The sequence below is a fragment of the Streptomyces griseoloalbus genome (assembly GCA_014650015.1).
Classification (GTDB): domain Bacteria; phylum Actinomycetota; class Actinomycetes; order Streptomycetales; family Streptomycetaceae; genus Streptomyces; species Streptomyces griseoloalbus.
Genome location: BMUD01000033.1, coordinates 1 through 56,816, shown reverse-complemented (window position 1 = coordinate 56,816; position 56,816 = coordinate 1). Strand labels below are relative to the sequence as shown.

General features: G+C 71.7%; 53 protein-coding genes, 2 tRNA genes and 1 pseudogene (1 of these 56 running past the window's edge). 22 read left to right on the top strand and 34 right to left on the bottom strand.

What is annotated here, in order from left to right; translation table 11 throughout:
* From cbiQ to IE178_RS32770, 3 genes are all read left to right on the top strand, one after another.
* Window positions 1–655, top strand: partial view of a cobalt ECF transporter T component CbiQ gene (gene cbiQ, locus IE178_RS32780; protein WP_184763711.1) — the 3' portion only. It extends 107 nt beyond the left edge of the window; the window shows 655 of its 762 coding nt (coding positions 108–762); its start codon lies off the left edge, out of view; it ends in the stop codon at window positions 653–655.
* On the top strand, window positions 643–1,443 hold the full coding sequence (locus tag IE178_RS32775; protein ID WP_184763712.1) for an energy-coupling factor ABC transporter ATP-binding protein: 801 nt from the start codon (window positions 643–645) through the stop codon (window positions 1,441–1,443). The genes cbiQ and IE178_RS32775 overlap by 13 nt, the downstream gene beginning before the upstream one ends.
* Window positions 1,444–1,547: 104 nt before the next feature.
* A complete protein-coding gene (locus IE178_RS32770; RefSeq protein WP_229876483.1) occupies window positions 1,548–2,732 on the top strand; it encodes a serine hydrolase domain-containing protein in 1,185 nt (394 codons plus the stop codon).
* Here IE178_RS32770 and IE178_RS32765 read toward each other — a convergent pair whose 3' ends face one another.
* The 5 genes from IE178_RS32765 to IE178_RS32745 form a co-directional block, all read right to left on the bottom strand.
* Window positions 2,733–3,008, bottom strand: coding sequence for a DUF1876 domain-containing protein (locus tag IE178_RS32765; protein WP_193514770.1), 276 nt, complete (start codon window positions 3,006–3,008; stop codon window positions 2,733–2,735).
* Between the two features lie 95 nt (window positions 3,009–3,103).
* Window positions 3,104–3,949: an EamA family transporter gene (locus tag IE178_RS32760; RefSeq protein WP_193514769.1), complete on the bottom strand. Its 846-nt coding sequence runs from the start codon at window positions 3,947–3,949 to the stop codon at window positions 3,104–3,106.
* The gene (locus IE178_RS32755) at window positions 3,946–4,458 is read right to left on the bottom strand and encodes a YbaK/EbsC family protein (RefSeq protein WP_184763716.1); all 513 of its coding nucleotides are present in this window, start codon (window positions 4,456–4,458) and stop codon (window positions 3,946–3,948) included. Before IE178_RS32755 ends, IE178_RS32760 begins: the two co-directional genes overlap by 4 nt.
* A gap of 127 nt (window positions 4,459–4,585) precedes the next feature.
* Window positions 4,586–6,793 (bottom strand): MMPL family transporter, encoded by a 2,208-nt coding sequence (locus tag IE178_RS32750; RefSeq protein WP_193514768.1) that lies wholly within the window; start codon window positions 6,791–6,793, stop codon window positions 4,586–4,588.
* Between the two features lie 99 nt (window positions 6,794–6,892).
* A complete protein-coding gene (locus IE178_RS32745) occupies window positions 6,893–7,492 on the bottom strand; it encodes a TetR/AcrR family transcriptional regulator (RefSeq protein WP_193514767.1) in 600 nt (199 codons plus the stop codon).
* Between the two features lie 169 nt (window positions 7,493–7,661).
* Between IE178_RS32745 and IE178_RS32740 the strand changes: the two genes are divergently transcribed.
* Window positions 7,662–10,973 (top strand): S41 family peptidase, encoded by a 3,312-nt coding sequence (locus tag IE178_RS32740; protein ID WP_193514766.1) that lies wholly within the window; start codon window positions 7,662–7,664, stop codon window positions 10,971–10,973.
* 70 nt (window positions 10,974–11,043) lie between these two features.
* On the opposite strand, the gene IE178_RS32735 is transcribed toward IE178_RS32740, so the two are convergent.
* The 4 genes from IE178_RS32735 to IE178_RS32720 all read right to left on the bottom strand — a co-directional run bounded on the left by IE178_RS32735 (window position 11,044) and on the right by IE178_RS32720 (window position 14,654).
* A complete protein-coding gene (locus tag IE178_RS32735; protein ID WP_184763720.1) occupies window positions 11,044–11,223 on the bottom strand; it encodes a hypothetical protein in 180 nt (59 codons plus the stop codon).
* A gap of 76 nt (window positions 11,224–11,299) precedes the next feature.
* Complete coding sequence (locus tag IE178_RS32730; RefSeq protein ID WP_193514765.1) at window positions 11,300–12,184, bottom strand: SDR family oxidoreductase; 885 nt, start codon at window positions 12,182–12,184, stop codon at window positions 11,300–11,302.
* Window positions 12,181–13,119, bottom strand: a complete 939-nt coding sequence (locus IE178_RS32725; RefSeq protein WP_193514764.1) for an alpha/beta fold hydrolase — start codon at window positions 13,117–13,119, stop codon at window positions 12,181–12,183. Before IE178_RS32725 ends, IE178_RS32730 begins: the two co-directional genes overlap by 4 nt.
* Window positions 13,116–14,654: a flavin-containing monooxygenase gene (locus IE178_RS32720; protein WP_193514763.1), complete on the bottom strand. Its 1,539-nt coding sequence runs from the start codon at window positions 14,652–14,654 to the stop codon at window positions 13,116–13,118. The genes IE178_RS32725 and IE178_RS32720 overlap by 4 nt, the downstream gene beginning before the upstream one ends.
* 351 nt (window positions 14,655–15,005) lie before the next feature.
* On the opposite strand from IE178_RS32720, the gene IE178_RS32715 reads away from it, so the two are divergent.
* Window positions 15,006–15,665 carry a MerR family transcriptional regulator gene (locus IE178_RS32715; RefSeq protein WP_184763984.1) on the top strand — a complete coding sequence of 220 codons (660 nt, stop codon included), beginning with the start codon at window positions 15,006–15,008 and terminating at the stop codon, window positions 15,663–15,665.
* 59 nt (window positions 15,666–15,724) lie between these two features.
* Here the strand turns inward: IE178_RS32715 and IE178_RS32710 are convergent, their stop codons facing one another.
* A complete protein-coding gene (locus IE178_RS32710) occupies window positions 15,725–16,744 on the bottom strand; it encodes a hypothetical protein (protein WP_193514762.1) in 1,020 nt (339 codons plus the stop codon).
* 136 nt (window positions 16,745–16,880) lie between these two features.
* Window positions 16,881–17,681, bottom strand: coding sequence for an exodeoxyribonuclease III (locus IE178_RS32705; protein WP_193514761.1), 801 nt, complete (start codon window positions 17,679–17,681; stop codon window positions 16,881–16,883).
* 50 nt (window positions 17,682–17,731) lie between these two features.
* On the opposite strand from IE178_RS32705, the gene IE178_RS32700 reads away from it, so the two are divergent.
* On the top strand, window positions 17,732–18,208 hold the full coding sequence (locus IE178_RS32700) for a GNAT family N-acetyltransferase (RefSeq protein ID WP_193514760.1): 477 nt from the start codon (window positions 17,732–17,734) through the stop codon (window positions 18,206–18,208).
* Window positions 18,209–18,442: 234 nt separating this feature from the next.
* On the opposite strand, the gene IE178_RS32695 is transcribed toward IE178_RS32700, so the two are convergent.
* The 8 genes from IE178_RS32695 to galU form a co-directional block, all read right to left on the bottom strand.
* Window positions 18,443–19,582, bottom strand: a complete 1,140-nt coding sequence (locus IE178_RS32695) for a hypothetical protein (protein WP_193514759.1) — start codon at window positions 19,580–19,582, stop codon at window positions 18,443–18,445.
* Window positions 19,583–20,329: 747 nt separating this feature from the next.
* A tRNA-Ala gene (locus tag IE178_RS32690) sits at window positions 20,330–20,403 on the bottom strand.
* A gap of 69 nt (window positions 20,404–20,472) precedes the next feature.
* Window positions 20,473–21,705, bottom strand: a complete 1,233-nt coding sequence (gene sepX / locus IE178_RS32685; RefSeq protein ID WP_193514758.1) for a divisome protein SepX/GlpR — start codon at window positions 21,703–21,705, stop codon at window positions 20,473–20,475.
* A gap of 196 nt (window positions 21,706–21,901) precedes the next feature.
* Entirely contained in the window at window positions 21,902–22,531 is a 630-nt protein-coding gene (locus tag IE178_RS32680) for a GNAT family N-acetyltransferase (protein ID WP_229876334.1), read from the bottom strand.
* 26 nt (window positions 22,532–22,557) lie between these two features.
* A complete protein-coding gene (locus tag IE178_RS32675; RefSeq protein WP_184763729.1) occupies window positions 22,558–23,091 on the bottom strand; it encodes a MogA/MoaB family molybdenum cofactor biosynthesis protein in 534 nt (177 codons plus the stop codon).
* Complete coding sequence (gene moaC / locus IE178_RS32670) at window positions 23,088–23,600, bottom strand: cyclic pyranopterin monophosphate synthase MoaC (protein ID WP_184763730.1); 513 nt, start codon at window positions 23,598–23,600, stop codon at window positions 23,088–23,090. Before moaC ends, IE178_RS32675 begins: the two co-directional genes overlap by 4 nt.
* Before the next feature lie 86 nt (window positions 23,601–23,686).
* Window positions 23,687–25,009: a molybdotransferase-like divisome protein Glp gene (gene glp, locus IE178_RS32665; RefSeq protein WP_193514757.1), complete on the bottom strand. Its 1,323-nt coding sequence runs from the start codon at window positions 25,007–25,009 to the stop codon at window positions 23,687–23,689.
* A complete protein-coding gene (gene galU / locus IE178_RS32660; RefSeq protein ID WP_193514756.1) occupies window positions 25,006–25,917 on the bottom strand; it encodes a UTP--glucose-1-phosphate uridylyltransferase GalU in 912 nt (303 codons plus the stop codon). Before galU ends, glp begins: the two co-directional genes overlap by 4 nt.
* Before the next feature lie 92 nt (window positions 25,918–26,009).
* Between galU and IE178_RS32655 the strand changes: the two genes are divergently transcribed.
* Window positions 26,010–26,648 (top strand): 5-formyltetrahydrofolate cyclo-ligase, encoded by a 639-nt coding sequence (locus IE178_RS32655; RefSeq protein ID WP_184763733.1) that lies wholly within the window; start codon window positions 26,010–26,012, stop codon window positions 26,646–26,648.
* Window positions 26,649–26,749: 101 nt separating this feature from the next.
* Here IE178_RS32655 and IE178_RS32650 read toward each other — a convergent pair whose 3' ends face one another.
* On the bottom strand, window positions 26,750–29,575 hold the full coding sequence (locus IE178_RS32650; protein WP_193514755.1) for a penicillin acylase family protein: 2,826 nt from the start codon (window positions 29,573–29,575) through the stop codon (window positions 26,750–26,752).
* Between the two features lie 243 nt (window positions 29,576–29,818).
* Here IE178_RS32650 and IE178_RS32645 point away from each other — a divergent pair, with 243 nt between their 5' ends.
* The 6 genes from IE178_RS32645 to IE178_RS32620 all read left to right on the top strand — a co-directional run bounded on the left by IE178_RS32645 (window position 29,819) and on the right by IE178_RS32620 (window position 35,789).
* Window positions 29,819–31,348 carry a potassium/proton antiporter gene (locus IE178_RS32645; RefSeq protein ID WP_221492290.1) on the top strand — a complete coding sequence of 510 codons (1,530 nt, stop codon included), beginning with the start codon at window positions 29,819–29,821 and terminating at the stop codon, window positions 31,346–31,348.
* A gap of 228 nt (window positions 31,349–31,576) precedes the next feature.
* A complete protein-coding gene (locus tag IE178_RS32640; protein ID WP_193514754.1) occupies window positions 31,577–32,863 on the top strand; it encodes an MFS transporter in 1,287 nt (428 codons plus the stop codon).
* A 67-nt stretch (window positions 32,864–32,930) separates the two neighbouring features.
* Entirely contained in the window at window positions 32,931–33,266 is a 336-nt protein-coding gene (locus IE178_RS32635) for an FmdB family zinc ribbon protein (protein ID WP_184763737.1), read from the top strand.
* A gap of 243 nt (window positions 33,267–33,509) precedes the next feature.
* The gene (locus IE178_RS32630) at window positions 33,510–34,352 is read left to right on the top strand and encodes an S-methyl-5'-thioadenosine phosphorylase (RefSeq protein ID WP_193514753.1); all 843 of its coding nucleotides are present in this window, start codon (window positions 33,510–33,512) and stop codon (window positions 34,350–34,352) included.
* 246 nt (window positions 34,353–34,598) lie between these two features.
* Entirely contained in the window at window positions 34,599–35,186 is a 588-nt protein-coding gene (locus IE178_RS32625) for a CpaB family protein (protein ID WP_438874433.1), read from the top strand.
* A 135-nt stretch (window positions 35,187–35,321) separates the two neighbouring features.
* Window positions 35,322–35,789: a large conductance mechanosensitive channel protein MscL gene (locus tag IE178_RS32620; RefSeq protein ID WP_193514751.1), complete on the top strand. Its 468-nt coding sequence runs from the start codon at window positions 35,322–35,324 to the stop codon at window positions 35,787–35,789.
* 70 nt (window positions 35,790–35,859) lie between these two features.
* Here IE178_RS32620 and IE178_RS32615 read toward each other — a convergent pair whose 3' ends face one another.
* Entirely contained in the window at window positions 35,860–36,036 is a 177-nt protein-coding gene (locus IE178_RS32615; protein ID WP_184763741.1) for a hypothetical protein, read from the bottom strand.
* Between the two features lie 42 nt (window positions 36,037–36,078).
* Here IE178_RS32615 and IE178_RS32610 point away from each other — a divergent pair, with 42 nt between their 5' ends.
* Window positions 36,079–37,107 (top strand): P1 family peptidase, encoded by a 1,029-nt coding sequence (locus tag IE178_RS32610; protein WP_184763742.1) that lies wholly within the window; start codon window positions 36,079–36,081, stop codon window positions 37,105–37,107.
* A 160-nt stretch (window positions 37,108–37,267) separates the two neighbouring features.
* A complete protein-coding gene (locus IE178_RS32605; protein WP_184763743.1) occupies window positions 37,268–38,014 on the top strand; it encodes a DUF6227 family protein in 747 nt (248 codons plus the stop codon).
* 17 nt (window positions 38,015–38,031) lie between these two features.
* Here the strand turns inward: IE178_RS32605 and IE178_RS32600 are convergent, their stop codons facing one another.
* From IE178_RS32600 to IE178_RS32580, 5 genes are all read right to left on the bottom strand, one after another.
* Window positions 38,032–38,316: a hypothetical protein gene (locus IE178_RS32600; protein WP_184763744.1), complete on the bottom strand. Its 285-nt coding sequence runs from the start codon at window positions 38,314–38,316 to the stop codon at window positions 38,032–38,034.
* Window positions 38,317–38,433: 117 nt separating this feature from the next.
* Window positions 38,434–40,602 carry a PTS fructose transporter subunit IIABC gene (locus IE178_RS32595; protein WP_193514750.1) on the bottom strand — a complete coding sequence of 723 codons (2,169 nt, stop codon included), beginning with the start codon at window positions 40,600–40,602 and terminating at the stop codon, window positions 38,434–38,436.
* A gap of 112 nt (window positions 40,603–40,714) precedes the next feature.
* Window positions 40,715–41,662 (bottom strand): 1-phosphofructokinase, encoded by a 948-nt coding sequence (gene pfkB, locus IE178_RS32590; RefSeq protein WP_193514749.1) that lies wholly within the window; start codon window positions 41,660–41,662, stop codon window positions 40,715–40,717.
* Window positions 41,659–42,420: a DeoR/GlpR family DNA-binding transcription regulator gene (locus IE178_RS32585; protein ID WP_184763747.1), complete on the bottom strand. Its 762-nt coding sequence runs from the start codon at window positions 42,418–42,420 to the stop codon at window positions 41,659–41,661. The genes pfkB and IE178_RS32585 overlap by 4 nt, the downstream gene beginning before the upstream one ends.
* A 287-nt stretch (window positions 42,421–42,707) precedes the next feature.
* Window positions 42,708–44,222: an MFS transporter gene (locus tag IE178_RS32580; protein WP_184763748.1), complete on the bottom strand. Its 1,515-nt coding sequence runs from the start codon at window positions 44,220–44,222 to the stop codon at window positions 42,708–42,710.
* A 63-nt stretch (window positions 44,223–44,285) separates the two neighbouring features.
* On the opposite strand from IE178_RS32580, the gene IE178_RS32575 reads away from it, so the two are divergent.
* Complete coding sequence (locus IE178_RS32575) at window positions 44,286–45,257, top strand: helix-turn-helix transcriptional regulator (RefSeq protein ID WP_184763749.1); 972 nt, start codon at window positions 44,286–44,288, stop codon at window positions 45,255–45,257.
* A 56-nt stretch (window positions 45,258–45,313) separates the two neighbouring features.
* Here IE178_RS32575 and IE178_RS32570 read toward each other — a convergent pair whose 3' ends face one another.
* Complete coding sequence (locus tag IE178_RS32570) at window positions 45,314–46,000, bottom strand: TetR/AcrR family transcriptional regulator (protein ID WP_193514748.1); 687 nt, start codon at window positions 45,998–46,000, stop codon at window positions 45,314–45,316.
* Between the two features lie 541 nt (window positions 46,001–46,541).
* A complete protein-coding gene (locus tag IE178_RS32565) occupies window positions 46,542–47,540 on the bottom strand; it encodes a sigma-70 family RNA polymerase sigma factor (protein ID WP_189853310.1) in 999 nt (332 codons plus the stop codon).
* Window positions 47,541–47,732: 192 nt separating this feature from the next.
* Here IE178_RS32565 and IE178_RS36390 point away from each other — a divergent pair.
* Window positions 47,733–47,971, top strand: a pseudogene (locus IE178_RS36390) (GNAT family N-acetyltransferase); the annotation flags it as partial.
* A gap of 3 nt (window positions 47,972–47,974) precedes the next feature.
* Here the strand turns inward: IE178_RS36390 and IE178_RS32560 are convergent.
* Window positions 47,975–48,760 (bottom strand): dioxygenase family protein, encoded by a 786-nt coding sequence (locus tag IE178_RS32560; protein WP_193514747.1) that lies wholly within the window; start codon window positions 48,758–48,760, stop codon window positions 47,975–47,977.
* A gap of 135 nt (window positions 48,761–48,895) precedes the next feature.
* On the opposite strand from IE178_RS32560, the gene IE178_RS32555 reads away from it, so the two are divergent.
* Window positions 48,896–49,411: a MarR family winged helix-turn-helix transcriptional regulator gene (locus tag IE178_RS32555; RefSeq protein WP_184763753.1), complete on the top strand. Its 516-nt coding sequence runs from the start codon at window positions 48,896–48,898 to the stop codon at window positions 49,409–49,411.
* A gap of 144 nt (window positions 49,412–49,555) precedes the next feature.
* Here IE178_RS32555 and IE178_RS32550 read toward each other — a convergent pair whose 3' ends face one another.
* Together IE178_RS32550 and IE178_RS32545 are read right to left on the bottom strand one after the other, a co-directional pair.
* On the bottom strand, window positions 49,556–51,100 hold the full coding sequence (locus IE178_RS32550) for an MFS transporter (protein WP_193514746.1): 1,545 nt from the start codon (window positions 51,098–51,100) through the stop codon (window positions 49,556–49,558).
* Between the two features lie 286 nt (window positions 51,101–51,386).
* Window positions 51,387–52,028: a TetR/AcrR family transcriptional regulator gene (locus IE178_RS32545; RefSeq protein WP_193514745.1), complete on the bottom strand. Its 642-nt coding sequence runs from the start codon at window positions 52,026–52,028 to the stop codon at window positions 51,387–51,389.
* 337 nt (window positions 52,029–52,365) lie between these two features.
* Between IE178_RS32545 and IE178_RS32540 the strand changes: the two genes are divergently transcribed.
* The 3 genes from IE178_RS32540 (at window position 52,366) to IE178_RS32530 (ending at window position 54,633) form a co-directional block, all read left to right on the top strand.
* Window positions 52,366–53,658 (top strand): M6 family metalloprotease domain-containing protein, encoded by a 1,293-nt coding sequence (locus IE178_RS32540; protein ID WP_193514744.1) that lies wholly within the window; start codon window positions 52,366–52,368, stop codon window positions 53,656–53,658.
* A gap of 116 nt (window positions 53,659–53,774) precedes the next feature.
* A complete protein-coding gene (locus tag IE178_RS32535; protein WP_193514743.1) occupies window positions 53,775–54,026 on the top strand; it encodes a hypothetical protein in 252 nt (83 codons plus the stop codon).
* Window positions 54,019–54,633, top strand: coding sequence for an HXXEE domain-containing protein (locus tag IE178_RS32530; RefSeq protein WP_193514742.1), 615 nt, complete (start codon window positions 54,019–54,021; stop codon window positions 54,631–54,633). Before IE178_RS32535 ends, IE178_RS32530 begins: the two co-directional genes overlap by 8 nt.
* A 4-nt stretch (window positions 54,634–54,637) precedes the next feature.
* Here IE178_RS32530 and IE178_RS32525 read toward each other — a convergent pair whose 3' ends face one another.
* Window positions 54,638–55,327 carry a Rossmann-fold NAD(P)-binding domain-containing protein gene (locus IE178_RS32525; RefSeq protein ID WP_318280377.1) on the bottom strand — a complete coding sequence of 230 codons (690 nt, stop codon included), beginning with the start codon at window positions 55,325–55,327 and terminating at the stop codon, window positions 54,638–54,640.
* A 120-nt stretch (window positions 55,328–55,447) separates the two neighbouring features.
* Window positions 55,448–55,597 carry a thiamine pyrophosphate-dependent enzyme gene (locus IE178_RS36385; protein WP_229876330.1) on the bottom strand — a complete coding sequence of 50 codons (150 nt, stop codon included), beginning with the start codon at window positions 55,595–55,597 and terminating at the stop codon, window positions 55,448–55,450.
* 303 nt (window positions 55,598–55,900) lie between these two features.
* Here IE178_RS36385 and IE178_RS32515 point away from each other — a divergent pair.
* A tRNA-Arg gene (locus IE178_RS32515) sits at window positions 55,901–55,976 on the top strand.
* Window positions 55,977–56,044: 68 nt separating this feature from the next.
* On the opposite strand, the gene IE178_RS32510 is transcribed toward IE178_RS32515, so the two are convergent.
* On the bottom strand, window positions 56,045–56,816 hold a 772-nt coding region (locus IE178_RS32510), incomplete at its 5' end, for a tyrosine-type recombinase/integrase (RefSeq protein WP_318280374.1).

Sequence of the window (56,816 nt, the reverse complement as noted above, 5' to 3'; positions counted from 1 at the left end):
GGTCTCCACCCCGCGCGAGGCGATGTGGGCGTTCGCCGTCCACGCCGGGCTGCTGGCCGTCGTCGCGTACACCGCCCGCGTCCCGGCCGGGTTCCTGCTCAAGCGGCTGCTGATCGAGGTCCCCTTCGTCGCCTTCGCCGTGCTCCTGCCGTTCGTGGCGGAAGGCGAGCGGGTCGACGTCCTCGGACTCTCGCTGAGCGTGAACGGACTGTGGGGCGCCTGGAACGTGCTGGCCAAGGGCACCCTGGGAGTGGCCGCCTCGGTGCTGCTCGCCTCCACGACCGAGCTGCGCGAACTGCTCCTCGGCCTGCAACGGCTGAAGCTCCCACCGCTGCTGGTGCAGATCGCCTCGTTCATGGTCCGCTACGGCGACGTCATCACCGGCGAGATGCGGCGCATGCGGATCGCCCGCGAGTCCCGGGGCTTCGAGGCGCGCGGACTGAAGCACTGGGGCGTGCTCGCCAAATCGGCGGGCGCGCTGTTCATCCGCTCCTACGAACGCGGCGAGCGGGTGCATCTGGCCATGGTGAGCCGCGGGTACGCCGGTTCCATGCCGGTGATCGACGAGGTGACCGCGTCCCGGGCGCAGTGGTCGTACGCCCTCACCCTCCCTTGCGCCGCCCTCGCCGTCTGCCTGCTGGGATGGATGCTGTGACGAATTCTGTGACGACCGCCGCGACCGACGCCGTGACGGCTTCTCTGGAGGTCCGCGGCCTCGCCTTCGCCTACCCCGACGGCCACCAGGCCCTGTTCGGCGTCGACTTCACGATCGCGCGCGGCGAGCGGGTCGCACTCCTCGGCCCGAACGGCGCCGGCAAGACCACCCTCGTCCTCCACCTCAACGGCATCCTCACCGGCGGCACCGGCACGGTGACCGTGGCCGGGCTGCCCGTGGGCAAGCGGCACATGGCCGAGATCCGGCGACGGGTCGGCATCGTCTTCCAGGACCCTGACGACCAGCTCTTCATGCCGACGGTGCGCGAGGACGTGGCGTTCGGTCCGGCGGCGGCCGGGCTCAGGGGGCCCGAGCTGGAGGAGCGGGTGGACCGGGCGCTGAGCCGGGTGGGCATGGCGGAGTTCAAGGACCGGCCCCCGCACCACCTGTCCTTCGGTCAGCGGCGCCGGGTGGCCGTGGCGACCGTCCTCGCGATGGAGCCGGAGATCCTGGTCCTGGACGAGCCGTCCTCCAACCTGGACCCCGCCTCCCGCCGGGAACTGGCCGACATCCTGCGCTCCCTCGACGTCACCGTCCTGATGGTCACGCACGACCTGCCCTACGCCCTGGAGCTGTGCCCGCGCGCGCTGATCCTCAGCGACGGGGTGATCGCGGCGGACGGTGCCACGGCGGATCTGCTCGGCGACGACGAGCTGATGCGCGCCCATCGCCTGGAGCTGCCGTACGGATTCGACCCCCGCTCCGTACCGGCGGCAACATCGCCGTAACGATCGCGCCGACCCGACGCGGCCCAGGAATCGCAGGCGAACGACGACCGTTGCACCCGCTGTCCCAGGCGATGCGGCAGGCGAGGCGGAAGGAACCGACGGACGTGGATGCGAGCGTGGACGTGAACACGGAGGTGCACGGCACGGTGGCCGAGGGCTTCGAGCCGGTCCGGGCGGCGTTCGCGCGGAACTTCGAGACGCTCGGCGACCGGGGCGCGGCCGTCACCGTGTACCGGCACGGACGCAAGGTCGTCGACCTGTGGGCCGGGGCGAAGGACGTCGACGGGACCGAGCCCTGGCGGCGGAACACGGCCCAGGTCGTGCGCTCGGCGACCAAGGGTGTCGCCGCCGCCGTACTCCTGCTGCTGCACCAGCGCGGCGAACTGGACCTGGACGCGCCGGTCGGCCACCACTGGCCCGAGTTCAAGGCGCACGGCAAGGACCGGCTGCTGGTCCGGCATGTGCTGAACCACCGCGCCGGGCTCCCCGTCCTCGACCACCCGCTCACTCTGCCGGAGGCGGCCGACCCGCAGCGGGCCGCCGCGGCGGTCGCCGCCCAGGCCCCCGTGTGGGAGCCGGGCACCGACCACGGCTACCACGCGCTGACCTACGGCTGGCTGCTCGACGAACTGGTGCGGCGCGTCACGGGCCGGGGATCCGGCGAGTGGATCGCGTCGGAGATCGCCGCTCCGCTGGGCCTGGACCTGTGGGTGGGACTGCCACAGGCGCAGGCCCACCGCGTCGGGAAGGTCGGCCGCGTCGAGGGGCCCGAGCCGTCCGGTGTGCTCCGCGCCCGCCCCAAGCGGTCGGTCACCGACGCCTACGCCGACCCGTCCTCCCTCACCCGCCGCGCCTTCGCCGCGATCACCCCGTTCCCGGACCAGAACGATCCGGCGTTCCGCGCGGCGGCCCTGCCCGCCGCCAACGGGGTCGCGACGGCGGACGGACTCGCCCGCTTCTACGCGTCACTGATCGGACCGGTCGACGGCGTACGCCTCCTGGAACCGGCCACCGTCGAACGCGCCCGCGCCGAGGAGTCGTCGGGCCCCGACCGCGTCCTGGTCGTCGCCACCCGCTTCGGCCTCGGCTACATGCTGCACGGCAGCGCCTCCCCCTTCCTGGCCCCGGGCTCCTTCGGTCACCCCGGCCGCGGCGGCTCCCTCGGCTTCGCCGACCCGGAGTCCGGCATCGCCTTCGGCTACGTCACCAACGGCTTCCGCAGGACCGTGACCGCGGACCCCAGGGCCCAGGCGCTGGTACGGGCGGTACGGCAGGCCCTGGCGCCGTAGTCAGACGTGGATCGGGTGCGAGGTGCGGCCCGACGCGGTGTCGATCTCGCTGTGCGCTTTGGTCAGCAACTGCATGGCGAGTTCGTTCAACGCCCGTGCGCCGGCGACCTCCTCCCCGACCCTGGGCTGGTGGGAGTCGGTGTGGTGCCGGGTCGCGTGCCCGCTCGCCCGGACCTCGGACCCGTCGGGCAGCCGGACCAACGCGACCGCGCGCGTGTGCTGGTCGTCCTCCTTGAACTCCAGTTCCACATGCCATCCCACTGCGGTGTGCATCATGACGATCACCTCCGGAACACTCTCATTCCAGGGTGCCCCTCGTACCGCTCACCTGCACCCGCCCGTGCGGCGGCGGAGAAGGCGCCGTGCCCGGCCTACCCGGCGCGCAGCATCAGCCCGATCCCGACCACCAGCAGACCGGCGGCGGCGATGCGCGGCGCGCCGAACCGCTCCCTGAAGAACAGGGCCCCGATCGCCGCGCCCACGATGACCGACGACTCCCGCAGGGCCGCGACGGGCGCGAGGGCCGCGCGGGTCTGGGCCCACAGGACGAGCGCGTACGCCGCGACGGACAGCGCGGCGCCGAGCAGTCCGAGCCCGGCGTGCGGCCGGAGCAGGGCGCCCGCCCGCCGCCGCCAGTGCCACAGGGCGTACGCCGGGATCACCGTGCCCTGGACCGCCATGAGCCACGCGATGTAGCCCAGCGACGAACCGGAGGCGCGGACGCCGAGCCCGTCGACGACCGTGTACGCGGCGATGGTCAGCCCGGTCGCCAGCGCCGCCCCCATGGCCGCCCAGTCGGGCCGGTGCCCGCGCAGACCCCACAGGGCGACGCCGGTCAGCCCCGCGCAGGACAGGGCGATCCCGGCGGCGGCCCAGCGGTCGGGGACCTCGTGGGCGAACACGGCGGCCAGGACCGTGACGACCAGGGGCGCGCTCCCGCGGGCGATCGGGTACGCCTGGCCGAAGTCGCCCAGCCGGTAGGACTTCATCAGCAGCGCGTAGTACGCGATGTGGAGGGCGGCCGAGCAGCCGAGGTACGGCCACGCCCCGGCCGCCGGGAACGGCACGAACGGCACCATCGCCAGCCCGATCAGCAGCCCGCCGCCCGAGATCAGCGCGAATCCGGCCAGCTTGTCGGTGATGCGGTGCGCGATGGCGTTCCAGCCGGCGTGCGTCACCGCCGCCAGCAGGACGGCCGCGGTGACCAGCGGGGTCACGGAGTGCGCTCGCGCACGTCCACGAGAGTGCCGCCGGCGTGGGCGATCAGCGCCTTGGGTTCCATCGGGAACACGGTGTACGGGGTGCCGGCCGCCGCCCACACGAGGTCGTGGTCGAGCAGCGAACGGTCGGCGAGGACGCGGGTCCTGGTGCGGTGTCCGAAGGGGGGCACCCCGCCGATGGCGTACCCGGTGGTGTCGCGCACGACGTCCGCCTTGGCCCGGGTGACCTTGCCGGCGCCGAGTTCCCGCCGGACCCGCTCGACGTCGACGCGGGACGCCCCGTCCATGAGGACCAGCACCGGAACGCCGTCGGCGGCGAAGATCAGTGACTTGCAGATCTGGCTCAGCTCGCAGCCGACCGCGGCGGCCGCCTCGGCGGCGGTGCGGGTGGCGTCGGGGAAGCGGCGGACCCGCGGAACGACGTCCCCGAGCCCCAGCTCCCGCAGTGCCTCGGCGAATCGGGGGTGGGCTCCGGAGCCCTCGGCGTCAGTGGCGGCTGTCGTCATGCAGGGCACGGTAGCGGTCGGTGTACCGGCCATGCGACCGGGTTCCGCACCGGAAAAGGGGAAGCCGGTGAGGGCACCCCGTCCCCACGGAGCCCTCACCGGCTGGTTTCGTGTCTCGTCCGGGCCGTCAGGCCTTCACGAGCTCCCGGTCCTCGTCCTTCGTGTCGCCCGGTGTGCGCAGGGCCTCGCCCTCGACGTCCACGTTGGGCAGGGCGCGGTCCAGCCACTTCGGCAGCCACCAGGCCTTCTTGCCGAGCAGGGCCAGCACGGCCGGGACGATCGCCATGCGGACGACGAACGCGTCGAAGAAGACGGCGATCGCGAGGCCGAAGCCGATCATCCTGACCATCGAGTCGCTGGACCCGATGAAGCCGGAGAAGACCGCCATCATGATCACCGCCGCGGCGGTCACCACCCGGGCGCTGTACCTGAAGCCGGTGACCACGGCCTGGCCCGGCTTCTCGCCGTGGACGTAGGCCTCCCGGATCCGGGTCACGAGGAACACCTCGTAGTCCATGGCCAGTCCGAAGACCACACCGACCATGAAGATCGGCATCATCGACATGATCGGGCCGGTCTCCTCCACGCCCATCAGGCCGGACAGCCAGCCCCACTGGTAGACCGCGACGACCGCGCCGAGGGCCGCCATCACGGAGAGCAGGAAGCCGAGGGCCGCCTTCAGCGGGACCAGGATCGAGCGGAACACCACGATCAGGAGCAGGAAGGCCAGTCCGACGACCAGGACCAGATACGGCACCAGCGCGTCGTTGAGCTTCTGCGAGACGTCGATGTTCATCGCCGTGGCGCCGGTGACCAGGACGTCGGCCTCGGTGCCGGCCTTGATGTCCGCGCCCGCGTCACGGATGTCGTGCACCAGGTCCTCGGTGGTCACCGACGAGGGCTTGGAGTCCGGGATCACGGTGATGGTCGCGGTGTCGCCGGCCTTGTTGGGCTGCGCCGGGGCGACGTTCACGACGTTGTCGAGGCCCTTGATGTCCTCGCCGGTCTGCCGGAAGACGGCCTGCGGGTCGTCGCTGTTCCTGGCGTCGACGACGACCACCAGCGGGCCGTTGAAGCCGGGGCCGAAACCCTCGGAGAGCAGGTCGTAGGCGCGGCGCTGCGTGGTGGACGTCGGCTGGGAGCCGTCGTCGGGCAGGCCGAGTTCCAGCGAGGCCGCCGGGACGGCCGCGGCGCCCAGGCCGACGACGCCGAGGAGGAGGACCGCCAGGGGACGGCGTACCACGAAGCTCGCCCAGCGGGTGCCCATGTTCGGGCGCTGCGGCTTCTTCGCGGCGCGGCCCCCGCCGAGCAGCTTGCTCTTCTCACCGGCGGGGCGGACCCTGCGGCCGGCGTAGCCGAGCAGGGCCGGGATCAGTGTGAGGGCGATCAGGACGGCGATGGCGACCGTGCCGGCGGCGGCGACGCCCATCTTGGTCAGCATCGGGATGTTGACGACCGCGAGTCCGACCAGGGCGATGACGACCGTGAGGCCCGCGAAGACCACGGCGGAGCCCGCCGTGCCGACGGCCCGGCCGGCCGCCTCCTCGCGTTCCCGGCCCTCGGCCAGTTCGGTGCGGTAGCGGGAGACGACGAACAGCGCGTAGTCGATGCCGACCGCGAGGCCGATCATCGAGGCCAGGATGGAGGTGGTGGAACCAAGGTCCAGGGTGCTGGCCAGCGCGGTGATGCTCGCGACGCCGATCCCGACGCCGACGATCGCGGTGATCAGCGGCAGCCCGGCGGCGAGCAGTGAGCCGAAGGTGATGACAAGGACGACCGCGGCGACGCCGATGCCGATGATCTCGGCCGAGCCGGTGTGCGGGACGGCCTGGAGGGCGTCACCGCCGATCTCCACGGTCAGCCCGGCGTCGCGGGCGTCCTCGGCGGCGCCTTCCAGCGCGTCGCGGGAGGAGTCCTCCAGCTCCATGCCGGAGACCTTGTAGCTCACCGAGGCGTAGGCGACGGTGCCGTCCTCGCTGACGCCGCCGGTCTGGTAGGGGTCGGTGACGCGGGCGACCTCGGTGCCGTCGCCGAGCGCGTCGACGGTGCTCCGGACGGTCTTCTCGTGGTCGGCGTCGGTCATCTTCTCGCCGGCCGGCGCCTTGAAGACGACCCGTGCGGTCGCCCCGTCGGCGCTGGAGCCGGGGAATCGTTCCTCCAGCAGGTCGAAGGCCTTCTGGGCCTCGGTGCCGGGGATGGAGAAGGAGGAGTTGCCGGCCGCCGGAGCGCCGGCCGCGCCGACGCCCGCGAGCGCCAGCAGCGCCACCCAGAAGAGGGCTATGAAGTGCCGTCGCCTGAAGGCGAACCGGCCGAGTCGATAGAGGAAAGTGGCCACGAGGGCGTACTCCCGGTCAGGTCGTGGTTGCTTCGGGGCAGGTGTGATCAGCCCGACGACGTGAGCGGTGACGTCAGGTGGTGGCTGACTCGGGGACGGTCAGTGAGTGGTCACGCCGAGGGCGGGGAGCACCACGGCGTCGATGTACGAAGTGAGGAATTCCTGCGTGGGCGGCAGATCGTCGATCAGCGTCCGCGTGGCGAACGCGCCGACGAGCATGTGCACGATGTAGCCCAGCGCCGGGTTGTCGGGGCGGATTTCGCCCCGGTCGACCGCGCGCCGGATCATCCGCTGGAACTCTTCCACCTCCGGTTCGACCAGGAGTTCCTTGAACGCCTGGCGCAGGTCGTCGTTCATGTGGACCGCCATGGCCAGCGCACGCATCAGCGCCGCGTTCCGCGCCATGGCGCAGTCGTCCTCACGGTTGACGACGGTGTGCAGGTCGCCGCGGAGGGAACCGGTGTCGATACCGGCGATGCTGCCGGGCTTCTGGCTGCGCATCGCTCTCACCACCAGCTCGGCCTTGCCGCCCCACTGGCGGTAGAGGGTGGCCTTGCTGGACCGGGTGCGGGCGGCCACGGCGTCCATGGTGACGGCGTCGTAGCCGACCTCGCGGAGCAGTTCGAGCACGGCCCCGTACAGCTCGGCCTCGCGCTCGGGGGTGATCCGGCTGCGACGCGCCGTCGCGACTTCGCTCATCCTTCTCACCTTTCCGCTCCGCTCCCACCGCGCCGAACGACACGGTTTCGTACACGTCGACGATACACCGACCTCCAGCGAAACGAAACCGTTTCGTTCGTGTTCTGCGTCAAGGTTGTCTGTTACTCATAAGTTGCCGGGGCCCGTGCCCCGGAAAAGCATGGGAAGAGTGAGCTATCTGCGTCTGCCGCACCTCAAGGACGACCTGCTGTGCTTCGTGGCCGAGGACGACCTCTGGCTCGCCCCGCTCGGCGGACCGGGCCGCGCCTGGCGGCTCACCGTCGACCGCACCAAACTCGGCCACCCCCGCTTCTCCCCCGACGGCCGCCACATCGCGTACACGAGCTGGCGCAGCCTCGACCCCGAGGTCCATCTCGTCCCGGTGGACGGCGGACCGGGCACCCGCCTCACCTACTGGGGCAGCTCCGACACCCGGGTCTGCGGCTGGGCACCCCCCGACGGGGACGGCGGCGCCGAGATCCTCGCCGTCGCCTCGCACGGCGAGCCGTTCTCGTACTTCACCTGGGCCTACAAGCTCGGCTGCGACGGCAGTCCGGGCCGCAAGCTGCCCTGGGGCCCGGTGTCCGACATCCAGGTCGCCGACCTCGCCGGGGAGCGCAAGTCCCTGCTGCTCACCGGCACCCCGCCGCACGAACCGGCCTCGTGGAAGCGCTACCGGGGCGGCGCCACGGGCAGGCTGTGGCTGCACGGGCACCGGCTGCTCGAAGGGCTCGGGGGCCATCTGCACTCCCCGATGTTCGTCGGCGGCCGGATCGCCTTCCTCTCCGACCACGAGGGCGTCGGCAACCTCTACTCGTGCGCGTACGACGGTTCCGATCTGCGCCGCCACACCGACCACGACGCCTTCTACGCCCGGCACGCCGCCAGTGACGGCATCCGGGTCGTCTACCAGTGCGCCGGCGACCTGTGGATCGTGGACGACCTCGCCCCCGGCGCCGCCCCGCGCCGTCTCGACGTAAGGCTGAGCGGGCCGCGGTCCGGGCGGCGCCGCTACCAGGTGCCCGCCGCCCAGCACCTCGCCGGCATCTCGGTCGACCAGACCGGCCGGGCCAGCGCCGTCGTCGTACGCGGCAGCCTGTACTGGCTCACCCACCGCGACGGCCCCGCGCGCACCCTCACCGACACCCCGGGCGTAAGGGTGCGGCTGCCGGAGATGCTCGGCGCCGGCGACCAGGTGGCGTATGTGACGGACGCCGAGGGCGACGACGCCGTCGAGATCGCCTCCCTGCCCCGGGCGACCGGCCAGCGCCCGCCCCGACGGCTGGCCGCCGGGAAACTGGGCCGGGTGCTGGAGATGGCCGCCGACCCGGACGGGGAGCGGCTGGCCGTCGCCGCGCACGACGGCCGGCTGCTGCTGGTCGACACCGGCGAGGCGGCGGACGGCCCGGGGGGCGAGGTCACCGAGCTGATCCGGTCCGTCAACGGGCCCGTGCGCGACCTCGCCTTCTCGCCCGACGGGGCATGGCTGACCTGGTCCCACCCCGGGATCGGGCGGTCGCTGCGGCAGATCAAACTTGCCCGGATCAAGGACCGGCTGGTCATCGACGTCACCAACGGCCGTTTCGAGGACGAGAACCCGGTCTTCACCCGGGACGGCCGCTATCTCGCCTTCCTGTCCTGGCGCGGCTTCGACCCGGTGTACGACGTGCACACCGGCGACCTGTCCTTCCCCCTGGGCTGCCGTCCCTATCTGGTGCCGCTGTCGTCGGCCACCCCCTCCCCGTTCGCCCTGAACCCGGAGGGCCGCCCCGCCGCCGGGGGCCTGGACCCGGTGGAGCGCGAGGACGCCGAGGAGGGCGGCGCGGTGACCGTCGAGGCGGAGGGCCTGGAGAGCAGGGTCACCCCCTTCCCGGTCGCCGCCTCCAAGTACTCGGGGCTGTACCCGGTCGCGGGCTGCGGACTGGTGTGGCTGCGCTGGCCGATCTCCGGCGCGCTCGGCGAGACCTTCGCCAACCCGGACGACACCAGCGGCCGGCCGACCCTGGAGCACTTCGGCATCAGCAAGGCCAAGAAGTCCGAACTCGTCGCGAAGCTCGACTTCTTCGCGGTCAGCGGCGACGGCAGCCGACTCGTCGTGGTCGACGAGGGCGAGCTGCGCGCGGTGCCGTCCACCGAGCCCGGCGACGGCGACTCCACGGTGTGGATCGACGCCCGCCGCATCCTGCACGAGGCCAACCCGGCGGCGGAGTGGCGTCAGGCGTACGCGGAGGCCGGGCGGCTGATCCGCGCCTACTTCTGGGAACCCGGCATGTGCGGCATCGACTGGGACGCCGTCCTGGAGCGATACCGTCCCCTGGTCGAACGGGTCGCCTCCCCCGACGAGTTCGCGGACCTGCTGCGCGAAGTCCTCGGCGAACTCGGCACCTCCCACGCCTATGTCACCGCCGCCCGCCGCAACGAGGGCCCCGCGCACTACCAGCGCCGCCAGGGCCTGCTCGGCGCCAACCTCGCGCCCCGGGAGGGCGGCTGGACGGTCGGGCGCATTCTGCCCGGCGACTCCTCGGACTCCCGCGCGCGCTCCCCGCTGGCCGGCACCGGCATCCGCGAGGGCGCGGTCCTCACCCATGTCGACGGCCGGCCGGTGGACCCGGTCACCGGCCCCTACCCGCTGCTCGCGGGCGCGGGCGGTACGACGGTGGAGCTGACGTTCCGCCCGGCCGCCGCCCACCCCCCTTCCGCGGACAGCCCGCCGGGTCCCTCCGGCACCGCGGAGGGCCGGGGCACGCCCCGGCGGGTCGCCGTCGTCCCGCTGACCGACGAGACACCGCTGCGCTACCAGGACTGGGTGGCCAAACGCCGCGCGGTGGTACGGGAGTTGAGCGGCGGCCGGTGCGGCTATCTGCACATCCCCGACATGGGCGGCTCCGGCTGGGCCCAGTTCAACCGCGACCTGCGCATGGAGGTGTCCCGGCCGGCGCTGATCGTCGACGTGCGCGGCAACGCGGGCGGCCACATCAGCGAACTCGTCGTCGAGAAGCTGACCCGCACCATCATCGGCTGGGACCTCACCCGCGACGCCCAGCCCGTCTCGTACGCCTCCAACGCCCCGCGCGGGCCGGTGGTGGCGCTGGCGGACGAGGCGACGAGCTCCGACGGCGACATGATCACCGCCGCGTTCAAACTGCTGCGGCTGGGCCCGGTGGTGGGCCAGCGCACCTGGGGCGGTGTGGTCGGCATGACCGGCCGGCACCGGCTCGGGGACGGCACGGTGATCACGGTGCCGATGAACGCGGCCTGGTTCGACGCGTACGGCTGGTCGGTGGAGAACAAGGGCGTCGCCCCCGACCTGGAGTCGCTGCGCACCCCGCTGGACTGGGCCGAGGGCCGCTACGCCCAACTCGACGACGCCGTGCGGCTCGCCCTGGACCTGCTGGAGACCAACCCCCCGGCCACTCCCCCGACCTACAGCGACGTCCCCGACCGCTCCCGCCCGAAGCTGCCGCCGAGGGCGGGGACATGAGGGCGGGGACGCGAGAAGGGGTGCCCTTCGCCGGGGCACCCCTTCCGCTTCACCGCATGACGGTCGGACGTCAGGCGTCGTAGTCCTGGTCGAAGCGCTCCTCGGACTCGCGCTGACGCTGCGGCTCGTCCATGTCCTCGTCCCGGCGGCGACCGCGGTTCTGCAGCTGCTCCTTGCCCTGCTGGGCGCGCTGCTTGGCCTGCTGCTGGAACTGCTCGGACTTCTCCTGGAACTGGTCCTTCATACCCATGTGGGTTCACTCCCGTGGTGGGGTGGGGGAACTTGCCCGACCAGATTCACACGGCCCGTCACCCTGCGCATGTCGATCACTTACGCACGGTAGCCCGATGCTGCTCATCGGCGTTGCCGCCCGCCCCGACCAGTCCCGTGCGGACGCCGCCGAGCCGGTCCGCGAACCGCCGCATCTCCCGCTGCCCCACGGTCCCGATGACCCCGGGAAGGTAGCCGCGCACGCCCTGCATCCCGCGCAGCCACCACTGCCCGTACACATGGCTCGCGCGCCGCTCGATCCCGGCCACCAGCCGGTCCACGGCGGGGCCCAGCGGGTAGGTCTTGTTGGACGGCCACGGCAGCCGCTGCCGCAACTCCCGCATCACGTCGTCCTGGTCGGCCCCGCGCACCATGTCGGTGTCGGTCCACGACAGATACCCGACGCCGACCTTCACGCCCCGGTACCCGACCTCCGCCCGCAGACTGTGCGCGTATGCCTCCACACCGGACTTGGAGGCGCAGTACGCGGTCATCATCGGCGCGGGGGTGAGCGCGGCGAGGGAGGCTATCTGCAGCAGATACCCGCGGCTCTCGGCGAGCAGCGGCAGGAACGCCCGCGCGGTGACCGCCGACCCGATCAGGTTCACCTCGATCACCCGCCGCCAGGACTGCGGATCGGAGTCGGCGAAGGGACCGCCCGTCGCCACACCGGCGTTGGCGACCACGATGTCGACCCTGCCGAACCGCTCCTTGACCTCCCCGGCGACCCGGGCCATCGCCTCGTGGTCGGTGACGTCCGCGTACCAGTGGTCGCTGTCGCTGTGCAGCCGCGCGGAGACGTCCTTGAGCGCGTCGGGCTCCAGCCCGACCAGTGCCACCTTCACCCCGCGCGCGGAGAGCTTGCGGGCCAGCAACTCCCCTACGCCGCGGGCCGCTCCGGTGACGACGGCGACCTTTCCTTCCAGACTGACCCTGCTCATGCGCTCTCCTCGGCGGGTTCGGCGTGGGTGTGGGCGGTCACATGGGTGCTGACGAGGTCCCGGATCTTCCCGGTGACCGGGCCGGGTGCCTCGACGGGGGTCATGTGGCCGATGCCGGTCAGTTCGGTGAGGCCGGTGCACTGCGGCAGCGCGGCGGCCAGCGACCGGGCGTGCACGGGCGGGGTGAGCCGGTCCGCGGTGCCGACGACGACCTCGGCGGGTACCCGCACCTCCCGCAGGGCGTGGTCGAGATCGAGTCCGTCGAGCACACCCGACCAGGCGTGGCGCACCGTGCGCGGACAGGCGTGCACGATACGGGCGCACGCCTCGACCATGTGCGGGTCCGCGGCGGGGCCCATCGTCGCGTACTTGAGGATCCGGCGGGCGAGCGGTGTGACCGGTCCGAGCGGGGCGCGGGAGCCGAGGACGCGCCGGGTCAGCCAGGTCCGTACCCGCCCCGGCCGGAGCGGCAGCACCGTCGACTCGGCGACCAGCCGCGAACTGCCCGTGCTGCACAGCAGGACGGCCGCCGCGTGCGCGCGGAACACGGGCCGGCCGGCGGCGGCCAGCACCGTCATGCCGCCCATGGAGTGCCCGGCGATCACGGCCCGTTCGCCGGGCCCGAGGGTGGCGTCGAGCACGGCCTCCAGGTCGTCGGCGAGCGCCTCGGTGCCGCACGCCGGGCTCGCGGGGGTCCGCCCGTGGCCGCGCTGGTCGTAGGCGATGACCCGGTGGTCGGCGGCCAGTTCATGGATCTGCGCCGCCCAGAAGGCGGTCGAGCAGGTCCAGCCGTGGGCGAGGACGACCGCGGGTGCCTGTTCGGGCCCGTGCACCTCCACGTGCAGCGGGGTGCCGTCGGCGGAGCGGACGGTCAGTTCACGGGCGGCGACGGGCGGGGCGTACGGGCCCGAGACGACGTGGGTGAGCCGGCTCACGCGGTCACCTCGGCGTTCTCCTGACGAGCGGCCTCTTTCCCGCCGGCGGATGCCCGCAGGACGGCGTACTCGGCGAGGTCCACCTGACGCGTCGCCCGCCGGAACTCGGTCGTCGTGCCCGGCCAGATGGTGGTGTTGCGTCCGCTCGCGTCCATGTACCAGCTGGTGCAGCCGCCGGTGTTCCACACCGTGCGCTTCATCCGTTCCTGCACCCGGTGGTTCCAGGCGCTTACGGCGCCCGGGCGGGCGTCGAGGGCGACCCGGCCTCCGAGGACGTCGAGCTGGCGGAGGTAGTCGGCCAGGTAGTTCAGCTGGGACTCGATCATGAGGATCATGGAGGAGTTCCCGAGGCCGGTGTTGGGCCCGATGATCGTCATCCAGTTGGGGAACCCGGCTGCGGAGGCACCGCGCAGGGCCTGCATACCGCCCGCCCAGGTCTCCGCGAGGGTCTTCCCCTCGGCGCCGACGACCCGCTCGGCGATGGGCATGTCGGTGACGTGGAACCCCGTGCCGAACACGATCGCGTCGACCTCGGCCTCGGTCCCGTCGGCGCCGACGACGGTCGACCCGCGCACCTCGCTCAGCCCGCTCGCGACGACCTCCACATTGGGCTGCGCGAGGGCCGGATAGTACGTACTCGACAGCAGGATCCGCTTGCAGCCGATGCGGTAGTCCGGGGTGAGCTTGGCGCGCAGGGCCGGGTCCTTCACCGCCCGGCCCATGTTGCGCTTGGCCAGCTGCTCGACGAAGCCGAGCTCGCCCGGGTGCTTGGTGAACGCCTGGACCTGCAACTCCCGTACGCCCCACAGCAGTCCGCGGCGCAGCCGGCTGGTGAAGGGCAGCGCCCGGTGCAGCGCGCGCTCCGCACCGCTGATGGCACGGTCGACGCGGGGCAGCACCCAGGCCGGGGTGCGCTGGAAGAGGGTCAGCCGCGACACGAGCGGCTGGATGGACGGCACGATCTGAATCGCCGACGCCCCCGTGCCGACCATGGCGACCCGCTTGCCCCGCAGCTCGTAGTCGTGGTCCCAGCGGGCGGAGTGGAACACCTTGCCGGGGAAGGTGTCGAGCCCGGGGACGTCGGGGAGCTTCGGCTCGGACAGCGGCCCGGTCGCGGACACGACCACGTCCGCGCTGAGGCGGCCGCTGCTCGTCTCGATCTCCCACCGCAACCGCTCGCCGTCCCACACCATCCGCTTCACCTCCGAGTCGAAGCGGATGTGCGGGCGCAGCTCGAAGACGTCGGTGACGTGCTCGAGGTAGGCGCGGATGTGCTCCTGCCCGGAGAAGGAGCGGGGCCAGTCGGGGTTGGGCGCGAAGGAGAACGAGTACAGGTGCGACGGCACGTCGCACGCGCATCCGGGATAGCTGTTGTCGCGCCAGGTGCCGCCGACGCTCCCCGCCCGCTCCAGGACGACGAAGTCGGTGATCCCCTCGCGGCGGAGCCGTACGGCGGCCCCGAGTCCGGCGAACCCGGACCCGACCACCGCCACCCGTACGTGCTCGTACTCGTTCTCGTGCTCGTGCTCGGCCATCCCGAAGCCTCCACGCATCGCTCTGAACCCTGCCAGTGAACACTGGCGCAATGGGAGAGTAGAGCAGCTCCGTACTGATGGGTAGGGGGCGAACGAGGAAAGTTACCGCCGGTACGCCCTAGGTCCTGTCGTCAAACTCCCGTCGTCGCCCGGAGGGCGGCCCTGCGGCGTCAGGTGCGTGCTCTCGGTGTGCCGGGCCCTGGCCCTCGTACTGGATGTACTCGGGTCAGGGCCCGGTGCGGCGAGAGTGCGTGCATGGCGTCGCGGGGCAGACGGGAGTTTGACGACAGGGCCTAGGCTGCTGACGTGGCAGAGGACAAGTCAGGACCCGGTGAGCGGCGCGAGTACCGCATGGAGGAGCTGGCCCGCCTGGCCGGCATCACGGTGCGCACCCTGCGCTTCTACCGCGAACGCAAACTGATCCCGCCACCCCGCCGCGAGGGCCGTATCGCCTGGTACGACGACCACCACCTGGCCCGCCTGCGCACAATCACGGCGCTACTCGAACGCGGCCACACCCTCAACGGCATAGCGGAACTCGCCGAGGCCTTCGACCACGGCCGCGACGTCGGCGAACTCCTCGGCATGGAGCACCCCACCGAGGAGACCCCCGTCCGCCTCACCCCCGAGGAACTCGCCGACCGCTTCGCCGGCCAGGTCACCCCCGAGAACCTGGCCGCCGCGCTGGAGCTGGGCTATCTCGGCACCGACGGCGAGGAGATCGTCCACATCAGCCGCCGTCTGCTGGACGTGTCCTCCGCCCTGGTCCGCGAGGGCATCCCGCTCGCGGAGGTGCTCCACACGGGTGCGGAGGTCCGCACCCACGCCGACGCGCTCGCCGACCTCTTCGCCACCCTGATCCTCCGCCACGCCCCGGAGGAGGCCCTCCACCGCCTCCGCCCGCTGGCCCGCAGCGTGGTCGACGCGGAGCTCTCCCTGGCCCTGGACCGCCGGCTGAGCACACGGGACCAGGGGCGCCACCCCGGGACGGCAGGCCCGGGGCCCGCCTGACGGAGTCACCGCGCCCTCAGGCGCCACCCCCGGGGCCCGCCTGACGGATCACCGCACCCTCAGGCGCCACCCCCGGGGGCCTCCGACAGATTCCACGCGACAGCCCCGGCGTCGGACCCCGCGGAGGCGATCTCGTACGTCACCTCGCCCCGTGGCCGCTTGACGGGCACCAGCTCGTCGCCGGCGTTGCAGGGCAGTCGGCGCGTGGCCGACGTCCCGTTGACGGTGAGCCGGACCGTGAACGCCGTGCCGCGCCCCGAGCAGGCGACCGACAGGAAGTAGTCGGTGCCGGAATCGAGCGCGGGGACGCTGCGGCGGATCCGCCCGGGCAGGTCACCGGCGCCCTCGTCCGCGGGGTCGTCCGGTCGGCGGTCCAGGTTCATGTCCGCGCCCAGGCCGTCCAACGCCGCCCGCCGGTAGACGTTCCGCGGGGAGGTGCCCTGCAGCAGCCGCTGGACATCGCGCAGGGTCCTGGGCTTGTACGTCTCGCTGATGGCGAACTTGGCGACGGCGTCCTGGGGCAGGCCCCGAACGGCCCTGCGATACGCGTCGGGGCCTGTGGAGCGGCCTTCGAGCTCCCCCCGTCCGAAGGTCTCGGCGTCGTAGGGCAGGGCCGCGTCGTCACCGATCAGTTCCACCCCCTTCCCCAGGCGGGCGAGGCCGACGAGGTAGGTGTGGCCGGGTTCGAGGCGAGGCGCGCCCTCACGCGCGGCCTCCTCCCTGCCGCCCCACAGGGTGGTGTACCAGCCTTTGGCCCGCAGGGTGATCTCCTCGGGCGGCCGAGGTGCCCCGGGCCTCGACCAGACGACCCGGGTGACGGTCGCGGTGACCGTCCGGGGGATGTGGTCGCCCTCCGGATCGGGCTCGCCCGCCGTCTCCCGTGTGACGCGGATGACGGCGGCGTGGTCACCGTGGGCGACCCACTCCTCCGCGGCGGCCGAGCCGCGGAACGGATCGTACGAGGCACGGGGAAACACCCGGCGGCCGTCGTCGCCCGCGAGGGCCACCCCACCACCGACGGCCGTCAGCACGGCCAGCCCGGTGACGATCCCGGTCCTTGCTCGTCTCCTCGACGCCACTGCGCTCCCGTCCGATGCCCTCGGTCCCGTCGGTCACCCAAGAGGGACGGTTCGGACAACCGTTCGGTTGCACCGGCGGGCGCCGGCCTCCCCGTCCCTGTACCGAAACAGGAGAACCCTCCCCCTCATGGGGTGTTCACTCGAAGACCACCGTCACCGGCGCGTGGTCCGACCAGCGCTCGGCATGCGTGGCCGCGCGCTCCACGTACCCCTTGACCGCGCGGGCCGCGAGCCCCGGGGTCGCCATCTGGTAGTCGATGCGCCAGCCGGTGTCGTTGTCGAAGGCCCGCCCCCGGTACGACCACCAGGTGTACGGCCCGTCCACGTCCGGGTGCAGTGCCCGCACGACGTCGACGTACCCACCGTCGGCCGGATCGAGGACGCGCGAGAGCCACTCCCGCTCCTCGGGCAGGAACCCGGAACTCTTCGTGTTCCCTCGCCAGTTCCTGAGGTCGGCCTTCTCATGGGCGATGTTCCAGTCGCCGCACACCACGACCTCCCGCCCCTCGGCGGCAGCCCGCTCACGCAGACCCTTGAGGTACGCGAGGAACTCCCCCATGAACCTGACCTTCTCGTCCTGCCGCTCCGTACCGACCTCCCCGGAGGGCAGATAGAGCGAGGCGACGGTCACACCGGGCAGATCCACCTCCGCGTACCGCCCGCTGCCGTCGAACTCGGCCGACCCGAACCCCACCCGCACCCGGTCCGGCTCCCGCCGGGTGTACAGCGAAACCCCCGCGCGCCCCTTGGCGGCGGCGGGCGCATGCACGACATGCCACCCCTCGGGCTCCCGCACCGGCTCCGGCAGTTGCTCCGCCTCCGCCCGCACCTCCTGAAGACACACCGCATCGGCGGAGGTCTGCGCGAGCCACTCCACGAAGCCCTTCTTGGCGGCGGCCCGCAGTCCATTGACGTTGACGGAGGTCACAGTGAGCATCAGGGCACGATACGACACACCACGTCCGGGCGTGTTTTACGGTATTCGGCATGGATATCCGCCGGGTCCCCTACGACCACCCCGACGCCGTGAAGCTGGACGCCGAAGTCCAGGCCGAGTACCACGTCCGCTACGGCGACGGCGGCGACGCCACCTCCATGGACCCGGCGGACTTCGCACCCCCGAACGGCATCTACCTGATCGCGTACGACGAGGCCGGCGTCCCCGTGGCCTCCGGCGGCTGGCGCGTCCAGGACGCCAACGACGAGGGCAACCGCGACGGCGACGCCGAGCTCAAGCGCATGTACGTGATCGAGCAGATGCGCGGCCGCGGCCTGGCCCGCCGCGTCCTGGCCGCCCTGGAGGACGACGCCCGCGCGGCCGGCCGCCTCCGCATGGTCCTGGAAACCGGCGTCAAGCAGCCGGAGGCCATCGCCCTGTACACCTCAAGCGGCTACGAGCCCTGCGAGAAGTTCGGCTACTACCGCTTCCACGAGGACAGCCGCTGCTACGCCAAGACGCTGTAGCGGACCAGTCCCCATGTTCGCTGCCGTCCGCGGTACACATCGTGCCGGGGAACGCGGCCTCGCCGGTCGACAGGCAGAGGGCGGCAAGGTCCCGCCCTCGTCCGACGGGAAGTGAACGCGCGGCAGCCCTCCCTCGACAGGGTGCGCGTGATCGCCGCCACTCCCCCTGCAACGCCGGTGAGCGGCCGGGGCGTTTGGCTTCTCTGCTCGGCTACCGCGTCACGACGCACCGCTTCAGTTTCGAGGCGGTTCCCCGGTCAGGTCGCGATGAGGGTCCTCCCCTGAACGTGCCGAGGGAAGTTGCGGCGGATCGAAACCTCCAGCACCCAGTGCGAGGGATGAGTGAAAATCATCGGCGATATCGGGGACGTTGTGCACGATGGCGATGAGATTTCCGATGGCGGATCCCAGATGTTCGCTTCTCCAACGCAGGACCCCCTGAATTCTCATGAGGGCCGTGGTGAGCTCACCGTCAGCGGCCCTTTCGGAGTTCTCGATCAGGAGTTGCAGATCCCCCTGGATCACTTCGTCCCTCGGCAGCTCCCGGATCTGTGCCCCTCCAGTGGCGAGGGCGCGGGCTACGTACGCCAATTGGTCAAGCCCTTCATACTGCCCAGTTCGAACTGCGTCCCGCCCCCAGACGACGTAACCGATCATCCAGGCGTGAAGTGAGAGGAGCCAGTACCTGGCCTGCCGCCGGGCCTCCTGCTGTTTATCGCTGAGAAATTGAACGCTCAGGTGGCGGACGGCAGTCACACCGGCTGCCACACCGAACGTGGCGCTGCCGTACTGCACCGCGTCTGTAAGGGACTGGTTGAACCCCAGATAGCTCGTGGCCCAGGTGGCTACACCTGCGGCCAGGGAATTGACCCCATCCTGGAGGAGCCGATAACGACCGATCCGGACGTCGTCGGGTACGCCGTGCAGAATCTCGTTCGCCATCTCGATCCGCAGAGCTTCTTCATCATCCGAAGGTCCCCGCGAGTCGATCAAGAGGCCGTAGACTGCGACTGAGAATCGCTTACCGAACAGGACGGTACGATCCTGAGTCGGTGCCACGCCGGCCAGATCAAAGGCTTCGTTGCTTTTTTCCGTCTCTGCGGCGCGCTGACCCCAGTCCGCCATGCGCTTGAAGAACGTCGTGTTCATTCCGTTGCGCCACTCGGGAAAGCGGACACCGTAGGTGACGTGTTCCCGGGTGAGGCGCGTCGTTGCCCTTACCACCCCACGACTGCGTTCGCCCGGGATCGGTGTATGGTCCAGCTCATCACATAACAGCTTGGCGGCTTGCGCAATATGGGGAGGGGTTGGATCGTCCCGCTTACGGCCTGGGTACAGGGCCTCGACAACGGCCCTGTAGCGGATATCGGCCAAGAGCGCACGCCGATGCACGATCCTCTTCAGAGCCCGGAAACCTCGGTATGCATGCGTCCCGGATCGCCCTACGTCCCCCATGATGGCCATGAGACCTCAGGGTAGTGACGTACACCACACCGCCGCCACCTATGGCCAACGGTGCCCTTGACAGCCGAGTCGAGCGTGTGGCGATCTCGACGGCGCCTGCGGCCTGCTGGTCGGTGATGCGATGGTGGACGGCCTCCTTCCCTGTCCCTCGGCCGAGTTGATGGGCCGTCTCGGTCACAGTCCGGTCGGCTGTCTCCAGCGACGGTGCTTCCGCGATGCCGGCCCACCACGTGCCGGCCGGTTACCGGGAGGCGGTGACGGTGGTGCTTCCGGCGCGGAGTCCGAGCGGGTCGTCGTCCCGTGGGATCTCGCACGGGAGGGGTTCGGGCGGCTGTCCCGGAGCAGCGTCCCCAGGACGTTGACGCGTCGGCGCGCAAGGGGCGATGACGGCCGGGACGTGTGCGGCCTTCGCCTCGCTTCTTCAAGTAGAGCCGCGGTCGGGGCCGTCGCCGATGATGCTGGTCCGATAGCGGTGCTGCGCAGGCCGGCGGCGGACGCCGGACGCCCTGAGCCGGGGGAGGCGGCACGCCATGCGAACCGCGCGACGTCAACCGCCGGTTCCTCGACCCGGGAAGATCACGGCAGTTGCCGTACCTCGCTGCCGTACGACACGTCAAAGCCCCGGTCGGGAGATCCCGACCGGGGCTTTGAGCTGCGTGGACCTGAGGGGATTTGAACCCCTGGCCCCCTCGATGCGAACGAGGTGCGCTACCGGACTGCGCCACAGGCCCTTGCAACGAGTGAAACTTTAGCACCCCGATCGGTGTGCTCGGAAATCCGTTGTGCCCACGGGCGACCCGCTACTCGTTGGCGGCCCGGGGGCGGTCCCCGTCCTCGTACTGGTCGAAGAGCGGGGTGCGGCCACGCTCGCGGGAGCGACGGGCCGAGGCCGCCCGGCGGGCGTCGCTGCGGCCGTCGTCGTCGTGCTCGTCAGCACCGGCCGGGTCCGGTTCCGCCGCCTCGTCCGGTGCCTCCTCCGGCGGTACGGCGCTCGAGCGGGCCGAGCTCCAGGTGTCCTGCGCGCCGAGGTCGACGTCGCTGGTGGCGCGCGGGGCCACCGGGGCGGTCACGTACGTGGGCAGGGGCACCGGGACCGGGTCCCAGCTGTCGCCGCCCTGGCCGGGCCGCCGCTGCCGCTCGCGCTGCTGGTCGACCCACTCGGCGTGGTCGGTCTGCTCGACGAGCGCGCGCCGGTCCGCGGCCAGCGCGGAGAGGCCTGGGTCGGTGTCGGTTCCCGCTTCCGGCCCCTCCGGTTCGTCGGGGTCGGCGTCGTCGACGGTCGGGCGGCGGCGCGGCGGGCGCTGGCGCTCACGCAGCCGCTGCGCCGCGACCTCGGCCTGTCGGCGGTCCATCTGGTACGCGAAACGGCGGCGCTCCTGGGAGCGCAGGTACGCGATGTACCCGCTCAGCAGCACGGCGGGCACGCCGGGCGCCCACAGGAACGCGAGCCCGCCGACCGCCGCGACGATCGCGCCGAGCGTGAAGGCGACGAACAGCATCGTGGTGGTGCGACGGCGGCGCGCGAGCACCTTCGAGCGCCGGGCGCGGGCGGCGGCGGCCTGCGCCGCCGCGGACTCCGGTCCACGACGGGCGGCCGGGACACGCCCCCGCGCGGCACCGTGCTCGGATGCCCGCCGGTCCACGGGCTCGGATGCCCGCCGCTCCGCGTGTTCGCGCGGGGGCCGGCCGGCCCGTGCGGGTGCCGGTTCCGGCCGCTCCGCGGGGAGTGACGGTACGGGCGCCTGGGTCTGCGGACGGGTCTGGGACACGGCGAAGGCCCGGACGTCCACCGAGTCGGTGATCGCATCCGGGTCGTGGACGCCCTGCTCCCCCTCGTCGGCGGAGCGCGCCCGCAGGTCCTTGGCGTACCGGCGCTCCATACCCGCCCGTCCGGACAACAATCGGATGGCGGTGCTGAAGCGTTCCGTCGGACGGGCCTCGTTCAGCTCGTCCTGCCTACGGAGCCACATCGGCACCAAGTAGGCGGCCCAGGCCCCGACAATGACTGCGTAGATGAGGCCGCTGCTGCTCACGCCTCACACGGTAGAGGGGTTTGCCGCGGGCCATCCGCCAATTGAGCCGGTGTGTCGCACGATCTGGCTGATATTTCGAACATTTTTTGTGAGGACTGCGATCGGGTGGCCACTCGAACCGGGAATTCCGAGCCCGTAGGCGGTCATCCCGCGCTTGAATTCGAACATTTATTCAATTTCCCGGTCCGTGCGGGATTCACCGGTTGCGCCGCTCGTGTCCGGGCAGCTCGTGGCCGGACCGCTCCTGAGAGCGTGCCCGGTGCCACCGGGCGAGCAAACCGTCGGGGACTTCCTCCGCCGTGAGCGCGAAGACGAGATGGTCGCGCCAGGCACCGTCGATGTGGAGATATCGCGGACGCAGCCCCTCCTCGCGGAATCCCAGTTTCTCCACGACCCTGCGGCTCGGCCTGTTCTCCGGGCGAATGCAGATCTCGATGCGGTGCAGTCCGACGCCACGGAAACAGTGGTCCACGACCATGGCCACGGCCGTCGGCACCACTCCGCGGCCGGCCACCGCCTCGTCCACCCAGTAGCCGACGTGCCCCGAGCACATGGAGCCCCAGGTGATCCCGGCAACCGTCAACTGGCCGACGAGACGCCCCCGGTACTCGATGACGAACGGCAGCATCCGGCCCGCGTTCGCCTCGGCCCGCAGATGGCGGACCATCTGACGGTAGGTCGGCCGGTGGGTGATCGGGCCGCTGGGCGTGGGCGGCGGGATGGTCGCCTCCCAGGGCCGCAGCCAGTCGCGGTTGCGCCGGTTGATCTCGCGCCAGGCCTTCTGGTCGCGCAGCCTTATCGGCCGGAGGACGATGTCGCCGTCCACCAGCTCGACCGGCCAGCGGGGGCTGTTCAGCTCGCACCCCCACCGCTGGCGTCCGGTCCGGGGTGGTCCCCGCCGCGCACCTGGTCGACGGCGTGCCCCAGCAACGGCTCCAGGACGGCCAGGCCGTCCTTCACCCCACCGCTGGACCCGGGCAGGTTGACGATCAGTGTCCGGCCCGCGACCCCGGCGAGTCCCCGGGAGAGGGCGGCCGTGGGCACCTTGTCCCGGCCGTACGCCCGGATGGCCTCCGCGATGCCGGGGACCTCGTGGTCGATGACCCGGCGGGTCGCCTCGGGGGTGCGGTCGGTGGGTGAGATGCCGGTGCCGCCGGTGGTCACGATCACGTCGTACCCGGCGTCGGCTCCCGCGCGCAGGGCGGCCTCCACGGGGTCGCCGTCGGGCACGACCCGCGGCCCGTCCACGGCGAAGCCGAAGCGCCGCAGGCCCTCCGCGACCAGCGGGCCGCCCTTGTCCTCGTAGACCCCTGCGGCGGCCCGGTTGGAGGCGGTGACCACCAGCGCGCGGTACGGCGCACCACCGGCTGACGCGTCGAGTGTCATGCCCGGCTCCAGTCGCCCGACTTTCCGCCCGTCTTCTCCTCGACCCGCACGTCCGTGATGACCGCCTTCTTGTCGACCGCCTTGACCATGTCGATCACGGTGAGCGCGGCGACCGAGACCGCGGTGAGCGCCTCCATCTCGACGCCCGTGCGGTCCGTCGTCTTCACGGTGGCCGTGATCTCCACGGCGTCGTCCGCGACCGACAGGTCCAGTCTCACACCGGACACCGCCAAGGGGTGGCACAGCGGGATCAGATCGGGGGTGCGCTTGGCGCCCATGATGCCCGCGATGCGCGCGGTGGCCAGCGCGTCGCCCTTGGGGACGCCCTCGCCGCGCAGCAGCTCGATCACGCGCGGCGAGACCAGGACGCGGCCGGTGGCCCGCGCGGTGCGCGCGGTCACGTCCTTGCCGGACACATCGACCATGCGGGCGGCGCCCGCCTCGTCGAGGTGGGTCAGATGGGGCTGCTCGGAGGGTCCGGGGGTCTCCCCCCGGGAAGGCACGGTCATGATCGTGTGGCGCTCCCGGTCCTGGCCCGTGGCGGTGCGGCGCACGGGCCTGCTGTGCGCGACACGGTACCGCCAACCGGTCGTGCTCAGCCGAGCAGGACCACCTCGACCTCGGCGCCGGGCACGACGGACTCGACGTCCTCGGGGACCACGATCAGCGCGTCGGCCTGTGCCAGGGCCGCCACGAGGTGGGATCCGGCACCGCCGACGGGGGTCACCCCGCCGTCGGCGTACCGGCCGCGCAGGAACTGGCGGCGGCCCTTCGGCGAGGTCAGTGCCCGCTCCGCGGTGAGCTCCGCGCGGACCCTCGGCCGGTGGACGTCCGTCAGGCCCATCAGGGTGCGGATGGCGGGGCGGACGAACAGCTCGAAGGAGACGTAGGAGGAGACCGGGTTGCCGGGCAGGGCCAGCAGCGGAGTGTGGTCGGGGCCGATGGAGCCGAAGCCCTGGGGTTTGCCCGGCTGCATGGCGAGCTTGCGGAACTCGATGCCGCTGCCGGGCTCGTCCGCGTCGGCGGCGTACGACAGCGCCTCCTTGACGACGTCGTACGCCCCGACGCTCACGCCGCCGGTGGTGACCATCAGGTCGGCGCGCACCAGCTGGTCCTCGATGGTGTCGCGCAGGGTCGCGGCGTCGTCGGCGACGGCGCCCACGCGGTAGGCGATCGCGCCGGCGTCCCGGGCGGCGGCGGTGAGGGCGAAGCTGTTGGAGTCGTAGATCTGACCCGGGCCCAGTTCCTCGTCGGGCTGGACGAGTTCACTGCCGGTGGAGAGCACCACCACGCGCGGGCGGGGGCGCACCCGGACCGTGCCACGGCCGATCGCGGCCAGCAGGGAGATCTGCGGCGGGCCCAGGATCGTACCGGCCTCCATGGCGCGGTCTCCGGCCTTGACGTCGCTGCCCTCGGCGCGCACATGCGCGCGTGCCCCGGCCGGGCGGTAGACGCAGACCTGCCCGGCGGCGGCCTCGGGGGCCAGGCTGCGGGCGCGCATCCCGGCGACCGGGCCCTCGCCGAGGCCGCCGTCGGTCCACTCCACGGGGACGACCGTCTCGGCACCGGGCGGGAGCGGGGCGCCGGTCATGATGCGGGCGGCCTGACCGGGTCCGACGTGCAGGAGGTCGGCCTGGCCGGCCGCTACGTCCCCGACGACCTCGAGGGCCGCCGGGTACTGCTCGCTCGCGCCCGCGACGTCCGCGACCCGGACCGCGTACCCGTCCATTGAGCTGTTGTCGAACGGGGGCAGGGACACCGGCACCGTGATGTCCTCGACCAGGACGCAGCCCTGGGCGTCGAGGAGGTTCAGCTCGATGGGCTCGAGGGGGTGGACGGTGGCGAGGATGTCGTCCAGGTGCTCGTCCACCGACCAGAGGTGGTCCGGGCCTGCGGTGCGGGGCGCGGCGGTGCTCAACGTTGCTGCATCTCCTCGGTGACGTAACGGCGGAGCCAGGTCCGGAAGTCCGGGCCCAGGTCCTCACGTTCGCACGCGAGTCGGACAATGGCACGCAGGTAGTCCCCGCGGTCACCGGTGTCATAGCGCCGGCCCTCGAAGACGACACCGTGCACCGGGCCGCCGATCCTTTCGTCCGCCGCGAGCTGCTGGAGGGCGTCGGTGAGCTGGATCTCGCCGCCGCGGCCGGGCTCGGTCTTGCGCAGTATGTCGAAGACGGCCGGGTCGAGGACGTAGCGGCCGATCACGGCGTAGTGCGAGGGCGCTTCCTCGGCGGTGGGCTTCTCGACCAGGCCGCTGACCTTGACGACGTCGGCGTCCTCGGTGGCCTCCACGGCGGCGGAGCCGTAGAGGTGGATCTGCTCGGGGGCCACCTCCATGAGCGCGATGACACTGCCGCCGTGCTCCTGCTGGACCCCGATCATGCGCTGGAGCAGGGGGTCGCGCGGGTCGATCAGGTCGTCGCCGAGGAGGACGGCGAAGGGCTCGTTGCCGACGTGCGGGGCGGCGCACAGCACGGCGTGGCCGAGGCCCTTGGGGTCGCCCTGGCGGACGTAGTGCATGGTGGCGAGGTCGCTGGACTCCTGGACCTTGGCGAGGCGCTCGGCGTCGCCCTTCTTTCCCAGGGCGGACTCCAGCTCGTAATTGCGGTCGAAGTGGTCCTCCAGGGGGCGCTTGTTGCGGCCCGTCACCATGAGGACGTCGTCGAGTCCGGCGGAGACGGCCTCCTCGACCACATACTGGATCGCCGGCTTGTCGACGACTGGCAGCATTTCCTTGGGAGTGGCCTTCGTGGCCGGCAGGAACCGGGTGCCCAGACCTGCTGCGGGGATGACAGCCTTGCTGATCCGAGGGTGCGACTGAGACATGTCCGACACCATATCCGGTGTCATTGTGGGGAATCTGTGGCTCCGATTATTTCCTACTCATATGAGCATTTCGGAACGGTACAGGGACAGACTTGAGACACAACGATCGCCCGGACGAGCCTGACAAACGAGCGTTGCGACGGGAAATCCTCACGGTGAGGAACGGGTTGACGGCGGATGACACGCGGGATTCCGCGACCGCGCTGGCCCGGCAGGCGCTCGGGCTGCCCGAACTGGCGCACGCGCGCACGGTGGCGGCGTACGTCTCGGTCGGCAGCGAACCCGGCACACTCGCGCTGCTGGACGCGCTGCGCGCGCGGGGCGTACGCGTCCTGCTGCCCGCGCTGCTGCCCGACAACGACCTGGACTGGGGCGCGTACACCGGAGAGGGCTCCCTCGCGCGGGTCCGGCACGGTGGACGCATGGCCCTGTTCGAGCCCGCCGGGGAACGCCTCGGACCGGACGCCGTGACGGACGCGGACGTCGTGCTGCTGCCCGGACTGGCCGTCGACGCGCGCGGGATGCGGCTGGGGCGCGGCGGAGGCTCGTACGACCGGGTCCTCGCCCGGCTGGAGCGCGCGGGCGCGCACCCGGCGCTGGTGGTGCTGCTGTACGACTCCGAGGTCGTCGAACGCGTCCCCGAGGAGCCCCACGACCGGCCGGTGCACGCGGCGGTGACGCCCTCCGGGGTCCGGCGGTTCGGCCGCACCCCGGGAACGCCCGGTCACTGACGGAGAACGCCTGATGACGAACGTCCGACGGCGAACGCCTGCGACGCGCATCGGCCCCCACGCGCGCGTGGGGGCCGATGTCGGCGGCGGACCGGACGGGGTCAGGGCCTGAGCAGCAGGGTGTCGCTCGTGCTGCCCTCGACCGCCTTGTCCGAGTACGACCACTCCAACAGCTCACCCTCGGCCCACTTGTCCGTCTGGTCGACGTAGTGGGCGCTGTAGGCGTGGCCGGAGGCGCCGGTGAGGTTGATCCACCGCGACTTGTCGAGGTCGCCGAGGTTGACCACCATCCGCATGGACGGCACCCACACGACTCCGTAGCCGCCGGCGGCGTTCCAGCCGGTCGCGTTGACCGTGGCCTCGCCGCCGCCGAGCTTCCACGGCCCGCGGTTGAGGACGTACTGGATGAGGCCGGGGCCGTCGGTGCCGAGCGTCTGGTTGTTCAGGAACAGGCGGTGCAGCCGGCCCCAGCTCCAGGTGTCGATGTCCTTGCCGAGCTTGGCGGTCAGCTCCCAGCGGGCGTCGATCATGGCCCGCTTGAACAGATCGTCACGGTTGTCGGCGCCGAGGCGGGTGCCCTTCTTGGGCGTCGTCCACCACTCGCTGTCCTTGTCGTCCATCAGCGTGCGGACCACCTCGAACCAGCGGTCGCCGCCGTCCGGCTGCGCCTGGTCGGCCTCCCGCTGACCGCACTCACGGACCTTGTCCGCCTCGTCGGCGGGCCCGGTGGTGTTGACCGGCTCGACCCACAGGCACTGGCCCTTGACGCGCACTTCCTTGGGCAGCTTGTGACCGAAGGCGAGCTTGAGGACGTTGCGCCACACGGAGTTGAAGTAGGCGGCGGCGGCCGAGTCGGCGTCCTGGGTGTAGTCCCAGCCCTCCAGCAGCTTCTGCGCCTCGCGTACGTCCTTGTCACCCGTGTCGATCTTGAGCAGGTGGGGCACCAGCAGCTTGGCGATGGAGCTGGAGTTGTCCAGCTGCATCTGCCGCATGTCGTCGGTGGAGACCTTGCCGCCGTCCTTGATCTTCGACTGGATCAGGTCCGTGATGCGCTGGCTGCGGGCGCCGTAACCCCAGTCCGTGGTCAGCGTGTAGGGGTAGTCCTCGCCGACGACGGCCTGGTTGGCGGTGACGATGTAGCCGCGCTCCGGGTCGAACTCGTAGGGCAGCGCGTCCTGGTCGATCCAGCCGGTCCACTCGTAGTCGGGGTCCCAGCCGGGGGCGGGGATCGAGCCGTCGTGGCCCTCCGCGCGGGTGGGGATCTTCCCGGGCAGCGTGTAGCCGATGTGGCCGTCGGTGTCCGCGTAGACGAGGTTCTGCGAGGGCACCTCGAAGAGGGCGGCCGCCTCACGGAAGTCCTCCCAGTTCTTCGCGCGGTTCATCGCGAAGACGGAGTCCATGGTGCGGCCCGGGTCCAGCGCGGTCCAGCGCAGCGCGACGCCGTAGCCGTCGCCCCGGTCGGGGGCCGCGCTGTCGACGGTGGCCTTCTTGCCGGCCTTCACCAGGTCGTCGGAACGGTCGGAGAGAAGGGGGCCGTTGTTGGTCTCACGGACGACGATCTTCTGCGCCTCGCCGCCGGCGACCTCGATGGTCTCCTCGCGGGTCTTGAACGGCACCACCTTGCCGTCGTACTGGTAGCCGTCGCCGGTGATCTTCTCCAGGTAGAGGTCGGTGACGTCGACCCCGGAGTTGGTCAGGCCCCAGGCGACGTCCTGGTTGTGGCCGATTATCACGCCGGGCATGCCCGCGAAGGTGTAGCCGGTGACGTCGTACTGGCACTTGGCGGAGACGCTGCGGCAGTGCAGGCCCATCTGGTACCAGACGGACGGCAGCGAGGCCGACAGGTGCGGGTCGTTGGCGAGCAGCGGCTCGCCGGTGATGGTGTGGTCGCCGGCGACCACCCAGGAGTTGGAGCCGATGCCGTCGCCGTTGATGCCGACGGCGGTGGGGAGGTCCTGCATGACCTCCTGGAGGCCCGTCAGCTGATTCTCCAGGGCGGAGCCACCGGTGCCGGTGCCGGTACCTGTGCCCGTGCCCGTGCCGGTACCTGTGCCCGTGCCGATTCCCGTACCGGTCCCGGTGCCGGCGCCGGTTCCGGTGCCGGTCCCGGTGCCGGTGCCCGTGCCGCCCGTGCCCTCGCCCTGCTCGTACGTCCCGGTGAGCTCGTTGTACTGGCCCTCCTGGATGACCGGCTTGTTCCGGTCGTACGGGTACGCCGGGTACAGGTCGGCGATCTGCTTCGGGCCGAGGCGGCTGGTCAGCAGCGCGCGGTCGATCTCGTCCTGCATGTTGCCGCGCAGGTCCCAGGCCATCGCCTTGAGCCAGGCCAGGGAGTCGACCGGGGTCCACCGCTCGGGCGCGTAGTCGTTGGTGAAGCTCAGCGCCGCGTACTCCAGGGAGATCTCCTTGCCCCCCTTGCCCTCCAGGTACGCGTTGACCCCCTTGGCGTACGCCTGGAGGTACTTCTTCGTGGCGGGGGAGAGCTTCTTGTCGTACTCCTCCTTGGCGATCCGGTCCCAGCCCAGGGTGCGCAGGAACTCGTCGTTGTCGACCTGGCCCTTGCCGAACATCTCCGACAGGCGCCCGGAGGTCATGTGCCGGCGCACGTCCATCTCGTAGAACCGGTCCTGCGCCTGGACGTAGCCCTGCGCCATGAACAGGTCCTCGTCGGAGGAGGCGTAGATCTGCGGGATGCCGTAGCCGTCGCGTTTGACGTCGACGGTTCCCGTCAGGCCCTGGAGTGTGATCGAGCCCTTGGTCTGGGGGAAGGAGGCACGCACGGTGCTGACCGACCAGTACCCGCCGTAGGCGACACCGCCGATCAGGGCCAGCACCAGGACGAGCACGATCAGTCGGGCTTTACGCCCTTTCTTCCTGCCGGACTTGCCGGGTTGCTGACCCGTGGAGGCGGTGGTGTCGGTGGGCATCGCTGTCCTTGCTGTCCTAACGCGAGCGGCAGGTCGGGCTGTGCTTTTAACTGAGCGCTGGAGCAACGATAGGCGTAGGGGCCCGTGGCACTTGACGCGGAGTCGGGAACCAGCCCGGACGGCCGTTCGATCTTGCCGCGCTCCGCGTCAAGAAAACGTCAAGAGTTAGGTAAGGTAACGAAGTAGTTTGCCGCGAAAGCGGTGGATCGCAAGCGATGTACGTGAGCTCACGCGCGGGTGCGCATGAGTCAGGGAAGGGAACGGCCGCTGACTGTCCACCACCTCAACCAGCTCCTGCTCGTCTGCTCGATCGTCCTGCTCGTCGCCGTGGCAGCGGTCCGGATCTCCTCGCGCAGCGGGCTCCCCAGCCTGCTCGTCTATCTGGGCATCGGCATCGCGATGGGCCAGGACGGCATCGGCGACATCCACTTCGACAACGCCGAGCTGACGCAGGTCATCGGGTACGCGGCCCTGGTCGTGATCCTGGCCGAGGGTGGTCTGGGCACCAAGTGGGCCGAGGTGAGACCGGCCCTGCCGTCCGCCTCCGCGCTGGCGCTGGTCGGCGTCGCGGTGAGTGTCGGGGTCACGGCGTCGGCCGCGCACTACCTGATCGGGCTGGAGTGGCGGCAGGCGCTCATCATCGGCGCGGTGGTGTCGTCGACCGACGCGGCGGCCGTCTTCTCGGTGCTGCGGAAAATACCCCTGCCCTCGCGGGTGACGGGCACGCTGGAGGCCGAGTCCGGCTTCAACGACGCGCCCGTCGTCATCCTGGTCGTCGCCTTCTCCACGGCCGGACCGGTCGAGCACTGGTACCTGCTGCTCGGTGAGATAGCGCTGGAGCTGGCCATCGGCGCCGCCATCGGACTCGCGGTGGGCTGGCTGGGCGCCTGGGGGCTGCGGCACGTGGCGCTGCCCGCCTCCGGCCTCTACCCGATCGCCGTCATGGCCATCGCCGTCGCCGCCTATGCGGCGGGCGCCATCGCCCACGGCAGTGGCTTCCTCGCCGTCTACCTCGCCTCGATGGTGCTGGGCAACGCCAAGCTGCCGCACTGGCCCGCCACGCGCGGGTTCGCCGAAGGGCTCGGCTGGATCGCCCAGATCGGCATGTTCGTCCTGCTCGGTCTGCTGGTCACCCCGCACGAGCTGGGCGACAACATCGTGCCCGCGCTGGTCATCGGGCTGGTGCTGACCGTGGTGGCCAGGCCGCTGAGCGTCGTGGTGTGTCTGTCGCCGTTCCGGGTGCCCTGGCAGGAGCAGACGCTGATGTCGTGGGCGGGGCTGCGCGGCGCCGTGCCCATCATCCTGGCGACGATTCCGATGGTGCAGGGCGTCGAGGCGAGCGAGAAGATCTTCAACATCGTCTTCGTCCTGGTCGTCGTCTACACCCTGATCCAGGGTCCGACGCTGCCCTGGCTGGCCCGCAAGCTGCGTCTGGGCGTGGACTCCGGCGCCGCCGATCTCGGCATCGAGTCGGCGCCCCTGGAGCGCCTGAGCGGGCATCTGCTGTCGGTCGCCATCCCCGCCGGATCGAGGATGCACGGCGTGGAGGTCGCCGAGCTGCGGCTGCCCGCGGGGGCCGCCGTCACCCTGATCGTGCGCGGGGGGACGTCCTTCGTGCCGCTGCCGTCGACGGTGCTGCGGCGCGGGGACGAACTGCTCGTCGTCGCCACGGACCCGGTACGGGACGCCGCCGAGCGGCGCCTGCGCGCGGTGGGCCGCGGCGGCAAGCTGGCCGGCTGGCTGGGCACCGACGGATCACAGGCCGGACACTGACATGGTGCTCATCTTCACAGGCACACAGGCTGTTGATCCCTGTACTATGCACGCGACCCCCAGATCGAACCAACTCTGCCTGACGCAGAGCTGGCGCGACCGTATGGCGGCCGGCACGCCCTGAGCTGTGGCGCCGGCATCTACCGCAGTCAGCGCAAGAGGACAGCTCTCGGCGCGCCCGCACGTCCCGCGTGGGCCGTGCTACCAGGTGGCAGAAAGGCACGGGCCGTGGCATCCACGGTCACTCCGTCGAAGGACTCGGCGGCCGCCACCCGTCCGGGATACGGCCGACTGCTGCGCACCCGCGGCGCCTGGACGTTCCTGGTCCCCGGCTTCGCGGCACGCCAGCCGTTCGCGATGCTCACCCTCTCCCTCGTGCTGCTGGTGCAGCACACCACCGGCTCGTACGGCGCGGCCGGCGCCGTCGCGGCCGTCACCGGCGTCTCCATGGCCCTGTTCGCGCCCTACAGCGGCCGTCTCGCCGACCGTCACGGGCAGCGCGCCGTCCTGGTGCCCGGCGTCCTGGTGCACACGACGTCCGGGCTGGCCCTCACCGCGCTGGCGCTGACCGACGCACCCCTGTGGGCGCTGTTCGCCGCCGCCGTGCCCACGGGCGCCTCGGTGCCGCAGATCGGGCCCATGGTGCGGGCCCGCTGGGGCGTGAAGCTCAAGGGGTCCCCGCTGATGACCACGGCGGCGGCCTTCGAGTCCGTCACCGACGAGCTCACCTTCGTCGTCGGACCGCTGCTGGCCACGGCCCTGTGCACGGCCGTCGACCCGGCCGCCGGCCTGGTCACCGAGGCCGCGCTCACCCTGATCGGCGGACTGCTGTTCGCCGCCCAGAAGGGAACGCAGCCCCGGGCGGGCCACGACGGGCACGCGCGCGTGCAGCACGTTTCCGCGCTGCGCGTCCCCGGGGTGCGCGTGCTGATCGTGACCTTCCTCGGCATCGGGGCCGTCTTCGGGGGCATGCAGGTCTCACTGGCCGCCTTCAGCCAGTCGATCGGCGAGCCCGGACTGAACGGCGTCCTGTACGGCGTCTTCGCCGCGGGCAACATGCTCTCCGGCATCGCCTGCGGCGCGATCGTCTGGAAGACCGCCCCGCAGCGGCGCCTGGTCGTCGGCTACGCCGCGCTCGCACTGACCGCCTCCGCCCTGTGGACGGCGCACTCGGCGCTGCTCCTGGCGGGGATCGGCCTCCTGGTCGGCATGTGCGTCGCACCCGCCCTGATCACCGGTTACACCCTGGTGGAGGACCTGGTCCCGGCCGGTGCCCGCACCGAGGCCTTCACCTGGCTGACCGGCGCCGTCGCGCTCGGCCAGGCCGCGGCCGTCACGGCCGCCGGACAGCTGGAGGACCGCCTCTGGGACGGCGCCGGGTTCCTGGTGCCGATGGCCGGTACGGTGCTCGCTCTCGTGACACTGCTGGCGCTGCGGTCGCGGCTGGTGCCGGGCCCGCGCGGGCGCACTGTCGCACGTGGCGTGGGTCACCGCGAGCCCGTCGCAGTGGACTGAACCCACGGAATACGTCACTATGGACCGTCGTTAGCACTCATCGAGTGAGAGTGCCAGGAGGAAGACAGTGCCCACCTACCAGTACCAGTGCACCGAGTGCGGCGAGGGCCTCGAGGCGGTGCAGAAGTTCACCGACGACGCTCTTACCGAGTGCCCGAACTGCCAGGGCCGCCTGAAGAAGGTGTTCTCGGCGGTCGGCATCGTCTTCAAGGGCTCGGGCTTCTACCGCAACGACAGCCGCGGCTCCTCGTCCAGCAGCTCGCCGGCGTCGTCGAAGTCGTCCGGCTCCGCCTCGACGAGCTCCTCCGCTTCCTCCTCCTCGGACTCAGGTTCGGGTTCGGGTTCGAGCTCGTCGACCGGTTCGTCCGGCTCCGGCAGCTCGACCAGCACCACTGCCGCGTAAGGCACCGGCGCCGCGTAAGGCGGCACTGCCGCGTGGGGCGGCGTCGTCGTGTGCCGCGTAGGGCACCATCGCCGCGCGACGCCGTTTTCCTACGGGACCCTGTCGTCCGCCGACGACGGGGTCTTCGGCGTTCGAGGGGCGTGGTCCGGCGGTCTCGCAGTATCAGGGCAGCGGTGGTCGCTGGCGCCGCCGGGTGGTTGGCGCGGGGTCGGCGCCCGGCAGCCGGCGGTTAGGGTGCGGAGCATGGCGAACATGGCGAAGGCCGAGATCGGCGTGATCGGCGGCTCCGGTTTCTACTCCTTCCTCGACGACGTGACCGAGGTCCAGGTCGACACCCCCTACGGGGCGCCCAGTGACTCCCTCTTCCTCGGCGAGGTGGCCGGCCGGCGGGTCGCCTTCCTCCCCCGGCACGGACGCGGCCACCATCTGCCGCCGCACCGGATCAACTACCGGGCCAACCTGTGGGCGCTCCGGTCGGTCGGGGCGCGCCAGGTGCTCGGGCCGTGCGCGGTGGGCGGTCTGCGGCCCGAGTACGGGCCGGGCACGCTGCTGGTTCCGGACCAGCTCGTGGACCGTACGAAGTCCCGGGTGGGCACGTTCTTCGACGGACTGCCGCTGCCCGACGGCACGGTGCCGAACGTGGTCCATGTGTCGCTGGCCGACCCCTACTGCCCCACCGGGCGGGCGGCCGCGCTGAAGGCGGCGCGCGGGCGGGACTGGGAGCCGGTGGACGGCGGCACGCTGGTCGTGGTGGAGGGACCGCGCTTCTCCACCCGTGCGGAATCGCTGTGGCACCGGGCGCAGGGCTGGTCGGTGGTGGGCATGACCGGCCACCCCGAGGCGGCACTCGCCCGTGAGCTGGAGCTCTGTTACACCTCGCTGACCCTGGTCACCGACCTCGACGCCGGCGCCGAGACCGGTGAGGGGGTCTCCCACGACGAGGTGCTGCGGGTGTTCGCCGCCAACGTGGACCGGCTGCGTGGGGTGCTCTTCGACGCGGTGGCCGCGCTGCCGTCGACGGAGGAGCGGGACTGCCTGTGCACTTCGGCACTGGGCGGGATGGATCCGGGGTTCGCGCTGCCGTAGGCGGCTTTCCAGGAGCTGCCGTGGGCGGCTCCCCTGGGGACGGAGCGGCGGGGAGCCCCTCGCTCGGGATGGGCAGTGCCCTTGGCTCGGATGGGCAGTGCCCTTGGCTCGGGTGGGCGGAGCCCTTCGTTCGGGTGGGGGAGTTTTCCACAGGGTCGTGGTGCGTCCACAGGGCCCGGCGGGCACCGGCGGAAGGCCTCATCGTGGGAGTCGCAAGCCGGTCCCTCGTCGCAGGTGGTGGTCTCCGTGTCCCGCTCTCCTTCCCCCCTCCGTTCCCCCTCGCCTGCCGGTCCCCGCCCGCCCGGCACCGACGTCCCCGCCCCGTGCGAAGTGCCGCACTTCGCTCCGGTGCGGGTGCGCGGCGGCCTGCCGCTGCCGGGCCGGCTCGTCCGGCACCGGAGGCGGGCCATGGCGGTCGGCCTCGCGGTCACGGCGGCGGCGCTGGTGGCGGCGGGACCGCGGGACGCGGACCGCTCCCGCGGGCATCCCGGCGGGCCCCCGACCGCCCGGGCCGCCTCGGCGTCCCCCGGGGACCGTCCCGTACGGACGCGGCGCGCGGGCGCGACGATGACGGCGGCCGTGCGGATCGCCGACGCGGCCACGGTACGGCTGCTGAGGCCGGGTGACCGGGTGGACGTGATCGCCGCCGAGGAGACGGCGTCCGGGGGCGAGGCCCGTGTGGTCGCGCGCGGGGCGCGGGTGACCGGGGTGCCGGAACCGGTGGACGGCGCGGGTGACGGCGGGGCCCTGCTGGTGGTGTCGGTACCGCGGGCCACCGCGGCCGGCCTGGCCGGCGCGAGCGCCACGGCCCGGCTGGCGGTCACCATGTGGTGAACGGTGCCTTTTCGAGCCGTGTTCGCACGTCAAGCACCTCCTCCGAGCGACCCGGCCGAGGCTGTCGGCACCGCGCTGACGTAGGTTGCGGAGCGTTTGATTCCGCGCAGTGCGCAGCTGAGATGGGGGCTCGACGTGAGCGAGAAGAAGGAATCCGTGTGGGCGGGCTTCAAGGCCTTCCTGACGCGCGGGAATGTCGTCGATCTGGCCGTGGCGGTGGTCATCGGCGCCGCGTTCACCAACATCGTCAACGCGGTGGTGAAGGGCATCATCAACCCGCTGGTGGGTGCGTTCGGCACGAAGAACCTGGACAGCTACAGCTCGTGTCTGAAGGGGCCCTGCGAGGGTGCCGGGGACGCGGCGACCGGCGTCAGGATCCTCTGGGGCTCGGTCCTCGGCGCGACGCTGCAGTTCGTGATCACCGCGGCGGTCGTCTACTTCCTGATGGTGCTGCCCATGGCGAAGTACCTGGCCCGGGTGGAGGCCCGCCGGAAGGCCAAGGAGGGAACGCAGGAGATAGTCGAGGTCTCCGAGCTGGAAGTGCTCAAGGAGATCCGCGACACCCTCGTCGCGCAGCGCGGCTCGGGCCCCGGCGGGCGCTAGGCGTTCTGTCCTGGGAGGTTGTGGACGGGTGAGGCAAGACGATTCGCGTCGTCGCCCGCCCGCGGACGGGTCAGATGTGGTGGGGCGGCTTCTCGTCGAGGAAGCGCTTCAGATCGGCGGCGCTGTCGCCCGACGGGCGCTCGCCCCACCCGCGGTCCGTGTCGTCCGAGGACGGCTGGTCCAGCGGGTCGTCGAAGACCAGCGCGGGCTTCGGATCACGCGGCCGGGGATCGGGGGCGGTACTCATACGCCTAGGGTACGGCCCCTCCCAGCGGGCAGAACTGGTCTCATGACAGCTGACGCTCTGACGGATGTGGCCGGGGTGCGCGTGGGCCATGCGACGCGCACCGGCGACGGTTGGCTCACGGGCACCACGGTCGTGCTCGCGCCCGAGGGCGGGGCCGTTGCCGCGGTGGATGTGCGCGGCGGTGGCCCCGGCACGAAGGAGACCGACGCGCTGGATCCGCGCAACCTGGTGCAGAGGGTCGAGGCGATCGTGCTGACCGGGGGCAGCGCCTACGGGCTCGACGCGGCGTCCGGGGTGATGGCCTGGCTGGAGGAGCGGGGCCGCGGGGTGCGGGTCGGTCCGGATCCCGCGCATGTGGTGCCGGTGGTGCCGGCCGCCTGTGTCTTCGACCTGGGCCGGGGCGGCGACTTCCGGGCCCGGCCGGACGCGGCCACCGGCCGTGCCGCGGTCGAGGCGGCGGCGGCGACCGAGCCGGGCGCACCGGTGCCCCAGGGATGCGTCGGCGCCGGTACGGGCGCGGTGGTGGGGCTGGTGAAGGGCGGGATCGGCACCGCGAGCACGGTACTGGAGTCGGGCATCACGGTGGCCGCGCTGGTGGTGGCCAACGCGGCGGGGTCGGCGGTGGATCCGGAAACGGGGGTGCTGTACGGGGAGTTGTTCCAGGGCAGGGTGCGTTACCCGGAGGCGGAGGTGCACGAGGCCGCGCTGCGTCGGCTCGCTCAGGCGGCCGCGCGGAACGCGCCTCCCCCGCTGAACACCACGCTCGCGGTGGTCGCCACCGACGCCGACCTGTCCAAGGCGCAGGCTCAGAAACTGGCCGGCACCGCGCACGACGGCATCGCGCGCGCGGTACGGCCGGTGCATCTGCTGAGCGACGGGGACACGGTGTTCACCCTGGCCACCGGAGAGCGCCCGCTCGACGCGGCGGACCCCCTCGCCCTGAACGAGGTACTCGCGGCGGGCGCGGACCTGGTGACCCGCGCGATCGTACGAGCGGTGCGCGCCGCCGAGCCGGTGGACGGACCGGGCGGATCGTGGCCGAATCATGGGGAGTTGTACGGGGAACAGTGAAGAAAACACCCGACGGCCGCCCTGCCGGACCGCGCGGGAATTTCTCCCGCGGCCCGGTCGTTCCCCGGCCATCCGATTTCTCGGTTCCCGGACATGATGTCCGACCGAGGGGCTACGGTATGCACCCACAAGGTGACATGCAGCAACGCCGGGAGAAACCTTGAGCGTTCCGTACGAGACGGCAGCGTACGAACCACCCGACTCGCCCGAGTCTCCGGAGGAGCACCTCGCGCGCCTCCTCGGCCGCACCCTGAACTCCTTCGAGTTGCCGGACGAGACGGTCCAGAGACTGGACTGTGCGCTGGCGCACGACAGTTCGCTGCACTCCGCGCACCACAGCGCGGGTCTGCACCGGGAGACGTACCGGCACACCTGGCTGCTCGCCGACGGATCCGCGCTCACCCTCTGGGAGCTCGTCCACAACACCGCACCGGGAGCCGAGCCCCAGCACGAGGTGTACGTGGACGAGGAGGAACTGCGCACGGCCACGGCCCGGTTGCCGCTGCCGCCGGACACCCCGGACTTCGAACTGCCGGTGACGGTGCAGTTGTCCCCGGCCCCCGCGCCGCGGCACGTCTACGTTCCGGATGATTCCGCGGACCACGCGCGCCGCTTACTGCGCAGGGCGGAGAACGTGGACCGGCCGGGCACGGAGACGGCCGCGCTGCTGGCCACGGCGTGCGCGCACCGGATCACGCAGGCCTTCGGCCGGCCGTCCCGTGCGGGGCGTTCGCGGCTGACCTTCTCACTTTACGAGCACGCGTTCCTGCTGGGTGACGGCGCGGAGTTGTCCCTGTGGGAGGTCGAGCACACGGCCACGCCCGACGGGCGGCACATGTGCGAGGTGTATGTCAGCGAGGACGCGGCGCGGGAGGCGATGGAGCGCCGGGCGGCGCAGGTCTCCTGACGGCGCGGAGGGAAGGTTCAGTCTCCTTCGCTCAGGCGTCTCACCAGCCCGGCGAACGCGTCGCGTTCCGCGTCGGTGAGGTCCACCGCTTCCGCCGACGGGCCCGTCCTCCGCTGACGGGGGACGGTCGGGATGCCGTGGGGCGTATGCCGTCGGGCCGCCTCCGAGCGCCCCTGCGCGCGTTCGCGCAGCCGCCCGCGTCGACGCCGCAGGGCGTCGGCCAGACCCGCCGTGCAGACCACGGCCACCAGGGTGAGAACCGCAGTCCCCGCCGTCCGCGAGATTGTCCCGTGCTCACGCATGCGGCCCAGTACACACCACGATCCGGGGCTGTGAACCCCGGATCGTGATGAGCGTGATCTATATCGCAGTCGGCATGAATCGCCTATACCTACCCAAACGGACGCACCGTCGCGGCTCTACGCGGCCACCGGCTCCTTGGTCCCCGCCGCGGGCACCGACGTGTTCTCGCCGGTCCCCGTGGTGACCGGGGCCGGCTCGCGCAGGCCCTTGAGGAGGATCACCAGGGCCGCCGTGACACCCACGCCCGCGGCGATGGCGACGAGGTAGAGCAACGGGTTGCCGATCAGCGGGACCACGAAGATGCCGCCGTGCGGGGCGCGCAGCGTGGCCCCGAACGCCATGGACAGGGCGCCGGTGACCGCGCCGCCCACCATCGAGGAGGGGATCACGCGCAGCGGGTCCGCCGCCGCGAACGGGATCGCGCCCTCGGAGATGAAGGAGGCGCCCAGGACCCAGGCGGCCTTGCCGTTCTCCCGTTCGGTCCGGTTGAAGAGCTTGCCGCGGACCGTGGTGGCCAGGGCCATCGCCAGTGGCGGGACCATACCGGCCGCCATCACCGCGGCCATGATCTTCATCGCGGAGTCGCTGGGGCTCGCGACGGCGATCCCGGCGGTGGCGAAGGTGTAGGCGACCTTGTTGACGGGGCCGCCGAGGTCGAAGCACATCATCAGGCCGAGCAGGGCGCCGAGCAGGACGGCGTTGGTGCCGGTGAGGCCGTTGAGCCAGTCGGTCATGCCCTGCTGCGCCTCGGCGATGGGCTTGCCGATGACGACGAACATCAGGAACCCGACGACCGCCGCGGAGATCAGCGGAATCACCACCACCGGCATGATGCCGCGCAGCGCGGTGGGGATGCGCACCTTCTGGATCGCGATCACCACACCACCGGCGATCAGGCCGGCCGCGAGGCCGCCGAGGAAACCCGCGTTGATGGTGAGCGAGATCGCGCCGCCGACGAAGCCGGGCACGAGACCGGGCCGGTCCGCCATGCCGTAGGCGATGTAGCCGGCCAGGACCGGGACGAGGAAGCCGAAGGCGACGCCGCCGATCTGGAAGAGCAGGGCGCCCCAGCTGTCGGCCTGGGTCCACACGAAGTGGTCCATCACCGAGGGCGCCTTGTTGATCTCGTAGCCGCCGATCGCGAAGCCGAGCGCGATGAGCAGACCGCCCGCCGCGACGAACGGCACCATGTAGCTGACGCCGGACATCAGCCACTTGCGCAGCTTGGTGCCGTAGCCCTCGCCGCTGTCGCCGGCGCGTTCCCCGGGCGTACCGCCGGATGCGGTGGCCACCCCGGTGACCTCGCCGCGCTCGGCCTTGCCGCGTACCTCGGTGATCAGGTCGGCGGGGCGGTTGATGGCCGCCTTGACGCCGGTGTCGACGGTGGGCTTTCCGGCGAAGCGGTCCTTCTCCCGCACGGGGACGTCGTGGGCGAAGATCACGCCGTCCGCCGCCGCGATCACGGCCGGGTCGAGCCGGGTGAAGCCGGCTGACCCCTGGGTCTCGACGACGATCTCGACGCCCGCGTCCCGGCCGGCGTTCTCCAGCGACTCCGCCGCCATGTAGGTGTGGGCGATACCGGTGGGGCAGGAGGTGACGGCGACCACCCGGAACGGGCGACGGTCCGCACCGGCCCCCGCGTCGTCGGTGCCCGCCCCGGCCCCCGCGTGCTCGGTACCCGCCCCGGTTCCCGCGTCGTCGGTGCCCGCAGCGACCTCCCCGCCGGTGGCGCCGGTGGCGCCCGTGCCCGCGTCGCCCGTGCCCGTGGCGGCGCCGGCGGAGGCCGCCGCCGGCGCCGTCACGGAGTTCGCGGGGCCGCTCTCACCGGCCGTCGGCGGCTCGTCGCCGCGGATGAGCGCCGTCGCTGCCGCCGCGTCGCCCACCGACCGGAGCGCGGTGGTGAACTCGGCGTTCATCAGCTGCCGGGCCAGCGACGACAGGATCGTCAGGTGGGCGTCGTCGGCGCCGGCCGGGGCGGCGATCAGGAAGATCAGGTCGGCGGGCCCGTCCGGCGCGCCGAAGTCGATCCCGGCACCGCTGCGTCCGAAGGCCAGTGTCGGCTCGGTGACATGCGTGCTGCGGCAGTGCGGGATGCCGATGCCGCCGTCGAGGCCGGTCGGCATCTGGGCCTCGCGGGCGGCGACGTCGGCGAGGAAGCCGTCCAGGTCGGTCACCCGGCCCAGGGCCACCATGCGCTCGGCGAGGGCACGCGCCGCCGCTTCCTTGGTGTCGGCGGACAGGTCGAGATCGAGATCGACCAGGTCCGCGGTGATCATGTCGCTCATCGCGGGCTCCTTCGCACGCGTATCGCCCGTGCAGCGGGGTGGGCGTAAGAGGGGACGGGGGTGAGGAGGGGGAGAGGGAGGCGGAGGCCGGGGCCGGTCGTCGTGCGGAGGGTCATGACGCCGGCTCCCGCAGTACGCGGTCGACGGGCACCTCGGCCGTGACGGTCACCGCGGCCGGGTCCAGGTCGCCCGGCTTCGGCATCACGCTGCCGGGCAGTTGGACGGCCGCCGCGCCGTGCGCGACGGCGGAGGCGAGTGCCGCGGGTCCGCGTCCGCCGGCGATGAGGAATCCGGCGAGGGAGGAGTCGCCCGCGCCCACGTTGCTGCGGACGCTGTCCACCGGGGCGGTGCCGAACCAGGCGCCGTCGTCGTCCACGAGCAGTTGTCCGTCGGCGCCGAGGCTCGCGAGGACGGCCCGGGCGCCGGTCGCGCGCAGTTCCTCGGCCGCCTTCAGCGCGTCGCCCACGGTGGTCAGGGGCCGCCCCACGGCCTGGGCCAGTTCCTCGGCGTTCGGTTTCACCACGTCGGGCCGCTCACGCAGGGCCGCGAGCAGCGCGGGCCCGGAGGTGTCCAGGGCGATGCGTACGCCGGCGGCGTGCGCCCGGGCGACCAGTTCGGCGTACCAGGAGGGAGCCAGTCCGCGCGGAAGGCTGCCGCAGCAGGCGATCCAGGCGGCGCCCCGGGACTGCCGTCGCACGGTGTCGAGGAGCAGTTCCTGCTCGGCCGCGGTCAGCTCGGGGCCCGGCGCGTTGATCTTCGTCAGTACGCCGTCCGCCTCCGCGAGCGCGATGTTGGAGCGGGTGGCGCCGGACACCGGTACCGGAGCGACCTCGATGTCCTGCGCGTCGAGCAGGTCGGCGACCAGGGCGCCCGGTGCGCCGCCCAGGGGCAGCACGGCGACCGTGCGCCGGCCGGCCGCGGCGACGGCGCGGGAGACGTTGACCCCCTTGCCGCCGGGGTCGACGCGTTCGCCGGTGGCCCGGACGACCTCGCCGCGATCCAGCGAGGGAACCTCGTAGGTTCGGTCCAGGGACGGGTTGGGGGTGACGGTGAGGATCATGCGCGTACCACTTCCGTGCCGCCGCGCTCGATCTCGGCGGCATCCTGTGGGCTGAGCCCGCTGTCGGTGATCAACAGGTCCACGTCGCTCAGGTCGCCGAAGCGGGCGAAGTGCTCCTGGCCGTGCTTGGAGGAGTCGGCGAGCAGCACCACCCGGCGGGCGGCGGCCATGGCCGCGCGCTTGACGGCGGCCTCGGCGAGGTCGGGAGTGGTCAGACCGTGCTCGGCGGAGAAGCCGTTGGCGGCCACGAACAGGACGTCCGCGCGGATCTCGGCGTACGCGCGCAGCGCCCAGGCGTCCACGGCGGCGCGCGTACGGTGCCGTACGCGCCCTCCGACGAGATGGAGCTGGATGCCGGGGTGGTCGGCGAGGCGGGCCGCGATGGGCAGGCTGTGGGTGACGACGGTGAGGGAGAGCTCCACCGGCAGGGATCCGGCGAGCCGCGCGGCCGTCGAACCGGCGTCGACGATCAGCGTGCCGTCGGCGGGGAGTTCCGCGAGGGCGGCCTTGGCGATGCGGTCCTTCTCGTCGGCCGCGGTCGTCTCCCGCTCGGCGAGGTCGGGTTCGAAGTCGAGGCGTCCGGCGGGGATGGCCCCGCCGTGCACGCGGCGGACCAGGCCGGCGCGGTCGAGGGCCTTCAGGTCCCGGCGGATGGTCTCGGCGGTCACCTGGAACTCCTCGGCCAGCGAGACCACGTCGACCCGGCCGCTGTCGCGGGCGAGCCGCAGGATCTCCTGCTGGCGTTCCGGTGCGTACATCTCCGGCGGCCTCCGAGTTCACTCCGGTCCGGTCCGGTCCGGTTGCAGTCCGGTCCGGTCGCAGTCCGTTCCGGCCCGGTGCAGCCCGGTCCAGTCATGCCCGAACGTGTGGTTTCGCTCGGAGAGTACGCCCGGATGTCCGGAAAGTAAACAGGTACGGGCACGACCGGGCACGAACGGACGTCTGGGTGTGTCTGTCCTTCCGTCCCGGACGCGCCGGAAGGACCTGGCACCCCCATGAGTGCCGGGCCCTTCCCGTCAGCCGCCGCAGTGGCGATGGCGTCCCCTCAGGACACGAGCTCCGGCTCCTTCTCCACCGCCGCCGGACCGTCCTGCGCCCCCTCCACATGCTGGGCCGGGCGCTTCGGCAGGGCGAACATCAGCAGGAAGATCACGCCCATGACCGCGGCGACCCAGCCCAGCGCGTGCTGGAATCCGTCCGCGAAGGCCGGGCCCGCCCCGGCCCTGGCGAGCCGCTCGTCGACCACGCCGAAGAACACCACCGACACCAGCCCGAGCCCCAGCGCGTTGCCCATCTGCTGCACGGTGTTGATCAGCCCCGACGCCGATCCGGCGTGCTCACGCGGCACCTCGGACAGCACCGCGTCGGTCAGCGGAGCGACGATCAGTCCCATGCCGACGCCCATGACGACCAGCGGGAGCGCCATCTGCCAGGAGGCGATGGACTGGCCGTACCGCCCGGCCTCCCAGATGTAGATCAGCACTCCGGCCGCCATCACCAGCGCGCCCGTCTGGAGCACCTTGCGGCCGTAACGCGGGACCAGCAGCTGCACCGACATCCCGGCCGCCACCGAGACGGCGACGGAGAAGGGCACGCCGGTCAGCCCGGCCCGCAGCGGGCTCCAGCCCAGGCCGAACTGCATGTACAGCGTCCAGACCAGGAAGAAGATGCCGAGGCCGATACCGAACACCGTCTGCACCGCGATGCCCGCCGCGAAGCTCTTCACCTTGAACAGCGACAGCTCGATCAGCGGGGAGCCGTCCCGCGCGCTCTTGTTCCGCTCGTACGCCACCAGCGCCGCGAAGACCACCAGCGCGCCGGCCATCGACACGTAGCCCCACACCGGCCAGCCCAGCTCACGGCCGCGGGTGAGCGGGTAGAGCAGCATCAGCAGACCCAGCGTCACCAGGGCGACACCGACGAGGTCCAGCTTGAGGGCGCGCGGCGCCTTCGACTCGCTGATGAAGCGGCTGCCGAGGATCAGGCCCGCGATGCCGACCGGCAGGTTGATCAGGAAGATCGGCCGCCATTCCAGGCCGAACAGGTTCCACTCCGTGAGCAGCGCGCCGAGCAGCGGTCCGGACACGGCGCCCAGGCCGACGATCGCGCCGAACAGTCCGAACACCTTGCCGCGTTCGTGCGCCGGGAAGGTCGCGTGCACGATCGACAGCACCTGCGGCACCATCAGCGCCGCCATGGCGCCCTGCAGGATGCGGGAGGCGACCAGCATCTCCGGGTTCACGGCGAGGCCGCACAGCGCGGAGGCCAGGGTGAAGCCGCCGATACCGATGAGGAAGACCCGCTTGCGGCCGTGGATGTCGCCGAGCCGGCCGCCGGTGACCAGCCCGGCGGCGAAGGCCAGCGCGTAACCGGCGGTGATCCACTGGATCTGGCTGAAGGTGGCGCCCTCGTCGCGCTGGATCGACGGGATCGCGATGTTGACGATCGTGACGTCGACGAGGTCCATGAAGGCCGCGGTCATCACGATCGCCAGGGCGAACCACCGGCGACGGTCGCCCACGACGGGCTGTGGTGCGTGCGGGGTGTCGGTGAAGGTCATGTCCCCGAAGCTATGACCCGAGTAGGTCGGATCGTGTCCTAGTTCCGCGGCATTCTCGTGTCCATGACGACGGACACACCGGCCCGGCTGCTGACACTCCTCTCCCTCCTCCAGACGCCCCGCGAATGGCCGGGCGGTGAGCTGGCCGACCGGCTCGGGGTCTCCCGGCGCACGATCCGGCGGGACATCGACCGGCTGCGGGAGCTCGGCTATCCCGTGCAGGCGACCCTGGGCGCGGACGGCGGCTACCGGCTGGTCGCCGGCAAGGCGATGCCGCCGCTGGTGCTCGACGACGAGGAGGCGGTGGCCATCGCGGTGGGGCTGCGGGCCGGTGCCGGGCACGCGCTGGAGGGCGTGGACGAGGCGTCCGTGCGGGCGCTGGCCAAGCTGGAACAGGTGCTGCCCGGTCGGCTGCGCCACCGAGTCAGCACGCTCCAGGCCGCGACCACCCCGCTGACCAGCGGGGACGGAGCGACGATCGCGCCCGAGACGCTGACCGTGATGGCCTCCACGGTGGCCGGCCACGAGCGGCTGCGGTTCGCCTACCGCGCGGCCGACGGCACCGAGTCCCGGCGCGTGACGGAACCGTACCGGCTGGTGTCGACGGGGCGGCGCTGGTACCTCGTGGCATACGACCTCGACCGCGCGGACTGGCGTACGTTCCGCGTGGACCGGGTGAGCGAACCCCTCGCCACCGGGGCGCGGTTCACGCCGAGGGAGCTGCCGACCGGGAGCGCGGCGGAGTACCTGCGCCGGTCCATGCACCGTGCCCAGGAGTCGTACGACCTCGTCGTCACCTTCGCCGCACCGGCCGAGGTGGTCGCGGCCCGCCTGCCGGGCTGGCTGGGCCCGCCCGAGCCCCTGGACGAGGGCAGCTGCCGGCTGCGGGCGACGGTGACCGGCGCCACGGAGTGGATGGCGGTACGGCTCGCGCTGCTGGGACACGAGTTCACCGTTCAGGAACCCGCGGAACTCGTCGAGGCCGTGCGGGAGTTGGGCGCGCGGATGAGCCGGGCGGCGGGTGCCGGCGCATGACGTGACGTCGAGAGCGGCGGGGGACGGGGGCAGGTCACGACGTGACATCAGGTACTTCAGCGGCCGGTCACGTCACCCCACGGGAAGTCCCGTAGCGCCGCCAGGTTGCCCAGCGCCAGTTCGGCCGGTCCCCGCGGGCCGTCGGCGGGGTCGTCGCCCGCCGCCCAGCTCTCCATGGCCGAGCGCACGGCCGCGCTCGCGACGGCGGCGGCGAAACCCAGCCGGGCGGCGGTGGCAACGTTGTCGCAGTCATGGGGGACCCGGCCTGCCGTCAGCCGCTCCCCCAGCGCCTGCGTCAGACTCCGCTCCGACGCCTGGCACGCCTCGGCCCAGACTCTGCGCAGGGCCGGGTTCGCCTCCGCCAGCCGGATCAGGGTGCGCACCCAGTCCCAGGAGGCCGTCGACACTCCGACGCCGGGCGTCAGCGTATGGCGCACGGCGTCCTCCAGGACCCGCGGCAGGGGCACCTCGGCGGGCGCGGCACGCACCGCCTCCACCCAGCGCCGGGCGCCGGTCGCGTAGAGCGGGCCGATGGCCTCCTCCTTGCTGGCGAAGTACCGGTAGAAGGTGCGCGGGGCGATGCCGGCCGCCTGGGCGATGTCCTCGGCACGGGTGGCCCGCAGGCCCTGCCGGACGAAGAGACCGGCCGCCACACGGGCGATCTCCATACGGGTCTCGGCCTTGCGCCGTTCGGTCAGCGAGACCGCGGGAGGCGGAGGTGACGTCGGGGTGGTGCTGCTCACGTCCGGCAGGCTATGCCCATGTGACACAATCTGCCATCTGGCGGGCCACCCCGGGGTTCAGGTTCGGGGTGACCCGCCGGCCCGCCACCGGCATCGGACAGGAGAAAGCCGGGCCCGGCGCCCGGGGGGAGGGCGCCGAACCCGGCCTGGGAAGTCCCGGCGCCGGGGGGGTGTGCGTCGGGACGTGGTTCAGGGGGTCCACAGGGCTCAAGGCCCCGAGACCCGAACTCCTACGCTCTGCATTCTTGTTCCCAGAGCCCAGCAGGTTGAAGCGGCGGGGAACGGCCATGTTTCGCGCGGCCTTCCGCCACCGGCGTACGCGGCCGGATTCGTCACACCACCTCGGCGAACCCGCGCATCACACCATCGTGCCGGACCCGCGCATCGATCCACTGCACCGAACCCACGCGGCACGTTACCGCCTCGGCACCGCGCGGCACGCTACCGGTTCGGCACCGCGCGGAACCCTACCGCGTCGAGAGCGCTCGTCACGCCACCGCGCCGGAGGCGGCCTTCACGCCACCCGCGCCCGCGGCGGCCTTCACGCCGCCGCGTCGAAACCGGTGTCGCGGGCCAGCTTCTTCAGCTCCAGCAGCGCGTGCTTCTCGATCTGGCGGATGCGCTCGCGGGTCAGACCGTGCTCCTTGCCGACCTCGGTCAGCGTGCGCTCCCGGCCGTCCTCGATGCCGTACCGCATCTTGATGATGGAGGCCGTGCGCTGGTCGAGGCGGCCGATCAGGTCGTCCAGCTCCTCGCTGCGCAGCAGCGTCAGCACCGACTGCTCGGGCGACACCGCGGAGGTGTCCTCCAGGAGATCGCCGAACTGGGTCTCGCCCTCGTCGTCCACCGACATGTTCAGCGAGACCGGGTCACGGGCCCAGTCCAGGACGTCGGTGACACGCTCCGGCGTGGAGCCGAGCTCGGCGGCGATCTCCGCGGGCTCCGGCTCGCGGCCGTGCTCACGGTTGAACTCGCGCTGCACGCGCCGGATCCGGCCCAGCTCCTCCACCAGGTGGACGGGCAGGCGGATGGTGCGCGACTGGTCGGCTATGGACCGCGTGATGGCCTGACGGATCCACCAGGTGGCGTACGTCGAGAACTTGAAGCCCTTGCGGTAGTCGAACTTCTCGACCGCGCGCACCAGACCGGCGTTGCCCTCCTGGATCAGGTCGAGGAGGGGCAGGCCGCTCCTCGGGTAACGGCGGGCCACGGCGACGACCAGGCGGAGGTTGGAACGGATGAAGACGTCCTTGGCCCGCTCACTCGCGTCGACGAGGGCCTCGAGCTCCTCGGGAGTGGCCCCGGCCTTGTTCTCCTCGATGCCGTCGAGGATCTGCCGTGCGAACACACCCGCTTCGATGATCTGGGACAGCTCGACCTCCTTGGCGGCGTCGAGCAGCGGTGTGCGCGCGATCTCGTCGAGGTACATGCCGACCAGGTCGCGATCGGCGATCTCGCCGCTATGGGCGCGAACACTGCTTGCCGAGTCGACCGTCTCGCCGGCGGCGGACTGACGACGGGCGACGGCACGGGTTGCCATGCGTGCTCCCTTGCGATGATGAGGTCAGTGCGGGTGGTCCTGCGGACGCTCGGCACCTTCTTCACTCTGTCGGACTCTGCTCGGGTGCCCGCATCCGTAGGAAACAACGACTGGAATCCGGACAGAATTCCCAACCCGCCCCTCGAATTTTCCGATCATGCAGTACCCTGTCCGGCCACACGGGGAGGCGCGATACCGTCGGAGCGTGCGGAGGTCCAGGTCAGGCCCGGGACCGAGGGCGGTCCGGTGGCCCTCACCGACCTGTGCAACCACTACGTACGTGAGACGGCGATCACATGTGACACGGCGCCTTTCACCCCGGAGGAGCGCCGCCCTTGGCGGCTCTCCCACCCTGTAGACGGCCCCCACCGCCTGATGGTTGCCACGGGCGCCGACCCACGGCGGATTCGGGGTACGCCACGTCCCACCCCTTGTCAGCCGAACTGCACCGACCGCTTCGCCAGCCCCATCCAGAACCCGTCGATCACGGACTTCTGTTCCCCGAGCTCACCGGCGGCGTCCGCGGCGCCCATGGTCACGAAGAGCGGTGCGAAGTGCTCGGTGCGCGGGTGGGCGAGGAGGCCCGCCGGGGACTTGTGGGCGAAGTCGAGCAGCGCGTCCACGTCACCGGAGTCCAGCGCCCGCCGGCCCCAGTCGTCGAACTCCGCCGACCAGGCCGGGATGCCGCCCTGGCGCAGTGCGGCCAGGTTGTGGGTGAAGAACCCGGAGCCGATGATCAGTACGCCCTCGTCGCGCAGCGGCGCGAGCCTGCGCCCGATCTCCATCAGCTTCACCGGGTCCAGTGTCGGCATGGACACCTGGAGCACCGGGATGTCGGCCGCCGGGAACATCTCGACCAGCGGGACGTAGGCGCCGTGGTCCAGGCCCCGGTCGGGTACGTCCTGCACGGGGATGCCGGGGGCGCGCAGCAGCCCCCGCACCGAGTCGGCGAGCGCGGGGGCGCCGGGGGCGCCGTAGGTGACCTGGTAGTAGTGCTCGGGGAAGCCCCAGAAGTCGTAGACGAGGGGAACCGTCTCGGTGGCACCGAGGGCGAGCGGGGCCTCCTCCCAGTGGGCCGAGACGACGAGGATCGCCTTCGGGCGGGGCAGGCCTGCCGACCATGCGGCCAGTTCGCCGGGCCAGACGGGGTCGTCGGCCAGGGGCGGGGCGCCGTGGCTGAGGTAGAGCGCGGGCATGCGCTCCTGAGTGGCGGCGGTCATGACGGCGGCTCCCTTCGACGATGCGAGTCCCCCGAGCCGGGCGCTTCACGCCCAGCGTGCTTGAACTCTCAACTTCCACCGACTGTACAGCCACTTTGTTTAACCTTCAAGTAGGTCGGTCGTACAGTGGAGTACATGAAGACGGCACCCGCATCGGCACGCGCCGACGAACCCCGCTGGCTCACGGACGAGGAGCAGCGCGTCTGGCGCTCGTACATCGACGCAACCACCCTCCTGGAAGACCACCTCGACCGTCAGCTCCAGCGTGACGCGGGAATGCCGCACGTCTACTACGGCCTGCTGGTCCGACTCGCCGAGTCCCCGCGCCGGCGGCTGCGCATGACGGAGCTCGCGATGTCCGCGAAGATCACCCGCTCCCGCCTCTCCCACGCCGTCGCCCGCCTGGAGAAGAACGGCTGGGTACGCCGCGAGGACTGCCCCTCCGACAAGCGCGGCCAGTTCGCGGTGCTGACGGACGAGGGCCAGGAGGTGCTGCGCCGGCACGCGCCCGGCCATGTGGACGCCGTACGCCAGGCCGTCTTCGACCGGCTCACCCCGGAACAGCAGAAGTCCCTCGGTGAGATCATGCGGATCATCGCCGAGGGACTTCAGCCGAGCGAAGCGGGTGCGGACCTGCCCTGGCTCCGCTGACGCGGAAGCCGGGGCAGGTCCGGGGAGCCGTGCGGGCGGGGCGTCCCCTCCTCGTCCGCACGGGTGGTCCGAAGGGGTGCGGCAGGCCGGGCCGTCAGCGGTCGACGGCCAGGACCGCCGGTGGAGTACGGCGGACCGCGGCCGTCAGTGGGCGACCACCGGCACCCGCAGCTCGTCCCCGGCCGTCTCGTCGGAGGACCGGTTGAGCATGGTGTCGCCCGGCCGGCCGGCGGTGATGAAGGTCAGGGCGATGACCGCGGCGGCCACCAGGATCCCGACGGCGAACCAGATCGCGCTGGTGTAGCCCTGCACCTGCCCCTGGAGCTGGACCAGCTGCTGCTGGGACCGGCTGCTGGCACCGCCGATGTGGTCGGCGATGTAGGACGTGGTGGCCGAGGCCGCGATCGTGTTCAGCAGGGCCGTACCGATGGCGCCGCCCACCTGCTGCGAGGTGTTGACCATCGCGGAGGCGACACCGGAGTCCCGGGGCTCGACGCCCTGGGTGGCCAGCGACATGGCCGGCATGAACGCCGTACCCATGCCCAGACCGAGCAGCAGCATCCCCGGCAGCAGCACGGCCGCGTACGAGGTGTCGATCTCCAGCTGGGTCAGCAGCAGCATGCCGAGCGCGGCGACCAGGAAGCCGGGGCCCATCAGCAGCCGGGGCGCGACCCGGGTCATCAGCCGGGTGCCGATCTGGGTGGAGCCCGTGATCATGCCCGCGATCATCGGCAGGAAGGCGAAACCGGTCTTGACCGGCGAGTAACCCTGCACGACCTGCAGGTAGTACGTCAGGAAGAGGAACAGGCCGAACATCGCGATGATGGCGAGGCCCAGCGAGAGGTAGATGCCTCCGCGGTTGCGCTCGGTGAGCACGCGCAGCGGCAGCAGCGGCGCCTTCACCCTGGCCTCGACGGCCACGAAGGCGGCGAGCAGCACGGCGGAGGCGACGAACATGCCGATCGTGACGGAGTCGCTCCAGCCCTCGGACTCGGCGCGGGTGAAGCCGTAGACCAGCGCGACCAGACCCACGGTCGACAGCACCACACCGGGGATGTCCAGCGGCGAACGGTTGCGGCCGCCCGCGGGCTCACGGATGACGAAGTACGCGCCGGCCGCGGCGACGATGGCGAACGGGATGTTCACGAAGAACGTCCAGCGCCAGTCCAGGTACTCGGTGAGGAAACCGCCGAGGATCAGACCGACGGCACCACCGCCACCGGCGATCGCGCCGTAGATGCCGAACGCCTTGGCGCGCTCCTTGCCGTCGGTGAACATCACCGCGAGCAGGGACAGCGCGGCGGGCGCGAGCAGCGCGCCGAACACACCCTGCAGGGCACGGGCGCCGAACATCATGGCCTCGTTCGTGGCCGCGCCACCGAGCGCGGAGGCCACGGCGAACCCGCCCAGGCCGAGCACGAAGGCCCGCTTGCGTCCCCACAGGTCGGCTATCCGGCCGCCGAACAGCAGCAGCCCGCCGAAGGCGAGGGCGTAGGCGGTGACCACCCACTGGCGGTTGCCGTCCGAGATGCCCAGGTCCTGCTGGGCGGAGGGCAGGGCGATGTTCACGATGGTGGCGTCCAGGACGACCATCAGCTGGGCGAGCGCGATGAAGACGAGCGCTTTCCAGCGGTTGGCGTCGGCGCCGGCGCCGACGGCCCTTCGGGCCGTTGCGGCTGTTTCAGACATGGGGGTACCCACTTCGGAACTTGTGACGGTAATCAGGACTGTGTAACGAAAAATCGGGTGTCTTGAGAGAACGACTCGCCCCCGGGGGGACGGCCGTTGCCTCAGGGCCCGTGATGCGGGTGATCAGGTGATCCGACGATCAGCCCGATCGCACAACGTGGATGACCTGGGTGTTCTGGGTGACCTGGGTGTTCTGGGTGACCTGGGTGATCACACGGGATCCCGCTGATCAGGACGGGCGGTGGTTCGTCAGGAATGCGTCAGGGATGCGTCAGGACGGGATGGCTCAGCGGCGCAGATCCTCTACGGTCACGGCCGTACCCGGCAGGACGGTCGAGGCCGGAGCCCGCATCCCGTCCAGGAACAGCTGGAGATGGCGGTGGACGAAACGGTCGGCGTTCAGGCAGCCGGTACCGGCCGGGGGCCGGCTCAGCTGGGCGACACCCACCATCAGATCGCCGTACTCCACGTCGGCACGGAGCTGACCGGCCGCCTTGGCGCGGTCCATCAGCTGTGCGACGAGACGCTCGGCGCGCCGGCGCGCGTCCTCCAGGTCGGGGTGGTTCCGGTCGAAGGTGCTGGAGACCATCGGACACAGGGCACTGATCCGCTCGTCGGCGGCCGTGTGCGCGAAGCGCTCCAGCGCTTCGAAGGCATCCCCGGACTCGTTGAGCGCCTGCTCGGCCGCCCGCACCGTACGGTCCATCACGGAGCAGACGACCTCGCGCACCAGCGCGTCCCGGTCGGGGAAGTTGCGGTACACCGTGGCATTGCCGACGCCGGCGCGGCGGGCGATCTCGTCGAGCGGCACTTCGGGCCCGAACTCGACGAACATCTCCCGGGCGGCGGTGACGATCCGCTCCCGGTTGCGCAGGGCGTCGGCGCGGGGCCGAGGCATCTTGCGCGCTGCGGGGGTCGCGGTCTGCACGGTGCACTCCTCGGTTGCTATGGCTTGTCGGTGTCCTGCTGCATCCTGCTGTGTCTTGCTGGTCTTGCCTTGCCCTGCTCGGACCTGAGTCTTGGTGGGTCCTCCACGTTCCGGGGAGGGAATCCCCGTTTCGCGCGGACACAGGTCTAAACGGGGAAACGATCCCCGGTTATTTCCCGCCCTCGAAGCCTTTTACTGTGACCCGCCTCACACACCCCGTGGTGGGCGGCCCCCACGATCGGCCCTTCCAGCGAGCGTCCGCACACCCGTCGACGCAGGGTGATCGAGAGGGTGCAGTCGGAGACCGGCGGCTGCCGTGTGGAGCGGAGGTCCCCCCATGCAGCCGCAGCCGAGCCGACGCCGGATATCCCCGCGCCGCCTGGCCGCCCTGGCATCGGTGACCGTCCTGACCCTCGCAGTGAGCACCTCGGCCGGCAACGGCCACCTTTCCCCCGGCACCTCCGTCGCCGGCGCCGGACCCAGCGCCCTGTCGCGCACCGCCGCACACGGCCCCTGCATGATCGGCGGCAACCGCGAGGTCCAGATGTCGGAGGGCATCCCGACCGGCCCCGGCTACACCCGCTCCACCGGCATCGTCCGCGCCCTCACCCTGATGATCGACTTCTCCGACGCACCCGGCGAGGGCGAAGCCCTCGACCGCTACCGGGAGTTCTTCCCGGAGACCCGGGAATGGTTCACCATCAGCTCCTACGGCCGCCTCGACTACCGCCCCGAGATCCCCGTACCCGACTGGCTGCGCATGCCCAAGTCCTTCCGCGCGTACGGCATAGAGCGCGGCGCCCCCTTCGACCCCGGCTACCGCGAACTGGTCCGCGACATCGTGACCGAGGCCGATCACGAGGTGGACTTCCAGGCGTACGACCTGCTGAACGTGCTGGTGACCCCCAACGCGGGCCCCGCCGCCCTCGACACGGTCCTGTCCGTCACCTTCGCCGGCAACGGCGAGGCCCCGACCGCGGACGGCGTCGCCGTCTCCAACGCGTCCTTCGTCTACTCCCGCCAGGACGACGGCTCCGGCTCCTACGACCGCACCGGCTACCGCGTCCTGCCGCACGAGAACGGCCACGTCTTCGGCCTGCCCGACCTGTACACCGCCGAGGGCGGCGGCGCGGTCGGCCACTGGGACATCATGAGCGAGGACTGGGGCGCCAACAACGACCTCCTCGCCTGGCACAAATGGAAGCTGGGATGGCTGGACGCCGACCAGGTCGGCTGCGCGGCCCACGCGGGCACGAGGGAGTACGTCCTGACGCCGCTGGCACGGACCGGCGGCCCGAAACTCGTCTTCGTCCCGCTCGACGGGCACTCCGGTTACGCCGTCGAGCTGCGCACGCGCGCCGGCAACGACGAGGCGGTGTGCCGCCCCGGCATCCTGGTCTACCGGGTCGACGCGAACGTGGACACGGGCATGGGCCCGGTCACCGTCTACGACTCCCGGCGCGACAGCGGCGGCTGCACCCGTACCCCGAACGTCCACGCGGAACTCTCCGACGCGACGTTCGCACGGGGCGAGAGCTTCCTGGACCGCCGGGCGGGGATCCGGGTGACGGTGGTGACGGCGGAAGCGGAGAGGTACCGGGTGCGCGTGACGCGAACCCCGGAGGGCTGAACACCGACACCCGGGGACGCACCAGACCGCTCGCCGACCACCGATGGCGGGGCGTTCGCGGCAGGTATGGGATACGTCCGCGTCGACGGCCGGGACGTCACGCCGGCCCCCGCCTGATGGAATGGGGCAACGCCGACCCGGCCGCCCTGCGCGGCGGCGTGCCGGGCGTGTTCACCGCCGTGTCGGACGGGCAGGAACTCACCGTGAACGGATCCCTGGGCACGGTGTCGGTCGGGACGGACGGTCCAGCCGCACAGGCCGGACAGGCCGGACAGGCCGGACAGGCCGGACAGGCCGGACAGGCCGGACAGGCCGGACCCGGCGTACCGGTCGAGGAGACAGCGGACTTTCGGGAGCGGGATGTCTGAGCACGGGGCGGAATCCGGGGGCGTCTCCCCGGCGGTCACCTGGGGGCTGCTGGCCGCCTTCGCAGTGCACGACCTGGAGGAGCTAGCCACCATGCCCACCTGGGCAGCGGCCCAGGTGGACCGGTTGCGGGAGAGCTACCCGAAGGTTCCCGAACGGGTGTGGTCCGCGATGAGCGTGACACCCGGGCACGCGGCCACCGCCATCGGCCTGATGGGTCTGGTGGTCGGCGCCGCGTCGGCCGACGGAGCCAGGACCGGGGGACGGTCGCCGTTCTTCCAGACCGTGCTGGCCGGATTCGGGCTGCACGCGGTCTCCCACGTCGCCCAGAGCTCCGCCCTGCGCCGCTACACGCCCGGCGTGGTCACCGCCCCGCTGGTGGTCGCTCCGTTCTCGCTCTGGGCCTGGCGTGAGCTGCGGCGCGGCGGAGTGCTCCGGGAGGTCGACACCCGGAGCGTGGTGAGCGGCGCCATGATGTTCCCGCTGGGCATCCTCGGTGTACACGCGGCTGCCTTCAGGGTCAGACGGCTGGCCCGCAGGACGGCCCCCGGCCGCCCGGACGCACCACGTCGGGCGGGCCGGTCCCGGCCGAAGCGGACCGGAGCGTAGCCGCTCAGCCCGAAAGGCCCCGGAAGTGGGCGTGGTCGCGCTCCGCGAGGCGGCTCGCCACCTCCCGGGGGCTCAGGCCGGTGGCGCGGACCTCGGTGAAGACGTCCTCGACGAGCCGCCACATGGTCTTGTCGATCTTCGCCAGGGCCTCGCCCGCATCCGCGCCGACGTCCCCGAAGAGGGTCCACCACCACCAGCTGTTCGCCGCGAAGTTGGCGAGGAAGTCCGGGACCACGATCACCCCGCGGGCCAGCAGGGCCTTCTCGGCGCTCGGGAGGACGGAGACGTTGGCCGCCTCGACGAGATACCCGCAGCGCACAGCGCCCTCGTTGGCGTCGTCCACGGCGTAGGAGGCGGCGGCGGTGACCATGACGTCCGCCGGCACCGACAGCCACTCCTCGCGCGCAAGCGGCCGGGCACCGGTGGGCAGCCGGTCGCGGTCGACCAAGCCCCGGGGGCTGCGGTGGGCCGGCAGCGTCTCCACGTCCAGGCCGTCCGGGTCGGCCACCACGCCGTCCCGGTCGACGACGGCGACCACGTGCATGCCCGCGCGGGCCAGATAGCGCGCCGCGGCGCCGCCCATCGAACCGAAGCCCTGCACCGTGGCGGTGAGTCCCACCGGGTTCTCGTCGGTCTCCGCCAGGGTGGCCAGCACCGCCTGGGCCACGCCGTAGCCGCCGACCGTGTCAGCCAGACCGAGCCCGTCGACTCGGACCGCGAAGGCGTCGTCGATCCGGCGCAGTCCCGCCTGGGCACCGTCGGGGACGTGGCGGAGCGCCGGGCGGATGGCGGTACGGGCTGACGGGGTGAGGCGTCAGCCGGGTGGCTCGGGTACCTCGATGACGGTGGGTCCCGGTGTGGTGAGGGCCTTTCCGACGGCGTCCCGCAGTTCGGCGGGGCTCGCGGCGTGCGCCCCGGCACCGCCGTAGGCCCGGCTCAGCGCCGGGAAGCCTGGGCGAGCCACTCCGTCGCCCGCGGCGTCGCCCGCTTCACCGGACGCCGCGCCGCCTGACACACAGCCGGGGCCCGGCCCCCCTACTCCGCCAAAACCCTGTTGCGGCCGAGCCCCGCCCACCCAACCTCCTGCCCGACCGGGGCAGCCGGCGCCTCACCGTCCAGGAGTCACCTGCCACCACCAAGACACCCGCTACACTGGCGGCGTCGGCGCAACCCTCGCAGGCCGCGCTGTCGCAGACCTGTCGGGATCCAGCACAATGACATTCGTCCACCTTCGGACGAATGTCAGACACATTCTCCGACAGTTCCCGCCTTCGTAGCTCAGGGGATAGAGCACCGCTCTCCTAAAGCGGGTGTCGCAGGTTCGAATCCTGCCGGGGGCACCAGGCAAAAGGCCCCGGACCGATCATGGTCCGGGGCCTTTGACATCCACTTCTGACATCAACGAGTGCGGTCACTGACGACCGGGCCGCCTCTTTCTGAGCAGCCGGTCCATGTGGCTCATGGCCTCGCGCTGCGTGTCCTGCACGACGTGCGTGTAGACATCCATGGTGATGCTGATCTGGGAGTGGCCCAGGATCTCCATCACCACGCGGGGCGCGACCCCGGCCGCTGTGAGGAGCGTGGCCGTGCCGTGCCGGGCGTCATGCAGCCGGATCACCCGGAGGCCGGCGGACTCGGCAACCCGCGTGAAGGAGCGATAGACATTGCGCGGCTCGACCGGGCGACCGGTCCGAGTGGTGAACACGTACGCGGACTCCTGCCACGTCTCCCCCGCCTTCGCACGGGCAGCAGTCTGCCGCATGCGGTGCCAGCGCAGGGGCGCGATGCAAAGAGCGGGCAGCGGGACCGCACGGCGACGGCGGCTCTTCGGATCGTCGTCGTACAGGACCCCGCGGCGACGCTGGACCTGTTGGCGGACATACAGCACGCGGCCGTCGAGATCTACGTCCGACCAGCGCAGGCCCACGATTTCTCCCCGGCGGAGACCCATGGCGATGGCGAGCACGAAGGCCGCATAGAGCGGGTCCTTGCGAGAGGCCGCCAGGAAGTCGAGCGTCTCGTCCAGGCTCCAAGGCTTCAACTCGCGGTTGTCGGTGCGGGGAGGCTCGACGAGCTTGGCGACGTTTGAGGTTCCCCCGAGATGCGGGGAAAGGTGACAGCAGGTCAGATGGGTGTCATGAGAGGAGCCCAGACGATGCCTGCCCCGAGGAAGTACCCGCTGG

Excerpts from the sequence above, each read along its gene's own strand:
- IE178_RS32600 (WP_184763744.1), bottom strand. The coding sequence starts at position 38,316 with ATGCGTGAGCACGGGACAATCTCGCGGACGGCGGGGACTGCGGTTCTC.
- moaC (WP_184763730.1), bottom strand. The coding sequence starts at position 23,600 with ATGACCGTGCCTTCCCGGGGGGAGACCCCCGGACCCTCCGAGCAGCCC.
- IE178_RS32715 (WP_184763984.1), top strand. The coding sequence starts at position 15,006 with ATGGAGGAGCTGGCCCGCCTGGCCGGCATCACGGTGCGCACCCTGCGC.
- IE178_RS32745 (WP_193514767.1), bottom strand. The coding sequence starts at position 7,492 with ATGAGCGAAGTCGCGACGGCGCGTCGCAGCCGGATCACCCCCGAGCGC.
- IE178_RS32560 (WP_193514747.1), bottom strand. The coding sequence starts at position 48,760 with ATGACCGCCGCCACTCAGGAGCGCATGCCCGCGCTCTACCTCAGCCAC.
- IE178_RS32565 (WP_189853310.1), bottom strand. The coding sequence starts at position 47,540 with ATGGCAACCCGTGCCGTCGCCCGTCGTCAGTCCGCCGCCGGCGAGACG.
- IE178_RS32530 (WP_193514742.1), top strand. The coding sequence starts at position 54,019 with ATGTCTGAGCACGGGGCGGAATCCGGGGGCGTCTCCCCGGCGGTCACC.
- IE178_RS32755 (WP_184763716.1), bottom strand. The coding sequence starts at position 4,458 with ATGACGACAGCCGCCACTGACGCCGAGGGCTCCGGAGCCCACCCCCGA.
- IE178_RS32575 (WP_184763749.1), top strand. The coding sequence starts at position 44,286 with ATGACGACGGACACACCGGCCCGGCTGCTGACACTCCTCTCCCTCCTC.
- IE178_RS32580 (WP_184763748.1), bottom strand. The coding sequence starts at position 44,222 with ATGACCTTCACCGACACCCCGCACGCACCACAGCCCGTCGTGGGCGAC.
- IE178_RS32615 (WP_184763741.1), bottom strand. The coding sequence starts at position 36,036 with ATGAGTACCGCCCCCGATCCCCGGCCGCGTGATCCGAAGCCCGCGCTG.
- IE178_RS32645 (WP_221492290.1), top strand. The coding sequence starts at position 29,819 with ATGAGTCAGGGAAGGGAACGGCCGCTGACTGTCCACCACCTCAACCAG.
- IE178_RS32705 (WP_193514761.1), bottom strand. The coding sequence starts at position 17,681 with ATGCTCACTGTGACCTCCGTCAACGTCAATGGACTGCGGGCCGCCGCC.
- IE178_RS32650 (WP_193514755.1), bottom strand. The coding sequence starts at position 29,575 with ATGCCCACCGACACCACCGCCTCCACGGGTCAGCAACCCGGCAAGTCC.
- IE178_RS32555 (WP_184763753.1), top strand. The coding sequence starts at position 48,896 with ATGAAGACGGCACCCGCATCGGCACGCGCCGACGAACCCCGCTGGCTC.
- IE178_RS32675 (WP_184763729.1), bottom strand. The coding sequence starts at position 23,091 with ATGACACTCGACGCGTCAGCCGGTGGTGCGCCGTACCGCGCGCTGGTG.
- IE178_RS32540 (WP_193514744.1), top strand. The coding sequence starts at position 52,366 with ATGCAGCCGCAGCCGAGCCGACGCCGGATATCCCCGCGCCGCCTGGCC.
- IE178_RS32730 (WP_193514765.1), bottom strand. The coding sequence starts at position 12,184 with ATGAGCAGGGTCAGTCTGGAAGGAAAGGTCGCCGTCGTCACCGGAGCG.
- IE178_RS32720 (WP_193514763.1), bottom strand. The coding sequence starts at position 14,654 with ATGGCCGAGCACGAGCACGAGAACGAGTACGAGCACGTACGGGTGGCG.
- IE178_RS32735 (WP_184763720.1), bottom strand. The coding sequence starts at position 11,223 with ATGGGTATGAAGGACCAGTTCCAGGAGAAGTCCGAGCAGTTCCAGCAG.
- galU (WP_193514756.1), bottom strand. The coding sequence starts at position 25,917 with ATGTCTCAGTCGCACCCTCGGATCAGCAAGGCTGTCATCCCCGCAGCA.
- IE178_RS32700 (WP_193514760.1), top strand. The coding sequence starts at position 17,732 with ATGGATATCCGCCGGGTCCCCTACGACCACCCCGACGCCGTGAAGCTG.
- pfkB (WP_193514749.1), bottom strand. The coding sequence starts at position 41,662 with ATGATCCTCACCGTCACCCCCAACCCGTCCCTGGACCGAACCTACGAG.
- IE178_RS32775 (WP_184763712.1), top strand. The coding sequence starts at position 643 with ATGGATGCTGTGACGAATTCTGTGACGACCGCCGCGACCGACGCCGTG.
- IE178_RS32610 (WP_184763742.1), top strand. The coding sequence starts at position 36,079 with ATGACAGCTGACGCTCTGACGGATGTGGCCGGGGTGCGCGTGGGCCAT.
- IE178_RS32535 (WP_193514743.1), top strand. The coding sequence starts at position 53,775 with ATGGAATGGGGCAACGCCGACCCGGCCGCCCTGCGCGGCGGCGTGCCG.
- IE178_RS32550 (WP_193514746.1), bottom strand. The coding sequence starts at position 51,100 with ATGTCTGAAACAGCCGCAACGGCCCGAAGGGCCGTCGGCGCCGGCGCC.
- IE178_RS32630 (WP_193514753.1), top strand. The coding sequence starts at position 33,510 with ATGGCGAACATGGCGAAGGCCGAGATCGGCGTGATCGGCGGCTCCGGT.
- IE178_RS32595 (WP_193514750.1), bottom strand. The coding sequence starts at position 40,602 with ATGAGCGACATGATCACCGCGGACCTGGTCGATCTCGATCTCGACCTG.
- IE178_RS32765 (WP_193514770.1), bottom strand. The coding sequence starts at position 3,008 with ATGATGCACACCGCAGTGGGATGGCATGTGGAACTGGAGTTCAAGGAG.
- IE178_RS32585 (WP_184763747.1), bottom strand. The coding sequence starts at position 42,420 with ATGTACGCACCGGAACGCCAGCAGGAGATCCTGCGGCTCGCCCGCGAC.